Origin of the sequence: Pseudomonas sp., from assembly GCF_050739655.1 — a bacterium.
In the GTDB taxonomy this organism is placed as follows: Bacteria; Pseudomonadota; Gammaproteobacteria; order Pseudomonadales; family Pseudomonadaceae; genus Aquipseudomonas.
On the sequence record NZ_JBOIBY010000035.1, the window covers coordinates 1 to 57,671 of the forward strand.

Here is a 57,671-nt window from a genome sequence, read left to right on the forward strand (position 1 = left end):
GCCCCCGGATGGGCACCGTAGCGAGGGAACACCGAGCCTAGGCGAGGTGCCGTACGAAAGGGGAAAAGCCTTTTGCTTACTTTTCGGCGTTTGGAAAAGTGAGTCGCTGTAAGAGCGAAACCGCCAGCGGCCGTTACCGCAGCAATGGATATGTACCCAAATCCAAAAAAACCGTCGCCTGACCAAAAGCTATCGCCAGCAAGCCGGCTCTTACGGATTTGGGTTGTACCTACGATCTAAATGCACACGCAAACCCTGTAGGACCAGGCTTGTCGGGCCGCCGCATCGCAGCGATGGACGTTAACGATGACGCTGGCTGCCTGAATAAACGCGGTGTCTGGATGTTTTTCGCGGGCAAGCTCCGCTCCTACAGGAAAAGCGTGCTCTGGCTCTGGCTTTTGATCTTGCTTTTGATCTTTTGCCCCCTCGGCAGGCCGAGCGTAGGTGTTCATCCGGGGGTTAGGCGCGTAGCGCCGTGTGGCGAAGCCGCACACATCGAGAGGAGGTGCAGCGCAGCAAACCGGAGGCGATGCCCCCGGATGGGCACCGTAGCGAGGGAACACCGAGCCTAGGCGAGGTGCCGTACGAAAGGGGAAAAGCCTTTTGCTTACTTTTCGGCGTTTGGAAAAGTGAGTCGCTGTAAGAGCGAAACCATAAGCGGCCGTTACCGCAGAAACGGATATGTACCCAAATCCAAAAAACCAGTCGCCTGACAAAAACCATCGCGAGCAGGCTCGCTCCCACAAGGGTTTCGGGGGACTCCCCGATTTCAGGCCGACACCACCTGCCTCGGCCGATTCAAACGCTTGTTGAACTCCAGCCACGCCCCCAGCAAAGCCATCAACCCGGCGCCCACCAGCGCGGTGAAGATCTGCATGGCGAAAGCATCGTCGGTCATGGCATTGACCATGTCCGCCAACGGCGCGAGCAGCACGCCCAAGCAGAAAATTTCCAGCGAAAACCGCCCCATTCGACAACTTTGCTGCGCCAGCCAGTTTTGCGTCCAGCCCGTATCGGGAAGCAGTTTTGCGGTGACGTAGGCCAGCGCCAGAAAGTGCAGCAGACGAACGGGCGACAGGTTGGTCTTGCTGATCGGATAGATCAGATCGCGCAAGCCCGACGGTATCAGCGCGTCATGAATCTGCGGCCAACGCCACAAGACAGCCAGTACCCCGGCGAGCACAACGTAGATCGCCGCCGTGACGAACAGCGGCTGACGCATCAATGGCCGGATCTCGGGCACGCGTGGGCGCTGTGAGTGAATCGCCGCTGCGCCGCCGAGGATAAACAGCAGCTGCCAGGCGACGGGATTGAAGTACCACACGCCGTCCTTGATCGCGGCCAGGTTCCAGCCGGCCAACGGCACCATCAGGTACAACGCCAAAGACATCGCCACCACCACCCAGGCTTTGCGCACCAGCAAGGGCAACACCAGCGGCAGGCCCGCCAGCAACACGATGTACAGCGGCAGCGGGTCCATCAGGTTTGGTTTGAAGCGCAACAGCAGTTCATCGATCAAGGCCTGTTGCGGGTCGCTGATGAAGTGGTGCATGCCCATTTCTTCCACCAGATCACGGGTTTCCACATGGCTGTTGGCGAAGAACACGATGCCCATCAGCATGGCCAGCAAGAAGATGTGCACCACATACAGGACCCAGGCCCGGCGCAGGATTTTTACGCAGGTGATCAGAAAGCCTTCTCGCGCCAGGACTTTGCCGTAGGCGAGGACGGCGGCGTAACCGGCCAGGAACACGAAAACCTCGGCCGCGTCGCTGAAGCCGAAGTTACGCAAGGTGATTAAACCCAAAGGGTTGTGGGGCACGTGATCCCAGAAAATGAAGATCAGTGCCAGACCGCGAAAAAAGTCGATCCGGTGATCGCGCGCTAACGTCATGACGGCAGGCTCGTAAACGGTATTGAACAAAGGAGTGGTCGAAGGGGCCATAGGTTACACGCCGCTCATCGGCGGCGCGCAGGGTGGACTGATTCGTCCTCAATTGCAAAACCTGGGTATTTCGGAATGTCTCCTGGCATGGCTCCAGGGCGATTACCGCTGGTCCGAAAGGCACGCGAGCCTGCGATTTCTGACAGTAGACAAGCTCAAATACTTAGGAAGTCGCAACGTTCCAGTAAAGGATCGTCAGCATGAGACATTTATGGCGGGGGCTGTCCAGCTATACGGTGATCGGGGTCGCCAACACCCTTATTCACTGGCAGATCTTTTTCCTGCTCAGCGTGGCAGGCGGCTTCAGTCAGGCTGTCAGCAATCTGTCGGCATTTTGTGTTGCCGCCTCTTTTTCCTTCTACATGAACGCGCTCTACACCTTCGACAGCAAGGCGTCGGTGGGTGGCTACCTGTTGTTCATGGCGGCGATGGGCGCGTTGAGCTATGGCGTCGGCTATGCCGGTGATTTTTGGCGGTTGCATGGTCTGCTGACCGTCGTGCTGTTTTCAGCGCTGAGCCTGGTGCTCGGCTTCCTGTTTTCCAAGTACGTGGTGTTTCGCGAGCGTGGCGTATGAAGGTTTCGCTCATCGTCCCGGTATTTAATGAAGAACAGGCGATCAACCTGTTTTATCAAGCGGTGCGGCGTGAGTTGAAACTGGGCGACGCCGAGGTCGAGATCGTGTTCATCAACGATGGCAGTTCCGACCGCACGGCTGAGCAGGCCGCGGCCCTGGCGCAAGCGGACGATCAAGTCATGCTGATCAATTTCTCGCGCAACTTCGGCAAGGAGCCGGCACTGTTCGCCGGCCTGGAATATGCCACGGGCGACGCGGTGATCCCGATGGACGTCGACCTGCAAGACCCGATCAGCGTCATCCCGCAGTTGATCGAACAATGGCAAAAAGGCGCCGATGTGGTGCTTGCCAAGCGTCGAAGTCGATCCGCCGACAGTTACCTCAGGCGCCACAGCGCATCGATTTTCTACCATGTGCTCAACCGTATCTCGTATACCCGAATCGAAGAAAACGTCGGCGATTTCCGGCTCATGGACCGCAAGGTGGTCGATGTGATCCGTTCGCTGCCCGAACACCAGTTGTTTATGAAAGGCGTGCTGTCGTGGGCTGGATTCAACACGGTGGTGGTGGAGTACGAACGCCCCGGACGCGTCGCGGGCAACAGCAAGTTCAACGGCTGGAAATTGTGGAACCTGGCGCTGGAAGGCGTGACCTCGTTCAGCACCGTGCCGTTGCGGTTATGGACTTACGTGGGAGGCGCTGTGTCGATCTTTGCCGTGCTGTACGCGGTGTACATGGTGCTGGACAAGATTTTCTTCGGTAACAGCGTGCCGGGTTACCCGTCGCTGATGACCGCCATTCTGTTTCTTGGCGGCGTGCAACTGATCGGCATCGGCATCCTCGGTGAGTACGTCGGCCGGATTTACATCGAGGCCAAGCATCGCCCGCGTTATGTAGTCAAAGACATCGTTGGCGGCAAAGACCGGCACGAGCGCTGACATGAGCCGCTTCAGCGATTTCTTTATCAAGGAATTGGGGCGACGGCAGGTCTGGCTGTTTTTCCTGCTGGCGACGCTTCTGTACGTCTTGCCCCTGATCCTGGCCGACTATCCCTACATCGACGACAACTGGCGCTCGCTGTCGGCCGGCATGGCCTGGGCCGAACAGGGCCGGTTGTTCGCACAACTGTTCTTCAACGCGCTGACCTTCACTGATGCAGCGCCGAACATCTTTCCATTGCCATTGTTGATCGCCACGCTGGCCATGGCCTTTGCGCTGACCAGCCTGACCTTTCATTACTTCCGTCAGCCGACCCTCGCGTGCTGCATGGTCCTGCTGCCGCTCTGGTACAACCCGTTCTTCCTGCAAAATCTGTCTTATCAATATGACGGCGCGCCCATGGCGTTGAGCGTTGTCGCGGTGATTTATGCGATCACCTTTCGCCACCCACGGCGCAGTGTTCAATGGCTGGTGCCGTCCTTCCTCCTTGCGCTGGCGCTGGGGTTGTATCAGGTGAGCCTCAATGTCTTTCTGGGCCTGTGTTGCCTGGAAGTGCTGAGGGCCGTCCATGACAAATTGGCCTGGCCCGAGTGGCGCGGTTTGATTGGCTGGAAGTTTGCCCAGATCGTTTTGGGTGGGTTGATCTACTGTGTCAGCGCCCTGCCATTCATGGGCCGGGGCCGCGCCTCGATGTTGAACCTGGCGGCGCAGCCCTGGTTGCAAATCCATACCAACATCGACCGTGTACTGGAAAAAGTCGTGCTGCTATTCCACGGCGGTTTTGTCTGGGTGTTCGCCGGGCTGTTGTTGTGCGCCATTGCCGGTGCTGTGGGCCTTGGCATCAATGTGGTGGAGCGTGAAGACAGTGGGGCGAGGAAATGCCTGATCGGCCTTCTGTGTTTGCTGACGGTGCCGGCCGTGGTGGTATTGGTGTCCGGCATTGCCCTGTTGTTTCGCGATTTCAACGAAGGCGCCCGAACCTTGATGGGGTTTGCGGTGTTGCTGGTGCTGCTGTTCTATTTGAGCCATCTGGCGCTGGCGTCCGTGCATGAGCGATTGCCGCTGTTATTGATGGTGCCGCTGTTGGCCATACTGTCGATTTCGTTCGCGTATGGGCGAGTGCTGACGGTGCAGAAAACCTTCGCCACCAGCGCATTGTTCAGCCTGGGACACGACATCGCCAGCCAGCAGCCGCTGCGCGACGCCAAGCGCATTTACATGTCCGTGACCTATTCCGATCATTGGCTGGCAGGGGCGGCGGGTACCTTCAAGCGCATGCCGGTGTTGCACTATCTGCTCAATGTCGACTTTTACATGCTGGCCGAGAATCTGCCGAAAGTCGGCATCACCAACGTGGTGGCGGAAAGGGAGCGGCGCAATGCCACGCGGGTTGGATACCAGGGATATTCACCGCTGGTGGACAGTCAGTACTACCGGATCTACCTGATAGGCGATTACGGTTTTATCGTCTTCAAGGAGCCGGCCCCGATCAAGTCGCTTCGTTGGTGAAGCGCCCTGTCGGGGCCGTCAGGGTCAGGCAGCAACCTCTTCGTTGGGCTCAAAGCTGTCCGCCCGCGCCATCTGCCACATCCGCGAGTAGAACTCGCCATTGACTTCACCGGTCAGCAATTCCCCCGGTTTCAAAAACACATGCAGCTGCGAAAACAGCTTGATCTCGGTCGCCGACATGCGCCGTACCAGATGCTTGGCCGATAGCTGCGATGGATGTTCAAGACCCGCTGCAGCGAGCATTTCCGCCAGGCCCTTGAGGGTGTTGCGGTGGAAGTTGTAGACGCGCTGGGCCTTGTCCGGGACCACCAGCGCGCGCTGGCGCAAGGTGTCCTGGGTGGCGACACCGGTCGGGCATTTGTTGGTGTGGCAGCTTTGCGACTGGATGCAGCCGATGGCGAACATGAAGCCACGCGCCGCGTTGGCCCAGTCGGCACCGATGGCCAGGACGCTGGCGATGTCGAAGGCGCTGACAATCTTGCCGCTGGCGCCCAGCTTGATCTTGTCCCGCAGGTTCAGGCCGACCAGGGTGTTGTGCACGAACAACAGGCCCTCGCGCATCGGTACGCCGATGTGGTCGGTGAACTCCACGGGCGCGGCGCCGGTGCCGCCTTCCTTGCCATCGATAACGATGAAGTCCGGCAGGATTCCGGTTTCCAGCATGGCCTTGGCAATGCCCATGAATTCCCACGGGTGACCCAGACAGAATTTGAACCCCACCGGTTTGCCACCGGACAGCTCACGCAATTGCTGGATGAAGTGCATCATTTCGATCGGTGTGGAGAACGCCGTGTGGCGTGAAGGTGAAACACAGTCTTCGCCCATCAGAATGCCGCGGGTTTCAGCGATTTCGCGGGTGACTTTGTGCTTGGGCAGGATCCCGCCGTGACCGGGTTTTGCACCCTGGCTCATCTTGATTTCGATCATCCGCACTTGCGGCGTCTGCGCTTGTGCGGCAAAGCGTTCGGGATCGAAGCGGCCGTCGGCGGTGCGGCAACCGAAGTAGCCACTGCCGAGCTCCCAGGTCAGGTCACCGCCGTGTTCGCGGTGATAAGGGCTGATGCTGCCTTCGCCGGTGTCATGGGCGAAGTTGCCGAGTTTGGCGCCCTGGTTCAATGCACGAATGGCGTTGGCGCTGAGCGAGCCGAAACTCATGGCCGAGATGTTGAACACAGACGCGCTGTACGGTTGTGTGCACTGTGGCCCGCCGACGGTCACACGGAAACTGTTCGGGTCGCTCAAGGGCGCCGGGCGCATGGAGTGGCCGATGAATTCGAAGCCCGACTGATACACGTCGATCAGCGTGCCGAAGGGCTTGTCGGCGCTTTCGTTCTTGGCCCGGGAATACACCAGCGAACGCTGGGCGCGGGAGAAGGGCAGGGCATCGCTGTCGGATTCGAGCAGGTACTGGCGGATCTCCGGGCGAATGCCTTCGACCAGATAGCGAATGTTGCCCAGGATCGGGTAGTTGCGGCGTACCGCGTGGGGGCTTTGCAGCAGATCGAACACGCCGATCAGGCTCAGCACGCCGGTGACGGCGGTGATTGGCCAGAGCCAGTCATGTTCGAGGAAAGGCAGGCTGGCGAGGGTAAAGATCACACAGGCGGCAAAGAAGGCGTAGCGGCTCAGGAGTGACAGGCTCATACGGTTTCCTTGGGTTCGGATTCGGTCAGGCATTTTGTGCCTGCAGAAAAATCAAAGCAGTTCTGACTGGATCCTTGCTGGAGCAGTCGCTGAATCTCACAGGGTAGACGCTGGCGCAACAGGACAGTGTGCGATCGCTTTCGAGCTGGCCATTAAAACGTATTTCGTCGGCCACGACATTTACACGAAGGTATTGCAGGCTCCCACAGTGGTCATGGGTCGGTCACAGAATCTGCAATCAACCGAAAAACAGTGTGGGAGCTAGCCTGCTAGCGATGACGGCGGCATATTCGACATTTTCTTTGAATGTGAAGCCCCTATTGCTAGCAGGCTAGCTCCCACAGGGATTTCCTGAGGATGCAAAGGTTGTGAACGACACACATCCTGGCGTGGTCTTTGATCGGACGCGGCAGGCGTGTGATCCTTGCCGCTTTTGAGTCGAAGGCCCGGTTCATGTCCACGTCCAACCCTGCACTTATCCACATCGCCGCCGCCCTGTTGATCGGTCCTGACGGCCGAACCCTGCTGGTGCGCAAACGCGGCACCACGGCGTTCATGCAGCCCGGCGGGAAGATCGAAGCCCATGAGTTGCCCGTCCACGCGCTGGCCCGTGAGCTGGAAGAAGAATTGGGGCTGGTCATCGATACGCGCCAGGCTGCCTTCCTCGGGCAATTTTCTGCCCCAGCAGCCAACGAACCCGGGTATGTCGTCAAGGCCGAAATCTTTCTGCTGAGCATCGATGCCGAGGTCACCCCGGCCGCCGAGATCGAAGAAGTGCTGTGGATCGATCCGGCGACTGACGGCAACGTCCATTTGGCGCCATTGACACGGGACCTGATCCTGCCGTTTTATCGAGCTTCGCTGACCGCGACCGCTTGATCATTCACGCAAAGGACTTCGCCATGATCCCGCTTCAGGACCTGCTGATTTTCGCCGCCGCCGCATTGCTGATGGTGCTCACGCCGGGGCCGAACATGATTTACCTGATCTCCCGTTCGATCTGCCAGGGGCGCAAGGCGGGAGTGACCTCTTTGCTGGGCGTGGTCGGCGGGTTTTTCGTTCATCTGTTCGCCGCTGCAGCGGGTTTGACCGCGGTATTTTTGGCGGTGCCGATGGTTTATGAAGTGTTGAAGTGGGCTGGCGCGCTGTACTTGTTGTGGCTGGCCTGGCAAGCGGTCAAACCTGGTGCGCGCTCGCCCTTCGAAGCTCAGCAACTGCCGCCGGACTCGTCGCGCAAGCTGATTACCATGGGTTTTCTGACCAGCGCCCTGAACCCGAAAATCGCGGTGTTCTACCTGTCGGTGTTTCCGCAGTTCATCACGCCCGAACACGGTTCGGTGTTCACCCAAAGCATTGTGCTGGGCCTGACCCAGATCAGCGTCAGTTTCAGCGTCAACCTGCTGATCGCGATATTTGCCGCAGGCATCGCCTCGTGGTTCGTCAACAACCCGACCTGGCTGGCCTTGCAGCGCTATTTCATGGGCTTCGTGCTGTCGGCGCTGGCGCTGCGGTTGATGCTTGAGCAGAAACGGATGGCCTGAGCATGTGGATCGAGCGGTTGGATGCCAACCATGCCCTGGCGTATCGGGCGTTGATGCTCGAAGCCTACGACCTGCACCCGCAGGCCTTCACCTCGAGCGTGCGCGAACGCGCAGCGATGCCGCTGAGCTGGTGGGAGTCGCGCCTGACCGACAAGCTAGATGTGGTACTCGGCGCGTTCGAAGCGGGCCAGTTGGCGGGTATTGTCGGGCTGGCGTTCGAACCTCGGGAAAAGGCCAGGCACAAGACGACGCTGTTCGGCATGTACGTTTCGCCGACAGTCCGTGAGCGTGGGGTGGGTTATCAACTGGTCCAGGCGGCGTTGGCCGAGGCTCGGAATCATCAGGGGTTGCGCCTGATCAAACTGACCGTCACCGCCGGCAACGATGCCGCGCTGAACCTGTATCAACGCTGCGGTTTCATCCAGTTTGGCCTGGAGCCGATGGCGGTGCGGGTGGGTGAGGAATACTTCGACAAAGTTCACATGTGGCGCGAGATCTAAGGGACAACAGTTGATCGTTCCCACGCTCTGCGTGGGAACGCAGCCCGGGACGCTCTGCGTCCCAATCAAAAGCCGAACGCGGAGCGTCCGTTGAGGCATTCCCACGCAGAGCGTGGGAACGATCTGACAATCCCCTGTAGGCACAGGTTTTCAGCGAACCGCGCTAACCCCATCCAGCGTCGAAAACGATGTGTCCTTCGCCGTCAGCAGAAAGTCGCGCATGTACGGCGCATCCAGCATGTCCGCCCGAATGGCCGCGTACAGCGTCGCGAACAAACCTTTCTCGCCCAGTCGCTTGGCCTTCACGTAACCCCGTGAACTGTATTCATGCAGTGCCCAATGGGGCATGCCGCACACGCCACGACCGCTGGCCACCAGTTGCATCATCATCACCGAGAGTTCCGAAGTGCGAACTTGCGCCGGTTCGATATCGGCCGGTTCCAGAAAGCGGGTGAAGATGTCCAGCCGGTCGCGTTCTACCGGGTAGGTGATCAAGGTTTCGGTGAGCAGATCTTCCGGGACGATGTAGGGCTTGCTCGCCAAGCGGTGCTGGTTGGCCACTGCAAGCATCGCCTCGTAGGTGAACAACGGCACGTAAGTGATCCCGACCAGATCCACAGGGTCGGAAGTCACCACAAGATCCAGGTCACCGCGGGCCAAGGCCGGCAGTGGGGCGAAGGAGAAGCCAGAAGCCAGGTCCAGCTCGACTTCCGGCCAGGCGTCGCGGAACTGGTCGATGGTTGGCATCAGCCACTGGAAGCAACTGTGGCATTCGATGGCCATGTGCAAGCGCCCGGCGGTGCCACCGGCCAGGCGAGCGATGTCACGTTCGGCGGCGCGCAGCAACGGCAGGGTGGCGTCGGCCAGTTGCAGCAGGCGCAAACCGGCGCTGGTGAAGCGCACCGGTTTGGTCTTGCGCACGAACAGCGGCATGCCCATGCGCTCCTCCAGTTCCTTGAACTGGTGGGACAGCGCCGATTGGGTCAGATGCAGGCGGTCGGCCGCGTCCACCAGGCTATCGGCTTCGCGCAAGGCGTGCAGGGTCTTGAGGTGACGGATTTCAAGCACCGAAGGGGCTCCATGAGGAAAACTTGTGATCAACACGAAAAGGTTGAGTTTGTCTCATGTTGGGTTGACTGTCGACAATAGCGCCATCTTTTATGGAGAAACTTCACCATGGCACTGGCCCACACTCTCGGCTTCCCACGCATCGGCGCCGACCGCGAACTGAAAAAAGCCCTCGAGTCCTACTGGAAGGGCGACATCGACCAGAGCGCGCTGAACAACGTGGGCCGTCAATTGCGCGCCACCCACTGGCAGTTGCAGAAAGACGCTGGCATCGATTTGCTGCCGGTCGGCGACTTCGCCTGGTACGACCAGGTGCTGACTCACTCCCTGACCTTCGGCGTGATCCCCGAGCGCTTCGACAGCACCCGGGACGAGCGTGGCCTGCCGACCCTCGACACGCTGTTCGCCATGGCCCGTGGCGCCACCGCGAGCTGCTGCGGCGGTTCACACGACAAAGTGCAATACGCCCAGGAGCTGACCAAGTGGTTTGACACCAACTATCACTACCTGGTCCCGGAATTCAGTGCGGACCAACAGTTCAAGTTGAGCTGGGAACAACTGTTCGACGAAGTCGAAGAAGCCCGTGCGCTCGGTCATGACGTCAAGCCGGTGATCATCGGCCCACTGACTTACCTGTGGCTGGGCAAGGTCAAAGGCAATGACTTCGACAAGCTCGACCTGCTGGAACGCTTGCTGCCGGTGTACAACGAAATCCTCGGCCGCCTCGCTGCCCAAGGCGTGGAGTGGGTGCAGATCGACGAACCGATCCTGACCCTCGACCTGCCGCAGGAATGGAAAAACGCCTTCGAACGCGCCTACCACATCCTCCAGTATTCGCCGCTGAAAAAACTGCTGGCGACTTACTTCAGCGGCCTGCAAGACAATCTGGGCCTGGCGGTGGGCCTGCCGGTGCAAGGTCTGCACATCGACGCGGTGCGTGCGCCTGACCAACTGCTGCATGTGCTCGATCGCCTGCCGACCTACAAGATTCTCTCGGTGGGCCTGGTCAATGGTCGCAACGTGTGGCGCTGCGAGCTGGAGCCTGTTCTGGCACAACTGCAATTTGCCCAGGAGCGTTTTGGCGACAACTTGTGGGTCAGCAGTTCCTGCTCGCTGTTGCACAGCCCGGTGGATGTGGAGCGCGAAGACAAACTCGATCCGGAACTGAAAAGCTGGCTGGCATTCGCCGTGCAAAAGTGTGGCGAAATCGCTGTACTGCGCGATGCCCTGAACGATCCGCAGGCACCCGCAGTACAAGCAGCACTCACTGAGAGCCGCGCCATTGCCGCCGGCCGCGCACAGTCCTCACGTATTCATAAAGCCGATGTGCAGGCGCGTATCAACGCTATCGATGCCAAGGGCAGCCAGCGCCAGTCGCCGTTTTCCCAACGCATCGAGCAACAGCACGCGCGCTTGAAACTGCCGGTGTTCCCGACCACCACCATCGGCTCGTTCCCCCAGACCGCTTCGATCCGTCTGGCTCGGCAGTCCTTCAAGCAAGGCAAGTTGTCGGCCAATGATTACAACGACGCCATGCGTCACGAAATCCGCCATGCGGTGCAGACTCAGGAGTGCCTGGGTCTGGACGTGCTGGTACACGGTGAAGCCGAACGCAACGACATGGTCGAGTACTTCGCCGAGCAACTGGACGGCTATCTGTTCACCCGCTTTGGCTGGGTGCAGAGCTATGGTTCGCGTTGTGTAAAACCGGCAGTCATCTACGGCGACCTGAGCCGTCCGAAAGCCATGACGGTCGACTGGATCACCTATGCGCAAAGCCAGACCGACAAGGTCATGAAGGGCATGCTCACCGGGCCCGTGACGATGTTGATGTGGTCGTTCCCGCGTGAAGATGTGTCGCGCAAAGTCCAGGCGCAGCAGCTGGCGCTGGCCTTGCGTGACGAAGTGGTGGACCTGGAAGCCGCCGGTATCAAGATCGTACAGATCGACGAAGCAGCGTTCCGCGAAGGCTTGCCGTTGCGTCGTGCGCAATGGCAGGAGTACCTGGATTGGGCGGTGCAAGCGTTCCGCTTAAGCGCCAGTGGCGTACGTGACGAAACCCAGATCCATACCCACATGTGCTACAGCGAATTCAACGACGTGATCGAGGCCATCGCCGCCATGGATGCCGACGTGATCACCATTGAAACCTCGCGTTCGGACATGGAGTTGCTGGAGGCTTTCAAAGCGTTCGACTACCCGAACGACATTGGCCCGGGCGTCTATGACATCCACTCGCCACGGGTGCCGGACACCACCGAGATGGTCAGGCTGATGAGCAAAGCCGTTCAGCGCATTCCGGCCGAGCGCTTGTGGGTCAACCCCGATTGCGGCCTGAAAACCCGCGCCTGGCCTGAGACCGAAGCGGCGCTGGTCAATATGGTGGCGGCAGCCAGACAGCTACGCAGTCAATTGGCCTGAACACTTCCCCTGTAGGAGCGAGCTTGCTCGCGAAGGACGTCAACGATAACGCTGGCATCCAGACACCACGCGGCGCTCTCTGATTTTTCGCGAGCGAGCTCGCTCCTACAGGGTTTTGTGTTTTCAGAGTCCGGAGAAGTGTTTGACCCCAAACGGCTTGCCAATATCGCCGCGCCAGATCGGCACGAATGCTGCCCCGCTGTTGGCCTCAGCCTGCTGCCATTTCAAACCGAGGTTGCGTTGCTCCGGCAATTTCAGATGACCTTTGACGAAGTCGTTGAATGCGGGCTTGGCCGAGGTGTAGTGAAAGTGCGCGTACCAAAGGGTTTGCGCAGGCTTTCGGCTCAGATCGCGCACTTCATACTCCTGTAGAAAATCCCTGCGTCCATCCGGGCGTTTGCCCAAGTCCCGCAAGCCACCCTCCTTGCGAATGTCCACCCTCTTTTGCTCCAGAAGGTAGTCCAGATACCCCTCAGTCGGCGTTCTGCTGTTCAGGGTCTGCTCGATTCGCAGTGTGCGTCCGGCGCGCGTCAATTCAGCCGCGCGAGTGCGCAATTGCATAACGATCGGTTCCTCGGGCGACAACCGTTCGATGTTTTGGGCGCGGGTGGTCAGTTCTGTGGCTTCGCTGCTCATCATGTGCTCAAGGTCGCTGGGCAACATATCTCGGCGTGCGTGGCCTTCGACTTTGCTTTGGTAGGTATCGACTTCGCCAAGGCGTTTGCGTGCTTCCGCCAGCATGGGCCTGACATCGCCGGGTAGCTCCGGTTGCGTCGTAATTGCAGGTTCGCTGAGGTGGTATTTACCGCTGGAGCGGGGCAGCCAGGTTTCTGTGCGGCCATCGACACCTTCAAGCGTGAAACGCTGTTGTTTGGTCACGGTATCGGTACTGGCTTCGCCGATCAGCAGCAGGTTGTCTTCGGTCTCGAACAATTGTTTTGCTGAGCGTCCCTCGTTTGGCGCGACGGTTGTCCGGTTCTTGATGCCCTTACGGGCGAGCTCTTCCATCTGTTCCAGGCTGTCGAGAAAAGTGCCAACCTGCTCCAGGTCCAGATGTTGTGGATAACCTAGTGACCAGGCATTGAGGTTACGGCGAAACTCGGCGTAAACCGCGAGGCAGTCTTCGAGCACTTTGTTGCGCTGGGTGAAGCTTGCACGCACTTGTGGCAGTTGATATTGAGTCAGCAGGGCGCGGCCGAGCTTGGTCCGTGCCATTTTCAACTGCACGTGAAAGTAAGCCCAGGACAGATCGTCCACTGCCTCATAGCGGCTAATGACCTCCAGCGTATGCGCAGTCTTGAGGTAATGGTGATTGGCGTCGTTGACCTTTTCGTTCAAGGTCGCCATATCCAGCGCCATTTTCGATTTTTGTGTGCGGTTGGTGATCCTCCGGTTCCATCGGTTCGCGTCTTCGGAAATGGCGCGAAGCTGATCCAGATCCGTGAGGAAGGCGTTGCGTACCTCCTTGCGTTGCGCCATCAGTTGCAGGTGGGGAGCGATATCGTTGACCGGTGTGGTATCCGAGCGGGCAATCAGCTGATCGATACGGTCCAGGTATTCCAGCATGCGGTCTTGAGTCAGGCTGGTTTTTCGTAACGAGCGGTCGACGATGATCCAGGCGCAACGACTTTGAATGTCTTCGATCTGCGCGCGCTTGCGACCATGACTGAATGACATCAGCTCTTCCAGATTCAGGTAAAGGGTCTGGGCAAGCTCGATGTCATTCGCGCAGACGGTCTCGGCACCGGCCCGCAGGGGCTGACGCTGATTTCGCGGTTGCCCGAAATAGTGTTCCAGGGTGCTGTTGCCGTTGTGGGTTTGGGTGTCGAGCCTTCGACTATAGGCTTCGGCCGTATTGGTCAGTGTCAACTGGCGACGCAAGGCACGATCCGTCCACCAGCGCGGCAGCCAACGCCGAATGGCGGCGGGCCAGAGCGGGTCCAGGCCATCGGCCATGTGCCCCAGTACTGCGCCGCCACCGGCTCCACCGTCCGCTGTCACGGTGCCGTACACCGCGTAGTGAGTGTTCCAGTTGCCGGTTTCATCCATCGCGATGGGTTGTTTGTAGAGGCGCGTCGAAGTACCGCTCAAGCGCCACTGATGGGGATTGGTCCTCAGTTCTATTTGGTAGACGCGCCCGTTGCTGATCATGAAATCGCCGTCGGCGTGACGATAAACGTTGCGATAAATACCTTCGCGGCCAGGTTGCAGGTCGGTGAGGGAAATGTCGCGCTCGAATTCATAGCCCCTGAAGCGCTCGAGGGCATGTCTGGCCTGTTGTGGCGTCGATACCTGAAAGGCCCCTGGCATTTTTGTCATCGTGCGCAATTGGCGGCCGCGAGTGGCGGCTTGAGCTGCGCCGGTAGCTACGCCGACGCTGGGAAGAACGTCCATGGCGGCGTCGATCAAAGACAGCAGCACGGCTTCCACTTCGGCCAGGCCATGACCGACATCACCACGCAGGAAGGCCGCGACCGCCAGGTTGGCGCTGTTCCAGGCGTCGTACAGGGCAATGACGGTACCGACGAAGGGCACTACGCCCAGCGCCATTTTCAGATAGTTGAACATGGCGCCGGAGCGCAGTGCGACGTGCTCCAGATACAAGGCATCGTTGGAGCGCGATGTCGTGCGATGCGCTTCCAGCAGGCGGCCCATGTGAACGTTGAGCAGGTGTGCGGCCAAGGACGTGGTGGCCGGCCAGGCTGCGCCGACGCCGATCAGCGCATCGAACTTTTTCAGCCGGGCCTGGTTGATCCGGCTGACATGGTGGGCAAATTCCCCCGTCAAGGCGCGACCGGCCAGGTAGTCGACCATCGTGCTGTGCAGGCTTTGGTTGAACAGGCTCATCCTGGCCTGTTCCAGGCTTTTGAACTGCCGCACAAAGATTCCGTCCGGGCTGTCGGGCATATAAAGCAGAGTCAGGCCGCTGATTTGCTCGACGATAAAGGTAACGCCGGACAACGTACTCGGCCCTTCACCCGGCGTGTCTTTTCCCCCCGCCGACAGGTGTGCCGGCAACAAGGCGATGCGCTTGCCGTTGGCGGTATAGGCTTCACGGCTGCTGGCATTGCTTGCGATCTGCAGCACCTGCCAGCCGGCGTCATCGATGTGTTTGGCCAGCACGGCGAATTCGCCTTGCAACTCCAGCATCAAGCGCCATGGCTCGCTCAGGCATTCCTGTCGATATTCCTTGCTGAACACCGAAGCTGCCTGGGTGCCAAGGAAGGTCTCGCGGATCAGCGTTTCATATTTCCCGGCCAGATCCAGCTCGGTGACCAGTTTGCGCAAGTAATCCAGGGTGATACCGGTTTTCACCTTCAGCCGCTGCCCCGCATCAGCGCCGCTGACTTCGACCTGCATCAACGACAGGCGATTCCACATGTCTTGATCGATATTGCTTTGCGCCAGTTCGGCGAGGGTCAACTTGCTGCGTTGCTGGCTGGGTACCAGTACATTTTTTTGCGGCGTACCGGGTGCCGCACCCGCAATTACTTCTTTTCGCCAGCTGGTGGTGTCGGGGATGTCCAGCAGCACCTCAACGTTTTGCGTGAGCGCGAAGTCTTTACGCAGACGGGTGTCGATCGCCTTTTTGCTGAAGGACTCACGCAGCGGCAGATCCCGTTCAAGCAATTGCTGGGAGCGCTTCATCGCCGCGATGTAGGAGGTGAACAGTGCTTTGAGTCGGTCGCGTTGAGCAGTGGACAGTGCGTTTAGCGACGAGGGCAATCCTGTTGCCAGCTTGGCGCTGCGGACTTGCTCGAGGATTTGTGCGAAGGCCAGCTCCCGCGCGGCTGGGTTCGGGACGGTCAGGCGGGCGAGGGTCTGTTCGCGCAGATTATCCAGTTCCACCGCCCGTTGGACGGCATGGGAGGAAAGTGGCTTGGTGGTAATGATGTGCACAACTTGCTGCACACAACTGTGAAGCTGAATTTGCAAGGCGTACTCGAACGGGTTGCCAGCCAGCGGCAAGAGCTGCAGCGTTCGCGCATTGTCATAGGCCGACAACCTGAACAACTTCTGCTCCAGCGCCTGGCGTGAAGCGAACCGTTGCAGGCCACCGAAACGTCCTGGCCAGTAGAGCAACAGACTGTCGGTGGCCGATGGCAGCAACGCTGATGGACGGGCAAAAACCAATACGCCATCCAGCTCCTGGGTCTGGGTAGTCGTGGTGTCACCTTCGCTGTCAGTCGATGACAGTTCCAGTCGCGCGACCACCACATCGGCCGGTCGAGCTTGATCGGGAGCATCGAGCACCGTGGTGATCAACCGTTGTTCATCGCTGCTGATCTGATTCAGAGTCAACTGGAGGTCGGCTTCGGCACGCAGGCCGCTCAGGCGCGCCTGATGAAGTGCGGCGTAATGCGGCCCTTTCTTGTGACGCAGTTCCAGTAACTGCTGTGCATTGTCTGTGTTCAGCAGCGCGCTGGCTGCGTCGGTGCTGGCCTGCTCTGCAGCTCGCAGTGCGTCGAATCGCTCTTGCAGCCGTTGCAGGGCTGGACCGTCGGGGGCACCTTGAGAGTCCAGCCCCGGCAGGCTCTGCAGCGCCGCTTGCTGCTGCCGCACCGCGCTGTGCCGCAGGCCGAATGGAATGTCGGGGCTCAGTTGGCCAAACAGGGCAATGTCATCGTTTGCCTCCGGCATTGGAAGGTCAGCAGTTGAGGCAAAAACCGTTTGAAAGCGTTGCCGGTCGGCGGCAGGCGTGGCTAAACGCGCCAACAGGGATTCGGCGCTTTTCGTCAGCTCAGGTTTGTCGAGCGCGGTGTAATTGACCCTGACGCTGCTGGCTTGCGGAGCAAGTTGCTCAAGCAGTTGCGGCTGCTGGATCAACCAGTCCTCCATGCTGTTGCGACCTTCAAATGTCATCCAGGGCACTTGTCGAGACGGCAGATACAGCATCTGCGTAACCGGTTGGTCGGTATTGCGGGTGATGACCAATGCGCCCGGCAATTGGGCGGACTGACCGCTGGCGCCCTCGAACGAGAGCGTTTCGACGTAAAACAGCACATCGCTTGTTGTTGCTTGCGCTGGTGGATTGACCAGGTCCAGCAGGACTTTGATCTGTTCGGCATTCAATGTACCTTCGGCGAATGCCAGGTGGCAGGACGCCTCGAAATGCTGGCAATACAAGCTAATAGCCTGTGCTTTGCGTGACACATCCGTGCCCCGCGCACGGGCCTGCCACCAGTCGGTGTTCAACGGCGTTTGCGGGTGCTGCGCCATGAGCGCAAGCCACTGATCACGGCAATCGTTGCAGCGCGCCGAAGCGCTCAGGTACAGGCTGTCGTTCGTGTTTGCGGGCAATGGATGGACGAGGCCGAAGTCGGTGGGTATTGCGGTCGGTGTTGCGAGTGATTCGTCGAGCATGAAGATGGGCTCCAATGGGTGACTGGGTCAGGGCCATTAGAGGTCGGTCGAAGAGGGGGGTGGTGGTACATAGTTATCGCACGCTGCCGCGTGAGCCCGGATGACCGCTCGGCACCCTTCATCAAACTGTCATGGAAGTGTGGCAGCGCGCTTGAACAAACTTCATCAGACTCGCGCTCTACTGGGGTTCTGCGTTTCGGTGTTTTTCATGTGCGCAAGATTTTTATCGGCAGCGGCTTTTCTGGGCGCGCTGTTGTTCAACCTTCCGACTTTTGCGGCGTCTCGGTGTGACGTCAATGTGCCGACCGAACGGGTCGATCTGGATCAGGTGAGCCTGGCGTACCAGAGCATTGGTCGCGCGTCTGATCCGGCGTTGTTGCTGGTGATGGGCCTGGGCGGGCAGTTGATTCACTGGCCCGACGAGGTGGTGGTCGCGCTGTGTCAGCAGGGTTTTCGGGTGATTCGCTATGACAATCGGGATGTCGGCCTGTCGACGTGGCGCCAGGCACCGGTCGAGGCCAACCTGACGTTCGAGGTGCTGCGCTACAAACTCGGCCTACCCGTTTCGGCACCGTACTCGCTGACGGATATGGCGAGCGATGGCCTGGGCTTGATGGATGCGTTGCACATCGAGCAATTTCACGTGCTGGGCGCGAGCATGGGCGGGATGATTGCCCAGCATATGGCGGCCATGGCGCCGCAGCGGGTTGAAAGCCTGACCTTGATCATGACCACTTCTGGCGCTGAAGGCTTGCCTGCACCGAGTGCGGCGCTGGTGCAATTGCTCTCGCGTCGTGGTGCGCCCAATCGTGAAGTGGCTCTGGAGCAACAGGCCGACTTGCTGGCGGCGTTGGGCAGTCCGATGGTCATTGATGATCGACAGGCGCTGTTGCAGCAAGCGGCGCAGTCTTATGACCGGGCGTTCAATCCCGAGGGCGTGAAGCGTCAGATCATGGCGATCCTGGCAGAGCCAAGTCGTGTGGCGCTGCTCAATCAGCTGCGTGTGCCGGCGCTGGTGGTGCATGGCACGGCCGATCCGCTGTTGCCGGTGATGCATGGCGTGCATCTGGCGGCGCATTTGCGCGGCAGTCAGTTGAAGTTGATTCCGGGGTTGGCCCATCGATTCCAGGAGGCATTCAAGGCGCCGTTGCTGGCGGCAGTGTTGCCCTATTTGCGAGAGCACCGCGAAGACACTTCGCACTGGGCACAGATCGAGCCGGTGGTCGATCGCAATCTCCTGTAATCGTATCCCTCTGTAGGAGCTGTGTAGGAGCTGTCGAGTGAAACGAGGCTGCGATCTTTTGATTTTTTAAAAGCAAGATCAAGAGATCGCAGCCTTCGGCAGCTCCTACAGCGGGTCAGTGACTCAGTCCATACTTCTTCACCTTATCGAACAAGGTGGTCTTGGCCATGCCCAGTTCCTGGCTGGCCTGGGTCAGGTTGCCACCGCTGCGTTGCAAGGCATCGCTCAACAGATTGCGTTCGAAGGCTTCCACGGCCTCGGCAAACGCCAGGCCCTGAGCGCCACCATTGGTGCCCGATTTTTTGAAGGCCGGCAGGCCCAGGGCGAAGCGCTCGGCGACGTTGCGCAATTCGCGCACGTTGCCCGGCCAATCGTGGCTCATCAGGTTCGACAGGGTCTGGTTGTCCAGTTCCGGCGCGGCACGGTCGAAACGCAGGGATGACTGCTGCAGGAAGTGTTCGAACAGTTGCAGGATATCTTCGCGGCGCTCGCGCAACGGCGGCAGTTCCAGGGTCACCACGTTGAGCCGGTAATACAGGTCGCTGCGGAATTCGCCGGCCTTGCTCGATTGGTCGAGGTCGGATTTGGTGGCCGCAATCACACGACAATCCACCGCCACGCTCTGGTTCGAACCGAGGCGTTCGAGGGTGCGCTCCTGTAATACCCGCAGCAGTTTGATCTGCAAGGGCAGAGGCATGCTTTCCACTTCGTCGAGGAACAGCGTGCCGCCGTCGGCGTGTTCGATTTTGCCGATCCGTCGTTTTCCCGCGCCGGTGAAGGCATTGGCCTCGTGGCCGAAAATTTCGCTTTCGAAGAGGTTTTCCGGCAAGCCGCCGCAGTTCAGCGCCACGAACTGTTTGGTATGGCGACGGCTGAAATCATGCAGGCAACGGGCGACCAGTTCCTTGCCGGTGCCGGTTTCACCTTCGATCAACACATTGGCCGAGGTGTCGGCGACGTTGGCGATCAACTCGCGCAGGTTCTGCATGGCTGGCGACCGGCCGATGATCCGCCCTTCTAGGGAGTCACGCTCAGCCAATTGCCGGCGCAGCGAAGAGACCTCCCGCGCCAGGCTGCGTTGTTCCAGCGCACGTCGGGCCACGTCCACCAGGCGCTCGGGGGAGAAGGGTTTCTCCATGAAGTCGTAGGCGCCTTTTTGCATGGCGCCGACGGCCATGGAAATGTCGCCGTGGCCGGTAATCAGCACCACCGGCAAGCTGCGATCACGTTCCTTGAGGCGCCCCAGCAACTCCAGCCCGTCGATGCCCGGCAGGCGGATGTCGCTGATGACGATGCCGGCAAAGTTGTCGCCGACTCGCTCCAGGGCTTCTTCGGCACTGCCCACGCCAATGCAGGGAATGTCTTCCAGGGCCAGTGCCTGCTGGCAGCCGAGCAGCACATGGGGGTCGTCTTCGACGATCAATACACTAAGGTCGTTGTTCATATTGGCTCGGCGGGAAGGGGGCTTACCAACGGTAAACTGAGGACGAAGGTGGTTCCACCACTGGCCGGGTGCTCGACACCCAAGTGCCCGCCGGTGGCGGCAGCCAGGCTCGCGGAAAGGGTCAGGCCAAGGCCCAGGCCCTGTTCGCCGGGTTTGGTAGTAAAGAAGGGTTCGAACAAATGCTTGCGCGCCTCGGCATCAATGCCATGACCGTTATCGCGCACCCGCAGGCGGTACTTGCCGTCGAATGCTTCGCCTTCAAGCCACAGTTCCGGCTGCGGTTGCGCCTGCATGGCGTCCAACGCATTGCCGATCAGGTTGACCAGTATCTGTTCCAGACGGGTCTGGTCAATCTGCACCTGCACATCGTCGAAGTGGCGGTGCAGTTGCAGGTTAGTGTTTTCCACACGACCACCGAGCAGCTGCAGTGCTGCGTCCACACCTTTGCCGAGGCAAGCCTGGCCCTTGTCGTCACCGCGTCGGGCAAAGGAACGCAGGCTGGCGGTGATGCGGCCCATGCGGTCGATCAATTCATTGATGGTCTTGAGGTTGGTGCTGGCTACGTCCAGTTGTCCGCGTTCGAGGAAGCGCACGGTATTACCGGACAAGGTGCGCAGCGCCGCCAACGGCTGGTTCAGTTCGTGGGCGATGCTGGTGGACATCTGGCCGATGGCCGCGAGTTTGCCGGCCTGTACCAGTTCGTCCTGGGCGCGGCGCAAAGTCTCTTCGGCGTGGCGCCGTTCGCGGATCTGACCCTTGAGCCGTTCGTTGCTGGCGCGCAGGTCGGTGGTGCGTTCGGTAATCCGACGCTCCAGCTGGTTGTTGGCTTCCTGCAAGGCTTCCCGGGCGGCGAGGCGGGTGGCGATCACTTTACGCCGCTCGTTCCAGGCAATCAGCAGGAAGGCCACGAGGCCAAAAACCACCGCCACCAGAATCCCCTGATTGATCGATTCGCGGCGCAGATCCTGGAGCGGCGTCAGCAGGGTGAAATTCCACGGGGTATCGTTCAACTGGCGGGTTTGCGACAGATAACTGATGTTTTCATCGTCGGACACCACTTCGCTGTTGGCGGGAAAGGTGAGTTTCTCCACGCCTTCGGACAGGGTTTCCCGGGCCAGTGGTTGCAGTTCGTTGAGCGGGAACCAGTAGTACTGAAGGCTGCGGGCGAGTTTTTCCTTGGTTTCTTCGCTCAGAGGCACCACGGACTTCAGGCGCCGCGAAGGATCGCTGGAAAGAATGATGATGCCGTTTTCGTCACTGACGAAAGCTTCCAGTCGCGCCCGTTGCCAGCGTTCCTCCATGGCTTCGAGACGAACCTTGACCACCGCGACGCCAATGATCTTGCCGTGTTCTTCCAGGCCGTGGGCCAGGTAGTAACCCGGTTCGCCGTTGGTGCTGCCGATGCCGTAGAACCTTCCTGGCTGGCCGCGCACGGCGTTTTGGAAATAAGCGCGGAAGGACAGGTCTTCACCCAGGTAACTGTCGACATCGCGCCAGTTACTGGTGGCCATGACGCGACCGGTGGTGTCCATCACATAGATAGCCCGACTGCGGCTGCGCCGGTTCAGGCCCTCAAGATATTCGTTGACCGTTTGTCGGTGTTCCGGGGTCGGGTCGGCCAGCAACTGCGAAACGCTGGTTTCCAGTTCCAGCAGGCTGGGCAGGTAGGTGTACTTGCTGATTTCGCTTTCAACCGCACGGGCGTGCAGTTCCAGCTGACGCTGGCCGTTCTCGCCCAGGTTGCGGATGCCGTAGTGTTCACTGACCCAGAAGCCGATGTAACCCAGTCCGATCATCAGGGCGATGATCAGCGGCGGCAGGAACAGATGGCGAATCAGACGGGGTTTCACGGCGAGTGATGGTTCTAGAGCGCGATCGAGAGTGGGGTCGCATTTCATCACAGATGCCTTGGGTCAACCAGCACTCGCCCGCTCCCTGTAGGAGCGAGCCTGCTCGCGAAGGTCGTCAACGATAACGCGTTCATCCTGAATGTACGCGGTGTCCTTGAGTTCTTCGCGAGCAAGCTCGCTCCTACAAGGGAGGGCGGGCGCTGTTAGTGCTGCAAAATCTTGTTGAGGAAGTGCTGCGTACGCTCGGCACGGTGGCTGATGTCGCCGAAGAACTCTTCTTTCTTGCAGTCTTCGATGATCATGCCCTTGTCCATGAAGATCACCCGGTCCGCCACCTTACGGGCGAAGCCCATTTCGTGGGTCACGCACATCATGGTCATGCCTTCGTGGGCCAGTTGCACCATCACGTCCAGCACTTCGTTGACCATTTCCGGGTCCAGCGCCGAGGTCGGTTCGTCGAACAGCATGACGATCGGGTCCATCGCCAGCGCACGGGCAATCGCCACACGCTGCTGCTGACCACCGGACAGTTGGCCCGGATGCTTGTGGGCGTGAGCCGACAGGCCAACGCGCTCCAGCAGTTGCAGGCCTTTTTTGGTGGCCTCTTCCTTGCTGCGGCCCAGCACCTTGATCTGCGCAATGGTCAGGTTTTCGGTGATGGTCAGGTGCGGGAACAGTTCGAAATGCTGGAACACCATACCCACGCGGGAGCGCAGTTTCGGCAGATTGGTTTTCGGGTCGGCGATGGAAGTGCCGTCGACCACGATGTCACCTTTCTGGAACGGCTCCAGCGCGTTGACGCATTTGATCAGGGTCGACTTGCCGGAACCGGACGGCCCGCATACCACGATCACTTCGCCTTTTTTGACCTCGGTGCTGCAATCAGTCAGTACCTGGAAGTCCCCATACCACTTGTTGATGCTTTTGATAGAGATCATACGGCGAACCTTTTTTGCAGACGCTTGACCAGCTGCGAGGCGGCAAAGCTGATGATGAAGTACACGAGCCCTGCAAAGATCAGGAACTCATTGGAGCGACCAATGATGTCGCCGCTGGCACGCGAAGCATTGAGGAAGTCCACCAGGCCGACGGCGTACACCAGCGAGGTGTCCTGGAACAGGATGATGCTCTGTTGCAGCAACAGTGGTGTCATCTTGCGGAACGCTTGCGGCAGGATGATCAGGCGCATCATCTGGCCGTAGCTCATGCCCAGCGCTTGCGCTGCACCCATCTGGCCCTTGGGAATCGACTGCACACCGGCGCGGACGATTTCGCAGAAGTACGCCGCTTCGAACATCATGAAGGCCACGATGCACGAGGTGAACGCGCCGATCGGGGTGTCTTCGCCGGTGATCCAGCGCAGCACGAACGGCACCGCCAGGTAGAACCATGTGATCACCAGCAGCAACGGGATCGAACGGAAATAGTTAACGTAGGCGCCGGCCAGATTCGACAGCAGTTTGTTGTGCGACAGACGGCACAGCGCCAGGATGGTGCCGAGGATGATGCCGCCGATCACGCCCATGGCCATCAGCTTGAGGGTCATGATCATGCCGTTCCACAGGCCGGGAATGGCCGGGACGATGCCCGAGAAATCGAATTCCATCATTTACCCCCAACGGAGATCAGGCCCGGTACGGCAACTTTCTTCTCGACCAGACGCATCAGCAACATCAGGCTCATGTTCAGTGTGAAGTAGATCAGCGTGGCCAGGGTGAAGGCTTCGAACAGGTTGGCGGAGAACTCGGCGGTCTGTTTGGTCTGCGCGAGCAATTCCATCAAGCCGATCAGCGAGGCCACCGAAGTGTTCTTGAAGACGTTCAAGAATTCGGAGGTGAGCGGCGGAATGATGATCCGGTAGGCCTGGGGCAGCAGCACGTTCCAGTAGATCTGCGGCAGGTTGAAACCCATGGCGCGAGCCGCGGATTCCTGGCCTTTGGGCAGCGCCTGGATGCCGGTACGCACTTGTTCGCAAACACGGGCGGCGGTGAACAGGCCCAGGCACACGACGACGCTGAGGAAGGCCGAGGTGGTCGGGTTCAGGTCCTGCTTGTACCACTCCTGCAGGTCGGGCGGCAGCAGGTCAGGTACCAGGAAGTACCAGATGAACAGCTGAACCAGCAGCGGCACGTTACGGAAGAGTTCGACGTAGCAGGTGGCGATGCCCGATACGATGCGGTTCGGCACGGTACGCATGACGCCCAGGACCGAGCCCAGTGTCAGGGCGATGATCCAGGCCACGATGGCGATGCCAATGGTCCAGCCCAGACCGGAAATGAACCAGTCGATATACGTCTCGCTGCCCACGCCGGTGGACTTGAAGAACACACCCCAGTCCCAGTTGTAATTCATTAGGGTCTCCCCTCAGATCGATCGATGTACAAGTACCCGCTTGGGGGAAGCTCCGTTCCCGCCCGATCTTGACGATCAGGCACACGCTAACGGCTCGACAGCCACCGGTTCGAGTGTTTCCAAAAATGCCAGCAGGGAGTGACAACCTCCTGAAAGGGCAACGGCCCCTTCAGGAGATAAGGTTAGTCAGAAATCAGGATTTCTTGTCGTCAGCCGCTTTATCGGTCGGCGTGGCGATCAGGGCCTTGAGCTCGTTGCTCATCGGGAATTCCAGGTTCACGCCTTTAGGCGGTACAGGCTGCTGGAACCACTTGTCGTAGATCTTGTTGATCTCGCCCGATGCGTAGGTGGCCTTGATGGCATCATCCACGACCTTTTTGAACGGCTCGTCGCCTTTGCGCACCATGCAGCCGTAGATTTCGTACGACTGTGGAGTGCCGGTTACAGCCCAGTCAGCCGGCTTCTTGGCCTTGGCCATTTCGCCAGCCAGCAGTACGTCGTCCATCATGAATGCCACGGCGCGGCCGCTTTCCAGCATCTGGAAGGATTCGCCGTGGTCTTTGGCGGAGATGACGTTCATGCCCATCTGCTTGTCGGCGTTCATCGCCTTGAGGATGCGCTCGGACGTGGTGCCGGCGGTGGTCACGACGTTCTTGCCTTTCAGATCGTCGAAATCCTTGTACGCCGAGTCTTTCTTGGCCAGCAAGCGGGTGCCGACTTCGAAGATGCCAACGGAGAAGTCAACTTGTTGCTGACGCTCGACGTTGTTGGTGGTGGATCCGCACTCAAGGTCGACGGTACCGTTCTGCACCAGCGGGATACGAGTTTGCGAGGTCACCAGGTTGTACTTGACCTGCAGATTCGGCAGATCCAGTTCTTTTTTCAGGGCGTCGACGACTTTCATCTGAAGGTCGTGGGAGTAGCCGACCGGTTTGCCGGACGCGTCCACGATATAGGAGAAAGGAATGGAAGCGTCGCGATGTCCGAGGGTGATAGTGCCGGACTCTTTGATCTTCTTCAGGGTGCCGGTGAGTTCGGCGGCGAAAACTGGAGTGCTGATCAGAGCGGCAGCAATGGCTGCGCCCAGGATATGGGGAACGATGCGCATCAAATTTTCCTCGACATTGTTTTTTTTATGGAGCCAGTTCACCGGCCCTTTTGAGCACTGAATGCCTGACGGCTCCTGAAGTGTTGGCGCAACAGGCATTCGTCGAAGAAGTGTAGAGCATGACTCGTGCCAGACCAGTCGCGACTGGTCAACTGGTTGATTTATAAGGGGATTAAATATTTATGGCGACTTTTTAAGCGCTGGGGAGTCCGGTTATCCGAACCGACCGACAGGTCGCGTTCGGAAAACCGAATGGTGGCGGGGTGCTACCGATTATCAGGTGTATTTGCGCTTGTCCGGCGCTGGCGGGAAATACTGGTACAACCAGGTTTCACTCAGTGTGCGGTCGTTGGTGCGGATGAACAGGCGCAGTTCGACCGGGTCGACGCTGTCATTGGTCGGGTACCAGTCGAACAGGATGCGAAAGCCCTTGATGTCATCGAGCACCAGCACGCTGAAATCCTTGACCTCGCCATTCGAGCAGGTGACCACGGGCTCGATGCCGGCGCCTGCGGGCAAGCGGTCCAGGCCGCCGCCGGTGAAGTCCACGGCAAAACGGCGGGCCCAGACTGGCGGGTAATGCTCGCCGGGCGCCCAACCTTCGGTGAAGCCGCCCATCCCCGAACGGGTCGCATGGACTCGCGCCAGCGGCGTACCGACCGGCGGCAATGCGCTCCAGTAGAGTTTGTAGCCGTAGTTCAGCGAGTCGCCGGCAGCCACGGGTTTCTTCGGCGTCCAGAAGGCGACGATGTTGTCCATGGTCTCGCCGGTGGTCGGGATTTCCAGCAGGTCCACCGAGCCTTCGCCCCAGGCAGTCGTTGGTTCAACCCACAGGCTTGGGCGTCGGCTGTACCAGTCGACGGTGTCCTGATAGCTGGTGAACTCGTGATCGGTCTGCACAAGACCAAACCCTTTCGGGTCGGTGTCGGCGAAGGCGTTGAATTGCAGGGTCGCTGGATTGTTCAGTGGGCGGCAGATCCATTCGCCGTTGCCGCGCCACATCGCCAGACGATCGGAGTCGTGGATCTGCGGGTGAATGGTGTCGCACATCCGGCGTTCGTGGGTGCCGCAGCTGAACATGCTGGTCATCGGCGCGATGCCCAGTTGATCGATGGCAGTACGGGCGTTGACGTGGGCGTCGACTTCCATCACCACGCGTTCGGCCTGGCAATCGATGTCGAAACGATACGCACCAGTCGCGCTCGGTGAATCGAGCAGGGCGTAGACCACGAAGCGGGTGCTGTCCTTGTCCGGGGTTTCGAACCAGAACTTGGTGAAGTCGGGGAATTCTTCGCGTTTCTTGGCGTATGTGTCGATGGCCAGGCCGCGCGCCGACAGGCCATATTGGCCAGTGGCATCCACCGCGCGGAAGTAGCTGGCGCCGAGGAACGACACCACGTCGTGCTTATCCAGCTCCGGCGCCTTGAACAGCTTGAAGCCGGAAAACCCCAGGTCGCCGGTCAGCTGCTTGGTCTCGACCGTGGTTTTTTCGTAGTTGAACAGTTCCGGATGGAAGTGCACTTCGCGGGCCATGCGGGTCTTGGGATCGACGCTGTACATGCGTACCGGCTGCTTGAACCCCATGCCGACGTGGAAGAATTGCACGTCCAGCTGGCCCTTGTTGTCTTTCCACAGCGAATGGTCGGCGTCGTAGCGGATCGCATTGAAATTCTGCGGAGTCATGGTCGCAAGCGTCGGCGGCAACACTTGCTTGGTGTCCTGATAACGGTTGCTGGCGAGCTGCTTGGCCTGAATTCTCAGGGCATCGAAATCGAAGGCCTTGGCCTCGCCATCAGCGGTCCCAGTGGCTGCCCAAGCGCGGGAGGCGAGCAGGCCGGTGGCGGACAAACCGGTGTAGGCAGCGATGGCCATGGAGGCTTTGAGCAAATTCCTGCGGTGCATAAGAACAACCTGTCTTGAACAATCCCGCGCCGTTCCTGGCGCGTGCTGGATCAGAAAAATCGGTTCGGACGAGCCTTCGGCCAAACGCCATGGACTTTAAGCAGATGCCAAATAGCTTAAACCGTTCGATTGCAGAGCAAAATTGGTTGATGGCACGGCGCTAGTGCGGGAATGAAACAAGACGTGTCGCGGAAATATTTCCGACAGCCTTTTCTGATTTATAGGGCATTTCTGCTTTTTTCGACTAATTACTCTAAAAACCACTTTTCAGCGCCGAGAATATTTCTATTCTGTGCCCATGACCGGTTAATGCCCTTCGGGCCGGTGCGGTTCAGCTGGCACAAAGCACTGCTGAAAAGGTTTAGGGCGATGCGGTTTCTGAAGTTTTCTTTGACGTAGAGAAGGACATCGTCCATGTCGAAAGTACAAGGCATCACCGAAATGTTGGGAATCTTTCCGTGCCTGGGCCTCGGACGGCGAAGGCGCCGGCTGAACAGCGAGGAATTGAAGCTGGTGGAGCGCTATCGGGAGTTGTCGGAAAGCGACCGGATTGCCATGCGGTATCTGGTGGATGCGATGAGGAGTGTTTCGCGGTTTTGAGTCGACCTGATTACCGTGAGAGCCATTTGGCTTTCACGGTTTCCAGGCAGGTCAACTTGCCTGCATCGGCGTCGACAATGCCGGCGTTGATTGCGGATAGGTAGGCCAGTTGCTCAAGGGTTTGTTGGAGGTGGTTTTCTGCATAGGCGCAGTTACTTGGGATCGTTTCCATGACGATGAGGTTGCTTGAGCTGTGATTGTTCATGGTTGGGAAATAATCGTTCGGAAGGAGGTAAAAAGGGAGCACTCAAACTGAAAGGGCGGGCTTCGCAGTCCGCCCTTTTACTTCAGAAAATTTTTCTTAACGACACGTGCCACTGATGGGGAGCGGATGTTGTGTTTGCATCAACTCGGGCATGTCTCGCCATTTGATCCACGCGTGATGCTGGTAATGCAGCAAAGGCACAGATACTCCGGCCCAATGCAACGCGCTAAGGCTCGGCAGGCTTCCCGGTGTCGTTGTCTGCATATTGCGCAGCATCGGAACAACCTCATGGCTCAGCCATTGCCGCAGGTTGCGGTTCTCAGGGATGAAGTGATGAACCAGCAAGGCATACATCCCTGATTCGCTGACCATCAATGATTCCTGGATTTTGCCGTCCTTGAGCAAACAGACGCTGCGACGCTGGTCAGAATCAAGTTTTTGTACAAGGCGTTCGTTGAGTGATTTGCCCATCAAACGACCCAGATCCTGAACGCAGAACCAGGCTTGATGGTCTTGCATGAAGGTGTGGAGGAAGCGGTTGTGGCGGGTAAAAACGGTAGGGGTAAAAGAGGAATGGCCTTCTTGTGGATCTGACGTGCGCTTATGCATTTTCCGACTCCATGTTGAAAAGAGAGTCGCCACGAATCCTTCGACAAATTGGGGTGGCGAACCGTGTGGCGTTCGAAGTCGGAACATTCTCGATCAACATGGAAGCCGAGAGGCCCGCGCCACACGGCCCGCCATAACGTGAAACTGGAAGGCAAAAAAATGCCCCAGTTCGTATGGGGGCGCGGCTGCGCCATGTTGATATTTTCCGACTTCGACACCGGATCGCTAATTGGGTAGCGACGGGGCAAAGCCTATCGGTCAGGCGCTCGCGGCGCCAAGTCTACTCTTTGGACGCGTGATGTAGGAACCGGGTGTTTTTCAGGAAGGGCATGTCTGTAGGAAATTACTGTTTTTGCATTGCTCGCAGAGGAACTGCGCCTGAGGCGTATTTTTTCCGTTATTTATTCGACCTCAGTGAACGAACTGCAGGTTTTCTCCATGTTGATCGAATTCTCCGTTTCTAATTACCGCTCCTTCCGGGGCAGGCAAACCTTGTCCATGGCGGCAACGCCTCGCCTGAGCAAAGGGCGTAACACGTTCAAACCCTCCTGCTCGGAAAAACTCCCTGACCTGCTGAAGGTCGCCGCCATTTACGGGCCAAACGCATCCGGAAAATCTTCGTTGGTCCGGGCGATGGGTATCGTCGGACGTTTGCTTCTGACGTCATCCAACCCGAGTGATGAGCTGCTATCGGTTTCGCCTTTCCGCTTTGATCACCAATTAAAAGATGCTCCCAGCTTTTTTGAATACAACTTTATTCAAGGAGGGCTGCGCTATCGGTTTGTGCTTGCTTTGACTGGCCAGCGAATCGTCAAGGAACAGCTGACCTCATATCCCAGAGGGCGGGAAACCCTTCTGTATGACCGGCAATTCGATGCCGATGGTGAGCGCTATATTTTTGGCAAAACCCTTGAGGGTGGTAAGGACGTGCATAGCGCGTGGCGGCGTTTGACGAGTCCGAAAATGCTCTTTCTCTCGCAAGCCGTGACAAACAGCAGTGAAGAGCTGACTCAGTTGCGGGTGCCGTACAGCTGGTTCCAAACCGGTCTACTCATGGTCGAACAAAACAGCATGGTGGAGCTGTCGGCGGCCTCGATCCGGTTTCTCCAGATGGTATCGAGTCATACGAACAACCTTCGCGATTTTCTGCAGGCATTGGACATTCCCGTCTCTGCCATTGAGCTCAATTCAGACGATCTCGATTCAGAATCGAACAATAGAAAACCACCCTCAAGGATCTCTTTGCAGCAGCTCAAAAGAACAAAGTGACCCTGACGCATTCCAGCCATCTGGGCGAAGCGCAATTCGATCTTTCAGAAGAGTCGAGCGGCACAAAGAACCTGATCGGCTTTTGGCTGCCCTGGTTCATGATGAATCAATCCGGGGGTAGCGGAGTGCTCTGTGTCGATGAACTCGACAGCAGTCTTCATCCAGACATCGTCGCTGACTTGATCAGCAAGCATCTGGACAGTGGCCTCGACACCCAGCTGATTTTCACAACTCACGACACTCACCTGATGAGCGAGAAAATTCTGCGAAGGGATCAGTTCTGGATTACTGAACGTGACGTCAACTGTGCAACTTGCCTGTTTTCTGTTCATGATTTTGAGGGACGCGAGAGCGAGGAGGTCGAGAAACGCTACTTTGAAGGCCGATATCGCGGATTACCGCTGATAAGGCAGGGATGAGTATGGCGCACCCGAGAAAGTCATTTGATCGCAAGGCTTCGCGGTTCAAGCCCCAACCCAGAGTGCTGGTGCTTTGCGAAGACAGCAAATCCGGGAAGCGATATCTGGAGGATGCTGCGTTTCATTTTCGGGCCAAGGCTCAGGTCGAAATTGTTCACTGTGGCGTCACACACCCTATTGGCATTGTTGAGCGAGCAATCATTCGGCAGAAACGCTACGACAAAGTGTTTTGTGTTCTGGATCGCGATACACATCTTTGCTTTCAGCGCGCACTGAATGTTGCGCAACCCCATTCAAAGATCAAAGTCATTGCCTCGTACCCCTGCTTTGAGTTTTGGCTTCTGCTGCACTTCGGCTTTAACCGAAAACCATTCCGAGCTGTCGGAAAGCATTCGCCGGGCGATCTGGTGAGTAAAAGTTTGCGAGAAAAGCCCAACATGGAACAGTACGAGAAGGGCAGCGGCATCAGCTATTTTGCCCAACTCCTGGGAGCACCTTTTCAATCAGCAAGATCCCTGGCCCCCAAAATCCTTGAAGACGTTGCCATCAGCGGCGAACCCAACCCCAGCACCGAAATCCATTTGCTGATTGATGAATTCGAAGCTCTCTCCAAGCCACAGCCCAACTAACGTCATAACACGCTGCCCGCATCGCTGCGGGCAGCGTGTTCGGTATCGTTACCGACTAACCTTCCAAGCATCCCCCGCAGGCGCCTTGCCGTGGTCATACGGCTTGGCGATCCACATGTAGAGCAGCCCCAAACCAATCACGATGGCGGTGCTCAGGACCATGGCGTAGTTGATGTACCACGCCGCATCCGGAGTACGGGGCCAGGCCATGTTGATGATGGCGCTGATGCCGTAGGCCAGGGCGCCGATGTTGACCAGCCAGCCCCAGGCGCCGAGGGTGAATTTGCCGCTGGGTTTCCAGCCTTTCATGCGCGCGTAGAGAGCGCCCAGGACGATCATCTGGAAGGCCAGGTAGATGCCGATCGCGGCGAAGCTGACGATGGTGGCCACGGCATCCTGCAGGAAGAAGCCGAGGATGATGATCAAGGCTGGCAGGACACCGGAGACGAACAGCGCGGCAACCGGTACCTGGGTTGTAGGAGAGATCTTTTTCAGCAGTCGGCTGCCGATGACCATTTCGTCCCGAGCGTAGGAATACAGCAGACGACTTGCCGCTGCTTGCAGGCTGATGACGCAGGAGATGAAGGAGATCATCACTACGCCCATCACCATTTTCGAGCCCACCGGGCCGAAGGCGTTGTTGAGGATGGTGCCGACCGGGTCCTTGTCGGTGCCGTTGATGACCGCTTGCATGTCCGGCACGGCGAGGATCAAGGCCAGGCACGCGAACATCGCCGCGATGCCACCGATGTAGATGGTCATGCGCATGGCCACAGGGATCTTCTTGCTCGGGTTCGGGGTTTCTTCGGCCACGTCGCCGCAGGCCTCGAAGCCGTAGTACAGGAACATCCCGGCCAACGAGGCCGTCAGGAAGGCCGGCAGGTACGAGCCATCGACGCTGATGTCGAAGGTGTTGAACAACACGCTGATCGACTGATGGCGCTCGAAGACCAGCAGGTAAACGCCGACGATCACCGCGCCGATCAGTTCGCAGAGAAAACCAAACATGGCGATGCGCGCCAGCACCTTGGTGCCGCTGAGGTTGACCAGGGTGGCGAACAGCGTCAGCACCAGGGCGATGATGATGTTGGTGTTGTTACTGGGTTCAAAACCCATCATCGCTGCAAGGTAAGGACCGGCACCGACCGCAACGGCGGCGATGGTGACGCACAGGGCGATGGAGTAGATCCAGCCGACCATCCACGCCCAGCGTTTGCCCACCAAGCGGCGAGCCCACGGGTACACGCCGCCGGAGATCGGGAATTGCGAAACCACTTCACCGAAGATCAGGCACACCAGCAACTGACCGCAACCGACCAGCAAATAGGCCCAGAACATCGGCGGCCCACCGGCGGCGAGACACAGGCCGAAGAGGGTATAAACCCCTACGACTGGCGACAGATACGTGAAGCCCAGGGCGAAGTTTTCCCACAGGCTCATGCTGCGATTGAAGTTGGAGGTGTAACCCAGTTGACGCAGCTGCTCGGCATCGCTGTCGGCAATGGCTGCAGAGAGATCGGGTGATGCACTCATGTGTGTTTCTCCGGAAAATCGGCAGATTTCGGATGTCCGAAGCCGTGGCGGGGCTTTGAGGGCGCCGCCAGGAACGGTGGTTATTGTTTTTGTTGGTTTTGAAACCTGGTGGTGCTTGCTGCCGGTTTCGGCCTTGAAACCGTGGTGACGCCATCGCTGGCAAGCCAGCTCCCACAGGTTCGGTGTGATCCCTGTGGGAGCTGGCTTGCCAGCGATGCTTTTAGTGCTTGAACATCACATGCCGCACAACGGTGTAATCCTCCAACCCATACATCGACATGTCCTTCCCGTACCCGGACAGTTTCTGACCGCCATGGGGCATTTCACTGACCAGCATGAAGTGGGTGTTCACCCAGGTGCAGCCGTACTGCAAACGGGCCGACATGCGATGGGCGCGGCCGACATCGGCAGTCCATACAGACGACGCCAGGCCGTAGTCCGAGTCGTTGGCCCAGCCCAGCACCTGCCCTTCATCGCTGAATTTGGTCACCGACACCACCGGCCCAAACACTTCGCGGCGCACGATCTCGTCGTCCTGCTGCGCGTCAGCCAACACCGTGGGTTCGAAGAAGAAACCGTTACCGTCCACAGCCTTGCCACCCGTGATCAGGCGGATGTGCGGCTGGGCCACGGCGCGTTCGACAAACCCGGCCACACGGTCACGGTGTTGTGCGGTGATCAGCGGGCCGAGTTCGGTGGACGGATCATCCTGCACGCCGTATTTGATGCTGCTGACGGCGGCGCCGAGTTTCTCGACGAACTTTTCGTAGATACCTTCCTGCGCATAGATGCGGCAGGCGGCGGTGCAATCCTGGCCAGCGTTGTAGAAACCGAAGGTGCGAATGCCTTCGACGGCGGCATCGATGTCGGCGTCATCGAAGATGATCACCGGCGCCTTGCCACCCAGCTCCATGTGCATCCGTTTAACGGTGTCGGCGGTGCTGGAAATGATGTTCGAACCGGTCGCGATAGAACCTGTCAGCGAGACCATGCGTACTTTCGGGTGCGTGACCAATGGGCTGCCGACCGTAGGCCCACGGCCGAATACCAGATTGAGCACACCAGCCGGGAAGATTTCCGACGCCAGTTGTGCCAGGCGAAGTGCCGTCAGCGGGGTTTGCTCCGATGGCTTGAGTACCACGGTATTACCGGCGGCGAGGGCCGGGGCGATTTTCCAGGCGACCATCATCAGCGGGTAGTTCCACGGCGCGATGGAAGCGATCACGCCCACCGGATCACGGCGAATCATCGAGGTGTGGCCGGGCAGGTACTCGCCACCGGCCGAGCCGCTCATGCAACGGCTGGCACCGGCGAAGAAACGGAACACGTCGGCAATCGCCGGGATCTCGTCGTTCAGCGCGGCGCTGTAGGGCTTGCCGCAGTTGTCCGACTCCAGCTTGGCCAGCTCTTCGCCGTGGGCTTCGATGGCGTCGGCGAGTTTGAGCAGCAGCAGTGAACGCTCTTTGGGCGGGGTCTGCGACCAGCTGTCGAACGCGGCATCGGCAGCGCGCACGGCAGCATCAACCTGGTCTTCGCTGGCTTCGTTGATTTCCACCAGCACGCGGCCCAGCGCCGGGTTGAACACCGGTTGGGCAGGGCCTTCGCCGTCGAGCAGTTGGCCGTTGATCAGGAGTTGGGTTTGCATGGATTGGTCCTCATTAACGCTTTTATTGTTCTGTAGAAACCGGCCCCTGTGGGAGCTGGCTTGCCAGCGATTAGGCCATCACATCCAACATGGATGGTGACTGACCCACCGCTATCGCGGGCAAGCCCGCTCCCACAGGGATAGTGGTGTGTTATGGATTCATTTCCCGCCACTGCCCGCCACGCTTTCGCCGCCACGGGTCAGGTAATAGGCGCCGAGGATCGGCAGCATGGTCACCATCATCACCAGCATCGCCACGACGTTGGTCACCGGTACGTCCCGAGGACGGCTGAGCTGGTTGAGCAGCCACAGCGGCAAGGTGCGTTCATGGCCGGCGGTGAAGGTGGTGACGATGATTTCGTCGAACGACAACGCAAACGCGAGCATGCCGCCGGCCAGTAATGCCGAGCCAAGATTCGGCAGGATGATGTAGCGGAAGGTCTGCCAGCCGTCGGCGCCCAGATCCATCGACGCCTCGATCAAGCTGTGCGAGGTGCGGCGCAGGCGGGCGATGACGTTGTTGTAGACGATCACCACGCAAAAGGTCGCGTGGCCGACGATGATGGTGAACATCCCGGGTTCTATGCCCAGTGATTTGAAGGTCGCCAACAGCGCGATCCCGGTGATGATCCCCGGTAGGGCGATCGGCAGGATCAGCATCAGCGAGATGCCTTGCTTGCCGAAGAAGTCCCGACGGTACAAGGCCGCCGAGGCAAGTGTGCCGAGGACCATGGCGATCAGCGTGGCAATCGAGGCGATCTGCAGCGACAGCTTGATAGCTTCCAGCACGTCCGGCCGCGAGAACGCCACGCTGAACCACTTCAGGGTGAAACCCTTGGGCGGGAAGCTGAAGGCCGCGTCTTCGGTGTTGAAGGCGTACAGGAAGATGATCAGGATCGGGAAGTGCAGGAACACCAACCCGCCCCAGGCGGCTATGCGCAGACCGAGAGAGGGTTTATCCCCGTGCTTTTCTGAATTAGAGCGCATCGAAGGCCCCCAGTCGTTTGACGATGGACAGGTAAACAGCGATCAGCACAATCGGTACCAGCGTGAAGGCCGCAGCCATCGGCATGTTGCCAATCGCACCTTGCTGCGCGTAGACCATGCTGCCGACGAAGTAGCCCGGCGGGCCTACCAGTTGCGGCACGATGAAGTCGCCCAGGGTCAGCGAGAAGGTGAAGATGGAACCGGCGGCAATGCCCGGAATCGACAACGGCAGAATGACTTGCATGAAGGTCTGGCGCGGCTTGGCGCCAAGGTCGGCAGAAGCTTGCAGCAGCGACGGTGGCAGGCGTTCCAGCGAGGCCTGGATCGGCAGAATCATGAACGGCAGCCAGATGTAGACGAACACCATGAAACGACCCAGGTGCGAGGTCGACAAGGTGCTGCCGCCGACGCCGGGAATGCCCAGCACGAATTGCAGGAGCGGTTCCAGACCCAGGTGTTGAACGAACCATTGCGCCACTCCGCCCTTGGCCAACAGCAGCGTCCAGGCATAGGCCTTGACGATGTAGCTGGCCCACATCGGCATCATCACCGCAATGTAGAAAAATGCCTTGGTCTTGCCGGTGGTGTAGCGCGCCATGTAGTAGGCAATCGGGAACGCGACGACGGCGCTGGCGATCGACACGACGATGGCCATGCTCAGGGTGCGCAGGATGATGTCGAAGTTCGAGGGCTGGAACAGCGCGGCGAAGTTCGCCAGGGTCAGGTCGGGGGTGACCGCCATGGTGAAGTCGTCGAAGGTGTAAAAACCTTGCCACAACAACGTCAGCAACGAGCCCAGGTAAATCGCGCCGAACCACAACAGTGGCGGCACCAGCAGCATCGATAGATACAGGTTCGGCCGGCGATACAGCAGGTTGGAAAACCTGCGTAACGGCGAGCCGCCAGTCGCCTTTTGTGAGAGCGCCATGGTGTTCATCTCACACCCCGCTCGCCAGGGTGTCGTGCAACTGGACCATCGCTTCTCGCGCCCAGCGCGCGGTTATACGTTGCCCGGTCTGGTGCTGGGCGCTGGTGTCGAGCCACTGATTGTTGGCCTGGCTGATGTTCAGGGTCTGGCCGTTTTCCAGCTTCAGCTCAAAGCGGGTAGCACTGCCCTGGTACTGGATGTCGTGCAGCAGACCCGTGACTTCGATCTCGTGGCTGGCCAGCGGGCCATTGGCGAATCGCACATGTTCCGGGCGAATCGAAAATGGCTGCGGATTGCCGCTCAACTGCTTCGCCAGATCGCCACGAATTACGTTGGAGGTGCCGACGAATTCCGCCACGAAGGTGGTCGCCGGTTTCATGTACAGGTTGCGCGGCGAGTCGACCTGTTCGATGCGGCCCTTGTTGAACACGGCCACGCGGTCGGACATCGACAGCGCTTCGGTCTGGTCGTGGGTGACGAAAATGAAGGTAATGCCGAGCTGGCGCTGTAGCTTCTTCAACTCCCCTTGCATCTGTTCGCGCAGTTTCAGGTCCAGCGCGCCCAGAGGTTCGTCCAGCAGCAGCACGCGCGGACGATTGACCAGGGCGCGGGCCAGGGCCACTCGCTGGCGCTGGCCGCCGGAGAGTTGCACCGGTTTGCGTTCGCCATAGCCGCCCAGGGCCACCATGTCGAGAGCTTCTTCGGCGCGTTTGATGCGTTCGCCCTTGGCGACGCCTTTGACTTTCAAACCGTAGGCGACGTTGTCGCGAACGTTCATGTGCGGGAACAGTGCGTAATCCTGGAACACAGTGTTCACGTCACGCTGATAGGGCGGCAGGCCGACGGCCTCTTCGCCATGAATGCGGATGGAGCCTGCGCTCGGTTGTTCGAAACCGGCGATCAGGCGCAGACAGGTGGTTTTGCCTGAACCCGAAGGGCCCAGCATGGAGAAAAACTCGCCGTCCTGGATGTCGATGGAAACCCGGTCAACGGCTTTCACTTCGCCGAACTGACGGGAAACGTTGGTGAACTGGACTGCAAGCGTCATGGTGCGGTGCTCCAAAAAGGCGAAAGCCGTCGCAGCGGCCCTGCCTGGACTTCTGAATCTTCGTTGATGATCGTTCCCACGCTCCGCGTGGGAATGCAGCCCGTGACGCTCTGCGTCACCTCTGCACGAAGGGACGCGGAGCGTCCCTGGATGCGTTCCCACGCAGAGCGTGGGAACGATCGGTGGCTGTATTACCTGCCGCCCATGATCGCGATGTAGTCCTGGGTCCAGCGGCTGTACGGCACGAATTTGCCGCCTTCAGCCTGCGGGGTTTTCCAGAAGGCGATCTTGTCGAACTGGTCGAAACCGTTGGTTTTGCAGCCCTCGGCGCCGAGCAGTTCGCTCTCCTTGCACGCCGCCGGTACCGCTGGCAGAGAGCCAAACCAAGCCGCTACGTCACCCTGGACTTTCGGTTGCAGCGACCAGTCCATCCACTTGTAGGCGCAGTTCGGATGCTTGGCATCGGTGTGCAGCATGGTGGTGTCGGCCCAACCGGTGGCGCCTTCTTTGGGAATGGTCGAGGCGATCGGCTGTTTCTCGTTCATCAGACCGTTGACCTGATACGGCCAGGCGCCGGACGCGACCACGCCCTCGTTCTTGAAGTCGCTCATTTGCACGGTGGTGTCGTGCCAGTAGCGGTGGATCAACGGCTGTTGGGCGCGCAGCAGATCAAGCACAGCCTTGTACTGGGCTTCGGTCAGTTCGTAGGGGTTCTGGATACCCAATTCCGGCTTGGCGGACTTCAGGTAAAGCGCGGCGTCAGCGATGTAGATCGGGCCGTCATAGGCCTGGACGCGGCCCTTGTTCGGCTTGCCGTCCGGCAAGTTTTCGGCATTGAACAACACGCCCCAGCTGTCTGGCGCAGTCTTGAACACATTGGTGTTGTACATCAGCACGTTCGGGCCCCACTGATACGGGGTGCCGTAGGTCTGCTTGTTCACCACGTACCAAGGGCCATCCTTGAGGCGCGGGTCGAGGTTTTTCCAGTTCGGGATCAGTGCGGTGTTGATCGGCTGCACACGCTTGCCGACGATCAGGCGCAGGGAGGCATCGCCGGACGCTGTCACCAGGTCATAGCCACCCTTGGCCATCAGGCTGACCATCTCATCGGAGGTCGCGGCGGTTTTCACATTGACCTTGCAGCCGGTTTCCTTCTCGAAACCGGTCACCCAGTCGTAGGCCTTGTCGCTTTCGCCACGTTCGATGTAGCCGGGCCACGCCACGATATCCAGCTGACCTTCGCCAGCGCCGACAGCTTTGAGCGGCTCGGCGGCCTGGACACTGGCACTGGCCAGCAGCGCGGTGGTGATTGCACTCAACAGTGCGGTCTTGTACACGAACATGGAATTTCCCTCTTCTTCAAATTATGGTCGGGGCAGTTTTTGAACGTGGTTTGAACGTTGTAAACACGGTCCTGTAGGAGCCGGCTTGCTGGCGATGAGGCCTTCAAGCCTTGTGATGCCTTGACTGACGCCTTCGCTGGCAAGCCAGCTCCCACAAGGTGCGCGGTGTTTTGACGCTTCTACATCAATGCCTTTACGGCTAATTGTTAGCGTAGTGCTCTTTTATAAATGTTGTCCGTGACGCGCCATGATGTGCCGCACCACGCTGTAGTCCTGCAGTGAATCGCTGGACAGGTCTTTGCCGTAGCCCGAACGCTTCAGGCCGCCGTGGGGCATTTCGCTGACCAGCATGAAATGGCTGTTGATCCAGGTGCAGCCGTACTGCAACCGGGCAGCGACCTGCATCGCCTTGTCGAGGTTCTGGGTCCAGACCGAGGAAGCCAGTCCATATTCCGAGTCATTGGCCCAGTCCACCGCTTGTTCCAGTTCATCGAAGCGAGTCACGGTCACCACCGGCCCGAACACCTCGCGCTGGACGATTTCATCGCTCTGTTTGCAGCCGGCCAGCAGGGTGGGCTGGTAGAAAAAACCGGCGCCGGAATGCACCGCTGCGCCGGTCACCCGTTCGATGTGCGGCTGGCCCAGGGCGCGTTCGACGAAGCTGGCCACGCGGTCGCGCTGGCGGGTGCTGATCAGCGGGCCGATCTCGTTGTCGGCATCGCGTTTACCGGCGAAACGCAGGCTGCTGACGGCCGCTCCGAGTTCGCTCACTAAACGGTCGTGAATCCCGGCCTGCGCATAAACCCGGCACGCGGCCGTGCAATCCTGGCCAGCGTTGTAATAACCGTAGGTGCGCACGCCTTCGACCACCGCTTGGATGTCCGCATCGTTACAGACGATCACCGGGGCTTTGCCGCCCAGTTCGAGGTGGGTGCGCTTGAGGGTTTTGGCGGCGGCCTGGAGGATTTTCTGCCCGGTGACGATATCGCCGGTCAGCGACACCATGCGGATTTTGGGATGGCTGACCAAATGACTGCCGACGCCTTCGCCGCCGCCGCAGACAATGTTGATCACCCCGCGCGGCAGGATTTGCGCCAGCACGGGAGCGAGAGCCAGGATCGACAGCGGTGTGTGTTCGGAAGGCTTGAACACCAGCGTATTGCCAGCGGCCAGGGCCGGGGCGATTTTCCACGCGGCCATCATGATCGGGTAGTTCCACGGCGCAATCGAGGCGACCACGCCAATCGGATCACGACGCACCATGCTGGTGTAGCCCGGCAGGTATTCGCCACTGAGCTGGCCGGTCTGACAACGCACGGCACCGGCGAAAAAACGGAACACGTCGACCGTGGCGCTCAGGTCATCCTGACGGGCCAGGTGCAACGGCTTGCCGCAGTTCAAGGCTTCGAGGCGGGCGAGGTGGTCGGCGTTTTTTTCGATGGCGTTGGCGATGTCGAGCAGCAGGTTTGAGCGTTGCTGCGGTGTAGTGCGAGACCATCCTGCGAAAGCGCGGTGCGCGGCGTGGATGGCCGCTTCGACCTGGTCGGTGCTGGCTTCGGCGATTTTCGTCAGGACTTCGCCAGTGGCGGGATTGAGGATCGGCTCGACACAGCCTTGCCCTGGGACTAATTCACCATCGATCAACAAGGCGGTGAACAACGGGGTCTGCGCGCCAGCCATTTTCCGGGCTCTCTTTTCTTGTGTGGCCATGTTGCTCCCTGTGACTGGGGCCGGCCGTCTTATATAGATGCCACAAGACTAGTGCGCAGGCCCGAGGTCGACAAATTCTAAATACTGAAGGCTGCGTTCGATTAAATAGATGGCTTGCGCCCGCCGTGGGGTTGCTCCCGGGCGACCGTCAGGAATGGATCAACCAAGGCCGGGCGCGCGGTGCCGCGACGCCATGCCAGGCCGACATCGAGGGTCTGGCTCAGGTCGGCGATTGGCCGCGCTTCGATGATGTCGCCCTCCAGTGACCACGGGCGATAGGTCATGTCGGGTTGAATCGAGACGCCCAGCCCGGCGGCGACCAGGCTTCGCACCGCTTCGGTCGACGCGGTGCGCAGGGTGATGCGCGGTTGCAGCGAGGCCGCCGTCCACATCCGCTGGGCATTGCGGTCCATTTCGTCGACGTTCAACTGGATCAACGGTTCGCGGGCCACGTCGGCGAGGTTGATGCTGTCGTGTTCCAGCAGTGGATGTTGCGCTGGCAGCCACAGCCGATGGGGTGAGTGGGTCAGCACTTCGGTCTGCAACGCATGACGGTCTTCGAGGTTGGAAAGAATCAGTACGCCGACATCGATCTCGCCGCTGACCAGCAAATGTTCGATGTAGGGGCGCTCATCTTCCATCACACGGATTTCGACGTTGGGGTAGGCGCGCTGGAAGCGGGTGAGCAAGTCCGCCAGGTAATAACCGGCCACCAGGCTGGTCACGCCGACGATCAACTGCCCGGCCACCTGGTCGGTGCTCTGTTGCAGGCTGCGTTTGGCGTTATCCACCGTGGCCAGGATCAGGTGCGCCTGCCGCAAGAACTGATGCCCTTGATGGGTCAGGGTCATGCCCTTGGCGTGGCGGTTGAACAGGCCAACGCCGATTTCCTGTTCCAGTTGCTGGATCGCCAGGGTCAGGGTGGACTGGGAGATGAACGCGGTTTGCGCGGCGGCGGAGATCGAACCGGTCTCGGCCACGGCGATGAAGTGACGGATCTGACGCAAGGTCATCATGGGAAAGATACCCGGTGGGCAGTTTTTTAGATTTAACCGAGTGTATATCGGTTTTTTGGAAAGGGAGCTGCAAGCTTCAAGCTGCACGTCAAAAGTGGGGGCAACATTTGGATGCAACTCGGGCGGCAGGTGCTCGGCACTTTCGATCTAGGCTGATGGCCTTATTGATCCGGAAAACCCCTGTTTTGGAGGCGGAAATGAACACCCGTGGATTGCTCGATCAACTATTGAAATCGAGCCAGGAGCTGTTGCAAAACAAGACTGGCAACACGCAGAGCAAAGGCACAAACGCCGGCGCTCTGGGCAGCCTGCTCTCCGGTGCGGGCGGCGGTGCATTGGCGGCTGGCGCAATGGGATTGCTGTTGGGCAGCAAGAAAGCACGCAAGGTGGGCGGCAAAGTCGCGGTCTACGGCGGTCTTGCCGCGTTGGGCGTGATTGCCTACAAGGCCTACGGTAACTGGCAGGCTCAGCAGGGCACTGCACCCAAACACCCGCCGCAAACCCTTGATCGCCTGCCAATGGCGCAAGTCGAGCAGCACAGCCAGGCAATTCTCAAGGCGCTGGTGGCCGCGGCCAAGGCTGATGGCCATATCGATGAGCGTGAGCGCGAGCTGATCGAAGGCGAGTTCATCAAGCTCGACAACGATCAGGAGCTACGGCACTGGTTGCATGCCGAACTCAACAAACCGTTGGACCCCATCGATGTCGCCCGCGCCGCGAGCACCCCGGAAATGGCGGCCGAGATGTACATCGCCAGCGTCATGCTGGTGGACGAGGAGAGCTTCATGGAGAAGTCCTACCTCGATGAACTGGCCCGTCAGCTCAAGTTGGAACCGGGGTTGAAGGCCGAGCTGGAGAGGCAGGTTCGCCAGGCTTGACCGCAAAAGATCGCAGCCTTCGGCAGCTCCTACAGGATGTACGCGATCCCATGTAGGAGCTGCCGAAGGCTGCGATCTTTTTGCATTTTCCTATTCACTACATATCTCTGCGGCTAATTCACCGCCCCTTTGTGCAAAATCACCCCGTTCACCTCCTAAACCGTCTTATTAATGAGACACCGCCCTCGGCTATACTCCCCGCATTTCGAAATACGCCCCGAGGAATGACTGTGAAGAACTGGACGTTGCGCCAACGCATTTTGGCGAGCTTTGCGGTAATCATCGCCATCATGCTGCTGATGGTGGTCGTCTCTTATTCCCGGCTGTTGAAGATCGAAAGCAGCGAAGACAGTGTTCGTGACGACGCGCTCCCGGGGGTGTATTACAGCTCAATGATTCGCGGTGCCTGGACCGACAGTTATCTGCGGATGCAGGGGATGCTGGGGATGGAAGTGGGCCAGGGCTACAACGCCAAGGATGCCGACGACTTCAAGGGCTACTCCGCGCGGCTGCAAGAGCAGATTGAACTGTACCGTGGGACGGTTACGGACGATGAAGACAGGGCTGAGTTCGCCGCGTTTGGCAAACTTCATGAGGACTACAACCGCATTCTCGCCGCCGTGATCGAGTTGCATAAACTCAATCAGAACGCCGATGCCATCAAGCTGTTCAACGAAGAGCTGACGCCGGCCTGGACGGCGGGGCGAGTGAAGATCAATGACATTCTGCGCCACAACAAAGCGGTGGCAGATAAAGACATCGCGGCAATCGATGATGCGGTTGTCACCGCCAAAGTCATCATGGGTATTTCCTTGCTGGTCGCGGTGCTGGCTGCCGCCTTGTGCGGATTGTTGCTGATGCGCGCCATCATGGCGCCGATGAACCGCATCGTCAGCATTCTCGAAATCATGCGCACTGGCGATCTGAGCAATCGCCTGAACCTTGAGCGCAAGGACGAGTTCGGCGCGGTGGAAACCGGCTTCAACGACATGATGGCCGAGCTCACTTCGCTGGTGTCCCAGGCCCAGCGCTCGTCGGTGCAGGTCACCACATCGGTCACCGAGATCGCTGCCACCTCCAAGCAGCAGCAAGCCACCGCCACCGAAACCGCCGCCACCACCACTGAAATCGGTGCGACTTCCCGTGAAATCGCCGCCACATCCCGTGATCTGGTGCGCACCATGACCGAAGTCTCCACCGCTGCCGATCAGGCTTCGGTAGCCGCAGGTTCCGGGCAGCAAGGCCTGGCACGCATGGAAGAGACCATGCACTCGGTCATGGGTGCAGCCGATCTGGTCAACGCCAAACTGGCGATCCTTAACGAGAAGGCGGGCAACATCAATCAGGTGGTCGTGACCATCGTCAAGGTCGCCGACCAGACCAACCTGTTGTCCCTCAACGCCGCCATCGAAGCCGAGAAGGCTGGCGAATACGGACGTGGTTTTGCCGTGGTCGCCACCGAAGTACGGCGCCTGGCGGATCAGACCGCTGTGGCCACCTACGACATCGAACAGATGGTTCGCGAGATTCAATCGGCGGTGTCGGCCGGTGTGATGGGCATGGACAAGTTCTCCGAGGAGGTGCGTCGTGGCATGTCCGAAGTGCAGCAGGTCGGCGAGCAACTGTCGCAGATCATCCATCAGGTACAGGCGCTGGCGCCGCGGGTGTTGATGGTCAACGAAGGCATGCAGGCCCAGGCCACCGGTGCCGAGCAGATCAATCATGCGCTGGTGCAATTGGGCGATGCCAGCAGCCAGACCGTCGAATCCCTGCGCCAGGCCAGCTTCGCCATCGACGAGCTGAGCCAGGTGGCCGTAGGGCTGCGCAGCGGCGTTTCGCGATTCAAAGTCTGATGAACGAACTGACGGCCAAGCGCACTGCCGTGAAGCAGGCGTTGCACGCGTTGTTCCTGGTGTTTCGCATCGGCAGCGAGCGCTATGCCTTGCAGGCCGTCGAAGTGGCGGAGGTCTTGCCGCGCCTGCCATTGAAGCCGATTGCCCACGCGCCGCACTGGGTGGCCGGGGTATTTGCTTATCGCGGCGTGGTAGTGCCAGTGATCGACCTCTGCGCACTGACCTTTGGTGAGCCTGCACAGGCGCGCACCAGCACGCGCCTGGTGCTGGTGCATTACCGGCCAAATGAAGGCGCGCCGACACAGCTGCTCGGGCTGATTCTGGAACAGGCCACCGACACCTTGCGCTGCAACCCGGCGGACTTTCAGCCTTATGGCCTCGACAACCAACAGGCGCCTTACTTGGGCCCTGTGCGCGAAGATGCTCAAGGTCTGTTGCAATGGGTGCGCGTTGCCGACCTGTTGAATGATCAGGTCCGTGCGCTGCTGTTTCCGGTTCCGCCCCTGGATTTGGCATTGCTTGAGGAGCAGCCATGAGCAGCGATCAACGGTTTTTCGACTTCCTCAAGGAGCGCATCGGGCTCGACGTAACCTCGGTCGGCCCGGCGATCATCGAGCGTGCGGTACGGCAACGCAGCACCGCGACGCAGACCCAAACCGCGGACGAATACTGGCGCGTTTTGCAGGGCTCATTGGATGAGCAACAGGCGCTGATCGAAGGGGTGATCGTCCCGGAAACCTGGTTTTTCCGTTACCCGGAATCCTTCGCTACGCTGGCGAAGCTGGCGACCAAACGGCTCGCCGAGCTCAACAATATGCGCGCCCTGCGGATTCTCAGCCTGCCGTGTTCCACTGGTGAAGAGCCGTACTCGATTGCGATGGCGCTGCTGGACGCTGGATTAAAACCGCACCAGTTCAAGGTCGAAGGCATGGACGTCAGCCCGCTGTCGGTGGAAAAAGCCCGGCGTGCGCTGTACGGCAAAAACTCCTTTCGCGGACAGGACATCGCCTTTCGCGACCGGCATTTCACCGGTGAAAACGACGGCTATCGCCTCAGCACGCGGGTGCTCGATCAAGTACGCCTGCAGGTGGGTAATCTGCTCGATCCAGCCTTGCTGGCCAACGAGCCGCCGTACGACTTCGTGTTCTGTCGCAATCTGCTGATCTACTTCGATCAGGCGACGCAAAAACAGGTCTTCGAGGTGCTCAAGCGTTTGACCCATGTCGACGGCGTGCTGTTTATCGGCCCGGCCGAAGGCAGCCTGCTGGGGCGATTGGGGATGCGTTCAATTGGCATCCCGCAGTCTTTTGCCTTCAGCCGCCAGAGCATGGCGGTGCCTGAACCGGTGCCGCTTTTTGTTCCCACGCCATTGCCGGTGCCGCAACCTGTGCGTAATGTCGTGCCGCCGCAGGTCGCCCGACGGCCATTCACCCGTACCACGCCGCCCGTGAAGATCGCCAAAGTGGCCAATACCGATGCGAGCACGCTGCTGGCGAGCATCGCGACACTGGCCAATGAAGGCAAAAATACCCAAGCCCGTGAGGCGTGCGAAAGCTACCTGCGCAGTCACGAACCCGTGGCCCAGGTGTTTTATTGGCTGGGGCTGCTCAGTGATGTGGCCGGCAATGTCCTGCAAGCCCAGGGTTTTTATCGCAAGGCGCTGTATCTCGAACCGCAACATCCCGAGGCGTTGATGCACCTGGCAGCCTTGCTGCAATCCCAGGGCGACACCGCAGGTGCCAGACGATTGCAGGACCGCGCCGCCCGCAGCGAGCGCGCCGCTGATAGTGAGCGTAAACGATGAGTGCCTCCGACACCTTTAGCGTCACCCATGAAGATGCCCAGGCCATCGATGATTGCTGGAACCGCATGGGTATCCATGGCGACAAATCCTGCCCGTTATTGATCGAACACATTCATTGCCGCAATTGCGCGGTGTATTCGGCTGCCGCGACGCGCTTGCTGGATCGTTATGCGTTGCAGCAGGACGATCGCGGGCATGTGTCGGGTGTGCTCGAAAGCGAAGTGAAAACCCGCTCACTCTTGATGTTTCGCCTCGGCGAAGAATGGCTGGGCCTGGCGACCCGCAGCCTGGTGGAAGTCGCGCCGATGCAAGCCATCCACTCTTTGCCGCATCAGCGCTCGCGGGCCTTGCTTGGCGTCGCGAATGTGCGTGGCGCGTTGGTGGCATGCCTGTCTTTGGTCGAGTTGCTGGGGCTCGACGGCGTCAGCAGCGTTGCCACCGGTGCGCGAATCATGCCCCGCATGCTGATCATCGCCGCCCATGGCGGGCCTGTGGTGGTGCCGGTGGATGAAGTGGACGGGATTCATGCCATCGACGAACGCATCCTTGATGCCGCGTCGCAATCCGGCGCCCAGGCCAACGCCAAATACACCCGTGGCGTATTGCAATTCAAAGGTCGCAGCCTGCGTTGGCTGGATGAAGAACAGCTGTTGTCCGCCGTGACCCGGAGCCTCACATGACCCCCGAGCAAATGCGCGACGCCTCTTTGCTGGAATTGTTCAGCCTGGAGGCCGAGGCCCAGACCCAAGTATTGAGCGCAGGTCTGCTGGCGCTGGAGCGCAACCCGACCCAGGCCGATCAGCTCGAATCCTGCATGCGTGCAGCGCACTCGCTCAAGGGCGCGGCGCGGATTGTCGGGATTGATGCCGGGGTCAGCGTGGCGCATGTCATGGAGGATTGCCTGGTCAGCGCCCAGGAAGGGCGGCTGTACCTGAGGCCCGAACATATTGATGCGTTGTTGCAAGGCACTGATCTGCTGATGCGCATCGCGACACCGAGCAATGCCCCTGCACCTGCCGACATAGAAGCCTATGTCGCTTTGATGGCGCGCCTGCTCGACCCTTCGGCCGCTGCCGTGCCGGTGATGGCAGAACTTCAACTTCAAGCCCCTGTTCCCGAGGTTGAGGCGCCGGTGATCAAGGTTGAAGTCACTGAACCTGTGATCGAATCGCCGCCTGCCGCCCCTAAAAAGAACAGGCGCACAACCGACACCGGCGAGCGCGTACTGCGCGTTACCGCCGAACGCTTGAATAGCCTGCTCGATCTGTCGAGCAAATCCCTGGTGGAAACTCTGCGGCTCAAACCGCACCTGGCCACCATGCAGCGTCTCAAGCGCATGCAGAACAACGGTTTGCGGGCGCTGGAAAACCTCAACGTTCATCTCAAGGATCACGCCCTGAGCCTGGAGGCCCAGGAAGCCCTCGAAGATGCCCGTCGACTACTGGCCGAATCCCAGCAGTTGCTGGCGGAAAAAAATGCCGAACTGGATGAGTTCGCCTGGCAGGCCAGCCAGCGTGCGCAGGTGTTGTACGACACAGCACTGGCTTGTCGCATGCGGCCGCTCGCCGATGTGCTGGCCGGTCAGGTGCGGATGGTCCGCGACCTTGGCCGCAGCCTCGGTAAGCAGGTGCGGCTGGAGATCGAAGGCGAGAAAACCCAGGTCGACCGTGATGTCCTGGAAAAGCTTGAAGCGCCTCTGACGCACCTGCTGCGCAATGCCGTGGATCACGGTATCGAAACTCCGCAGCAACGGCTGTTGGCTGGCAAGTCCGAAGAAGGCCTGATCCGTTTACGCGCTTCCCATCAAGCCGGGTTGTTGGTGCTGGAGTTGAGTGATGACGGCCATGGCGTCGATCTGGAAAAGGTTCGCCGCAGTGTCATCGAACGCCAATTGTCTCCCCCTGAAACCGCCGCGCAGTTGAGCGAAGAGGAGCTGCTGACGTTCCTGTTCCTGCCGGGTTTCAGCCTGCGCGATACCGTCACCGAAGTCTCCGGCCGCGGTGTCGGCCTGGACGCGGTGCAGCACATGGTCCGCCAATTGCGCGGCGCGGTGGTGCTGGAACAGACGGCGGGCGAGGGCAGTCGCTTCCATCTGCAAGTACCGCTGACCCTGTCGGTGGTGCGCAGCCTGGTGGTGGAGGTCGGCGACGAGGCGTATGCCTTCCCGCTGGCACATATCGAACGCATGTGCGATCTGGAGGCGACGGATATTGTCCAGGTCGAGGGCCGGCAACATTTCTGGTATGAAGGCCGGCATGTGGGCCTGGTCGCCGCCAGTCAACTGCTGCAACGCCCAGCGAGCCAGGCCAGCCAGCAAACCCTGAAAGTGGTGGTGATCCGCGAGCGTGATGCGATCTATGGTGTGGCGGTCGAACGTTTCATCGGCGAGCGCACGCTGGTCGTGTTGCCGCTGGATGAGCGTTTGGGCAAGGTTCAGGACATTTCGGCCGGGGCCTTGCTCGACGACGGTTCGGTGGTGTTGATCGTCGACGTCGAAGACATGCTGCGCTCGGTGGACAAGCTGCTCAATACCGGGCGTCTGGAGCGAATCGCACGTCACAGCAATCAGGCGGCCGAAGCGGCCCGCAAGCGGATCCTGGTGGTCGACGACTCACTCACCGTGCGCGAGTTGCAACGCAAACTGCTGCTCAATCGTGGCTATGACGTGGCCGTGGCGGTCGACGGTATGGATGGCTGGAACGCTTTGCGTTCGGAAAATTTTGACCTGCTGATCACCGACATCGATATGCCGCGCATGGACGGTATTGAGCTGGTGTCGTTGTTGCGCCAGGACAACCGCCTGCAATCGCTGCCGGTGATGGTTGTGTCCTATAAGGATCGTGAAGAAGATCGTCGTCGTGGACTGGATGCTGGAGCCGACTATTATCTAGCCAAAGCCAGTTTTCACGACGATGCCCTGCTCGACGCGGTGGTAGAGCTCATTGGAGGAGCAAGGGCATGAAGATAGCAATCGTCAACGATATGCCGATGGCCGTGGAGGCCCTGCGCCGGGCGCTGGCTTTCGAGCCGGCGCATCAGGTGATCTGGGTCGCGGGAAACGGTAAAGAAGCAGTGCGGCTGTGTGCCGAACAGACCCCGGATCTGATCCTGATGGACCTGATCATGCCCGAAATGGATGGGGTAGAAGCCACTCGCCGGATCATGGCTGAAACGCCCTGCGCCATTGTCATCGTCACCGTGGATCGCCAGCAGAACGTGCACCGGGTATTCGAAGCCATGGGGCATGGCGCCCTGGACGTAGTCGACACGCCTGCCATCGGCGCCGGCAACGCCCAGGAAGCAGCGGCGCCACTGTTGCGCAAAATCATGAACATCGGCTGGCTGATTGGTGAGAAGGGCGTCAGGGAGCGTTCAGTACCCAGTCCGCTACGCAGCCCCGGTTCGCGCCAAAGCCTGATCGCCATCGGTTCATCCGCTGGCGGGCCGGCGGCGCTGGAAGTCCTGCTCAAGGGGCTTCCACGCAATTTTTCACCGGCTATTGTGCTGGTTCAGCACGTCGATCAGGTATTTGCTGCCGGTATGGCCCAATGGCTCGCCAGCGCCAGTGGCCTGGACGTGCGCCTGGCCAGGGAAGGCGAGCCACCGCAAAGTGGAACGGTATTGCTGGCCGGCACCAATCACCATATTCGATTATTGAAAAACGGCACGCTGTCGTACACCGCCGAACCGGTGAACGAGATTTATCGGCCCTCGATCGATGTGTTTTTCGAAAGTGTGGCCAGTTACTGGAACGGTGATGCGGTTGGTGTTTTGCTCACCGGCATGGGACGTGATGGCGCGCAGGGGCTTAAACTCATGCGCCAACAGGGCTACCTGACCATTGCGCAAGACCAAAACAGCAGTGCGGTGTACGGCATGCCGAAGGCGGCCGCGGCTATCGATGCCGCCGTGGAAATACGCCCGCTGGAGAAGATCGCTCCACGATTACTGGAGGTCTTTCCAAAATGACCACTATTAGCAGCAATCCTGGCTTATGCAGTTTTCAGGTGAACGCACATGAATGAATTCCAGCTCGACGACTTCAAGACTGACGAAAATGCCGCCATGGTGTTGTTGGTGGATGATCAGGCGATGATCGGCGAGGCGGTTCGGCGTGGGTTGTCGAGCGAAGAAAACATCGACTTCCACTTCTGCGCCGACCCACACCAGGCCATTGCCCATGCGGTGCGGATCAAGCCGACGGTGATCCTGCAGGATCTGGTCATGCCCGGCCTTGACGGCCTGAGCCTGGTGCGTGAATACCGCAATCACCCGGCGACCAAGGACATTCCGATCATCGTCCTGTCGACCAAGGAAGACCCGCTGATCAAGAGCGCGGCGTTCGCGGCCGGGGCCAACGATTATCTGGTCAAACTGCCGGACAACATCGAGCTGGTGGCGCGCATTCGCTATCACTCACGCTCCTACATGACCCTGTTGCAGCGGGACGCGGCGTACCGCGCGTTGCGGGTCAGTCAGCAGCAGTTGCTCGATACCAACCTGGTGTTGCAACGGCTGATGAACTCCGACGGCCTGACCGGGCTGTCGAACCGCCGGCATTTCGACGAGTACATGGAGCTTGAGTGGCGACGTGCGCTGCGTGAGCAGAGCCAAATGTCATTGCTGATGATCGATGTGGATTACTTCAAGACCTACAACGACACCTTTGGCCACCTGGAAGGCGACGAAGCCTTGCGCCAGGTCGCCGCGACGATCCGTGAGGTCAGCGCACGACCCTCCGACCTGCCGGCCCGCTACGGCGGTGAAGAGTTCGCCCTTGTGCTGCCCAACACCTCCCAGGGCGGTGCGCGACTGATGGCGGAAAAACTGCGAATGACCGTGGAAGCACTGAAAATCCCGCACATTTCCCCGACTGAAGGTTCAAACCTGACCATCAGCATCGGCCTGTCGACCATCACTCCGAAAACCGGCAGCAACTGCCGAGAACTGATCTCGGCGGCGGACAAGGGGTTGTACCTGGCCAAGCACAATGGGCGTAATCAGGTGGGGATCGGCTAGGCGACGCACAACTCTGTAGGAGCCGGGCTTGCCCTAATGCCAGCAGTTAAGCGATGAAGGTCAACTGTAGGAGCGAGCTTGCTCGCGAAAAACGTTAACGATAACGCGAAAATTCTGAATGAACGCGGCGTCCTGAAGTTTTTCGCGAGCAAGCTCGCTCCTACAAATGCCTTAACTGACCGGCATTAAGGCTTGCCCGCGAAGGCAATCTCAAATTCACCACTAAACCAATGCCTTCACCCAAGGTTTTGCTCGGTCAGCCTCTGCACCACCAACCGCCGATAGTTGCTCGGTGTCATGCCCGGATGCTCGGCAACTTCCTCCAGGGTCTTGAGTTCGGCGAACAGACTCTGGCGGTGCGGGACATATCGGGGCACTTTTGTTGTTATCGCGCCCTGATCATGCTTTTGGGAATGGGTAAACGCCAGTGGGTATCGAGGTCAAGCGCCCAGGCATCCGTTCAGTCGTACAGCGAGTCGCCATATACCGCTTTCATGCTGGATGCACTCCAGCAGTAACGGACAATTTCCGACTCGTCGAAAAAATCGGTGCTGATGATGCTGCAGCGGGTGATCCAGTCTTGCGCGGTGTCGAACCAGGCATTGATGTGGTCCTTGAGATGAGCAGGGCCCAGCAGCGAGTAGCCGGTCGCCGACAGTGACCACAAAAATGCATCGAACGGTGCGCCTTCCAGTGTCTGGGAGATGTAGCGGCGCAGTTCGTCGGGAGCCGTGAAGGTGTTGTCGCGCCACTTGTGCGCAATACGCCGCCAGAAGTATTCCCTATCGAGTTCTCGAACAGGCGGCACGGCCATGATCACCCGGCGTTGGGAGCTGGATTTTTTCAGTTCTCCTACCGTTCGAAACCCATCGAGCGCATGGACGGCACGAGGCCCCAGACGTCGTATCAGCAGTTCTACGAGTTGCTTGTGATCGAAAAACTGTTTGCCATCGCCCAATTCATGAAAGTCCAGAATGATGAACTCATCCGGATTTCGATCAAGAAACGACAACACCGCGTCGATCAGATCGTCCAGCACGCGGGTGGATCGAAAGCCATTGTGGTGGAAATAGAACAGCGGGCGATCTGCCTCGGTTGTGTAGCCAAGACGGATGTCGAAGGCGCGGGCGCCCTGATCCAGTTGCCAGGCGAACGTGTCGTTCTGACAACTTGTCCAGTGACCGGCGACCTCTTCATGGCTGAGGTCTTTCTTGTCCATGCCGGCGTTGTGAGCGCCAGGCCAGACAATGTCGGTGAGTTTGAGTGTGTCGATATCCAGGACCTTGCTCATCCAGGTCCGTTTATCGAGCTCCCCCAGGGTGCTTTTATTCATGGCCAGTCCTTTTGCGAATCACCCCCAACCGTGGAGGTGTGAAGCTTTCACGCTAAACGTTCGGACGTGGGGAGTGCGGTACATATGTATCGCGCAAAAGATGGGCTACGCCTGATTGGATCGGTTCTTCGCCTCAATCCACTGCGCCATGTATTGAGTGCTTTTGTGATGGTGATGACGCAGCATGCTGCCGGTGAAGTTATCCCGCCGGATGTTGGCCAGATTCTTTTGGCAATCGATCAGTTTCTGGACCAAGGCCGGGCCATGAACAGATTTTTGGTAACGGCCGGCCAGCAGTGCCTGTGCTTTTGCCTGGGCGTCCAGCCATAGCGTTTTGTCGCTGTAGAGTTGCACGCAATCGTCGGCAAATTCACGGGCCGAACGGGCCACGGTGCCCGGCCATGGCTCTTCGTCGTGCATGGCTTCTGCACCCACAGGGGTCGTGACATTGGGGGTGCCACAGAGCATCGCGTCGACGATCTTGCCTTTGATGCCCGCGCCGAAGCGCAGAGGCGCCATACAGATCCGTGTCGCCGACATCACCTGCAAGGCATCCTCGGCCCAGTTCATCACATGAAAGCCCTGGGCCGGATTATGCAGCGCAGTGGCTTTGGGCGGAGTGTAGGAACCATAAATGTGCAGTTGAGCCGCGGGTAACTGCTCGCGAATCAGCGGCCAGATAGCAGTCTTCAACCACAGCACCGCATCCCAGTTGGGGGCATGGCGAAAATTGCCGATATGAAGAAAGTGTGCGCGTTCTTCGAACGGTACTGGCGCGCTGATGGGTAGATCGACCATTAGCGGACACCAGTGCAACAGGTTGCGCGAAAACTTGAATTGCTCAACCAGCAGTTCGATTTCCACTTCGGAAACCATCAGCGTCAAATCACAACGATAAAAAGATGCGATCTCCCGTTTGGCCAGATCGGTATTGGCCATATGTTCGAACTCTTCACGTAACGCCGGGGCGAACAAGTCGCTGAAATCATTGTTGTCATCACTGGCCTTTAAACGCTCCTTGAGGCGTTGATGCCGGCTATGCCTGAGGCTTTGCAGGTCGGAACTTTCCAGCACGCGCAGGGCATCGGGGCAGTGTTTTTCCACCCGCCAACCGAACTGTTCTTCCATCATGAACTGATCGAACAGCACGATATCCGGTGCCAGTTCGCTGATGAAAGTGTCGAAACTGCTGTTGTTCAACTCGATGGGCACTTCGCGAATACCCAACGCCGCCAGGTCAGCGCGTTGCTCGCCAAAGCCCGCCGGGCTGCTGAAGGTGATATCCCAGCCCTGTTGCAGGAAAACCTCGAGAATCTGCATCACATGCCCGCTGGCCGCAGAAGAGCGGGGCTCGGGCCAGACGTAACCAATGACCAGGACTTTGGTTGCGTGGGGGGCGATCATGCGGGGTAGATTCCTTGAAACGGTAGGAGCGCGGGGGCGCAATTAAAGCACAGGCTACGTAAAATCGGCAGGAAAGGGGACTGGCTATGATCAGGACCAGATGAAAGTGGGCGCCCCAAGGCTGGGGCGCCGCGTTACAGCATTTACACAGATCGTCCTTAAGATTTGATCTTATGAGGGGAATTTCTCCCCATGAATGATCTGGGCAATCCAAAGCGGGTCAACTGGGCTATTCCAGGCCTGGGTCGGGTTTGGAGAAAGCCAATCAGTCATCATCAGCATTTTCCCGTCCACTCCCCAGCTGTTCATTTGTGCTTCCAGCTTTGTCATGTACTCGCTTGCCGGGCAACTTATTCCGGCCCATGGGTCAACGACCCAGATGGGGTCAAAGGCAGGTTCGCTGAAATCGACAGTCTTGGGAATGGTTCCTCGGGGTAGCCCAACCAAAGTAAATGTATGGGCACCCGGCATGTTCCAGATTTCAGCAGTGCCTCCGCTTTCCTCAATGATTTTCTTGGCAGCCCAAGCCATCTGGTCGCAATTGCCGGCACCGGTCTTGAGGATCAGGTCAGCGTAATTCACTGCATGAATTCTTGAGTATTCCCAAATTACTACAGGACGGGTGAGGATTTGACGTTGCAGATCATCCATGTTCCCCGAAATGACCTGATTGCCTGACCGGAGACCGGTTGCCTCGAATTGCTGATCTACCTGGGCTTTTGCACCGTCAGCGTAAACCTTGTTTTGATCGGCTGGCGAGAGTTGATTAAAACCGGGTGCCTTGGAAATCGGTTCGACTTTAATAGTTTGGGCGGCAATCTCGACATTTCGATTGTTCCCTCTGTTCCAGACCGCCAGAACGAATTCGCGTTTTTTCTCATCCGAAAGAAGTAACGTCCTAGCCTTTAATTCGTTGATTTTGTCTTGCGTGAATCCTTTTTTTAGTACCAAGTCCATGTATAACGAGTCAAGTGGAGGCAGGGCGACAAAATCATTGTTTATCGATACGCCTGCTGCCGTCAGATACTGATCCTTTAGTTTGTCATGCTCCTTGATCAGGCCATTACCAAGGCTGTCAGAGTACAGGGTGTCGATCCTATTGAATGCAATATTATCGACTTTTGCCGCATCGTAATCGCAGTAGTAAAAAAGGCCAGCATCTGACTCCACGACCAAATAGGGTTTTATACCTGTATTCTGATAGTCGTAATTAACCAGGAATGCTCTGGCGTCACGTTGGTCATCTATGCCGTGGACGATGCCATCGAGCTTGATCACACAAGTATTCTTATCAAGATCGACGTCGGTTTGTTTGTTTGGTAATCCAAAGTGCTTGTCTTTGATTATCTTTCCCGTGGTGTGGAGTTTGAATTGAAGTGGTTCAGTCAATTTGGATGGAATAAGAATTTGCGTATTTCCATTGTTCGCAACGGTGTACAAGCGTCGATCTTGAATGACTTTGCGTGCGCTGCCGTTCACGGAAATTGATGGGTAAAGGCGCTTGTGCTGTATGGATTGCAATCGGTTCTTGTTTCGGTCTCGTTTGTTATCAACAATTTTCGAGAAACAGAGGTGAGGTGAGCGCTTTGTACGTCCAGTGCCACACACGTCCTTAAATCCATCTACTTGTTTGAAGTAGGCCGGAGATGACAGGTCATTGAGCACATTCGGATTCGTTGGATCCAGTCGATAGACGTTATTGCCCACCACAATGTCAGTATGCGTGGAATGCTGGATCGTATGCGGCTCTGCATCAAACAACCGAGTGTTGGTATAGGCGGTTGTGCCATCACTGAACGTTGTCCGTTCCAGTGTAATGGCGCTGTCAGGGCGGAAGTTTTCAAGTGCCGGGCCGTAGGCCTGATTCTTGTCGACATCGTAGGCGTACCACTTACCGTCCTTGTAAACGGCTTTGATGTTGTCCGCCTGCTGCGCAGCCTGCGCTGCATTGGGGATTCCTGTGGCGATATCGGCTCGTTTTGCCAGCATGGCCGGGTCAATGGCGCTGGTTCGGCCATAAATTTTCCTGATCTGGCCGATGCCTGCGTCCACGGCGCCATAGGCGTGCTTGCCGAGTTTAACCACGGCGTTTGTTCCGGCCCGGAGCATGTCGCCAACGCCGTCAATCGGGTTTGCAGCTGTAACAAAAGTGCTGCCGGCAATCCAGGTCATTTTTCCGATTTTGGGAATGATTCTGGCGCCCGACTTTGCGACACCGGCGATTTTGCCAGCGGCGCCGAGTCCGGGTATGGCAAAGCCGCAAGCATCCAGCAGGAAGTCTTGTGCTGCGCCGGCGGTGTCCCCGCTGATGGCTTTTTCAATGGTTGATTTGAATGGGACCAGTGCGCCGAGGAAATTCGATACTTTATCGGAGTAGGCTTTTCGTTGTTCTTTGACGGTCACTCCTCTTGCCAACGTTTGTAGCTCTTCCTTTCCGGTAATAAAGTGCTTTTCTACAATACTTTTTGCGATGTCGTTAATTTTTGAATCGGGCGAAAATGCGCTCGGCACTTCCTGGAAGTCAACTCGTGGCGGCCCGAACACGACCCGGTTTCTCATTAGGTCCAGTTTTTCGATGATGACATTTGACCTAACGCCATCCCGTGGCGGCGTGCCATTTTTATAGGCTTCCCAGTCAAAGGGTTGTGATGTTGCGCTTTGCACCTCTATGTAGCCGCTGGGGTCTTTCATGCTGCGAACAGTTTTAAGTTCACCGTCCAACGTCAAAGGCTCTGTCAGGATTCGCTTACGGATCTGCGACGACGACGGAAACACTTCATAGTAAGTGACTTTCTGCTGGAATTCAGACTTGATCAAAATGCCATGCCGGCCTTTGTTGGCCTCTTTCATTTCTGTCGTTTGCTGATGCCGATCAACAATGACCTCGCTGCGCAACGAGTAAAAGGTTTGCGATCCGTATTCAAGGCCTCTGCGATCTTCTAAGGGAAGCTGGGAAACAAGGTTCTTGAATACGGATTCAGAACCGGTGCGTAAATGATCAAAGTGTTCATTGAATTCCTTTACGAACAACTCACCCACATTTTTCAATTCATCGAGTTTAGGTTTGAAGCTATCGATGGGTAGTTTGGCGTTCGATGATGCCAAATCGCCCTGCAGGTCTTCATCGATGTAACGCTCCACCATCGACCTGGCTTCATGTGGCATGACTTGCGAACTTGTCGTAAGGCATTGATCTTCGTAGGGGAGGCCCTCACCGAAAACCCGGGTCAGCTCAGCCAGTGCAAGGGATTGCCGGGTAGGGGTTGGTGTCTTCAGGTAGTCACGGGCCTTGACGAGTTCCTCGGTGATTGCCTGGAACTTCTCCTGCGCGATGACCAATTGCTGCTTCGTATAAGTGCCGCCGGCAGTGGCTGTAATCACGCCATTGGCGATGGCCCAATCGATGAGTGGGTCCACCGAGAGCATTTGTACTGCGATTTCCTGTCCGACGTTGATGGGGGCCGTGCGGGCATATTTCATCACCTGCTCGAACGTCATCCGGGATGATGCGCCTGGTGACAGTTGTTCAATACGGGCCACGCCAATCCTGAAGGATGCCCATGTGTGAGTACCGCACACTAGGTTATCCGGTAGTTTCTTTACCAAAAACTCCGGTGCACTGCCGGCAAGTAAATAATGCGCGGCGTAGGGAGCTGTCGTGGCGCTGAGCTTTGCGTTTGCCACCAGGTGGCGCTGAAGGTTCTCGACAACTATCGACGGTTTTACGCCAAAGTTAGCCTCCTGCGTCAGGTTGTATCCGCCCACGTGGTTGCGTTGCTGACCGAGTGCGGGATCCAGGTTGAGCAAGACCGCCGCCATGATCCACTCATCGGTGCTGGTGGGTGTTGAAGCAACGTTGAACGTGGATTCCAGTGATGCGCCTAGCGCCTTGGCTTTATCACTCGCCAGGATGAAGTTTCTTGCCTGGTCGTGACTGTTAACGGGTTGGTTCAGCAGCTCTTCGAATAGTGGGACGTCAGATCGCGATACAACACGATTCGTTTCGATCCGCAGGGTTTGGCGTTGTTCCTGGT

The 57,671-nt window shown here is 58.7% G+C and carries 43 protein-coding genes and 1 pseudogene (1 of these 44 running past the window's edge); 19 read left to right on the forward strand and 25 right to left on the reverse strand.

The window, feature by feature from the left end; all coding sequences use genetic code 11:
- Positions 1–769 precede the first annotated feature (769 nt).
- Positions 770–1,894, reverse strand: coding sequence for an OpgC family protein (locus tag ACRESJ_RS01620; protein WP_431756324.1), 1,125 nt, complete (start codon positions 1,892–1,894; stop codon positions 770–772).
- Between the two features lie 251 nt (positions 1,895–2,145).
- Here ACRESJ_RS01620 and ACRESJ_RS01625 point away from each other — a divergent pair, with 251 nt between their 5' ends.
- Genes ACRESJ_RS01625 through ACRESJ_RS01635 form a run of 3 tightly spaced genes read left to right on the forward strand, consistent with a single transcriptional unit; the run spans position 2,146 to position 4,968 of the window.
- Positions 2,146–2,520 (forward strand): GtrA family protein, encoded by a 375-nt coding sequence (locus ACRESJ_RS01625; RefSeq protein WP_431756325.1) that lies wholly within the window; start codon positions 2,146–2,148, stop codon positions 2,518–2,520.
- The gene (locus ACRESJ_RS01630) at positions 2,517–3,458 is read left to right on the forward strand and encodes a glycosyltransferase family 2 protein (protein ID WP_431756326.1); all 942 of its coding nucleotides are present in this window, start codon (positions 2,517–2,519) and stop codon (positions 3,456–3,458) included. The genes ACRESJ_RS01625 and ACRESJ_RS01630 overlap by 4 nt, the downstream gene beginning before the upstream one ends.
- A 1-nt stretch (position 3,459) precedes the next feature.
- Positions 3,460–4,968 carry a glucosyltransferase domain-containing protein gene (locus tag ACRESJ_RS01635; RefSeq protein ID WP_431756327.1) on the forward strand — a complete coding sequence of 503 codons (1,509 nt, stop codon included), beginning with the start codon at positions 3,460–3,462 and terminating at the stop codon, positions 4,966–4,968.
- A gap of 24 nt (positions 4,969–4,992) precedes the next feature.
- Here the strand turns inward: ACRESJ_RS01635 and ACRESJ_RS01640 are convergent, their stop codons facing one another.
- Positions 4,993–6,612, reverse strand: coding sequence for an FMN-binding glutamate synthase family protein (locus ACRESJ_RS01640; RefSeq protein WP_431756328.1), 1,620 nt, complete (start codon positions 6,610–6,612; stop codon positions 4,993–4,995).
- Between the two features lie 453 nt (positions 6,613–7,065).
- Between ACRESJ_RS01640 and ACRESJ_RS01645 the strand changes: the two genes are divergently transcribed.
- The 3 genes from ACRESJ_RS01645 to ACRESJ_RS01655 are packed head-to-tail and all read left to right on the forward strand — an operon-like array spanning position 7,066 to position 8,653.
- Entirely contained in the window at positions 7,066–7,491 is a 426-nt protein-coding gene (locus ACRESJ_RS01645; protein WP_431756329.1) for an NUDIX hydrolase, read from the forward strand.
- A 23-nt stretch (positions 7,492–7,514) separates the two neighbouring features.
- Positions 7,515–8,153 carry a LysE family translocator gene (locus ACRESJ_RS01650; RefSeq protein ID WP_431756330.1) on the forward strand — a complete coding sequence of 213 codons (639 nt, stop codon included), beginning with the start codon at positions 7,515–7,517 and terminating at the stop codon, positions 8,151–8,153.
- A 2-nt stretch (positions 8,154–8,155) separates the two neighbouring features.
- Positions 8,156–8,653, forward strand: a complete 498-nt coding sequence (locus tag ACRESJ_RS01655; protein ID WP_431756331.1) for an N-acetyltransferase family protein — start codon at positions 8,156–8,158, stop codon at positions 8,651–8,653.
- Positions 8,654–8,803: 150 nt separating this feature from the next.
- Here the strand turns inward: ACRESJ_RS01655 and metR are convergent, their stop codons facing one another.
- Positions 8,804–9,721, reverse strand: a complete 918-nt coding sequence (metR, locus tag ACRESJ_RS01660) for a transcriptional regulator MetR (protein ID WP_431756332.1) — start codon at positions 9,719–9,721, stop codon at positions 8,804–8,806.
- 108 nt (positions 9,722–9,829) lie between these two features.
- On the opposite strand from metR, the gene metE reads away from it, so the two are divergent.
- Positions 9,830–12,142 carry a 5-methyltetrahydropteroyltriglutamate--homocysteine S-methyltransferase gene (gene metE / locus ACRESJ_RS01665; RefSeq protein WP_431756333.1) on the forward strand — a complete coding sequence of 771 codons (2,313 nt, stop codon included), beginning with the start codon at positions 9,830–9,832 and terminating at the stop codon, positions 12,140–12,142.
- A 123-nt stretch (positions 12,143–12,265) separates the two neighbouring features.
- On the opposite strand, the gene ACRESJ_RS01670 is transcribed toward metE, so the two are convergent.
- Positions 12,266–17,506, reverse strand: coding sequence for a dermonecrotic toxin domain-containing protein (locus ACRESJ_RS01670; RefSeq protein WP_431756334.1), 5,241 nt, complete (start codon positions 17,504–17,506; stop codon positions 12,266–12,268).
- Between the two features lie 208 nt (positions 17,507–17,714).
- Here ACRESJ_RS01670 and ACRESJ_RS01675 point away from each other — a divergent pair, with 208 nt between their 5' ends.
- Entirely contained in the window at positions 17,715–18,749 is a 1,035-nt protein-coding gene (locus ACRESJ_RS01675) for an alpha/beta fold hydrolase (protein WP_431756373.1), read from the forward strand.
- Between the two features lie 115 nt (positions 18,750–18,864).
- Here the strand turns inward: ACRESJ_RS01675 and ACRESJ_RS01680 are convergent, their stop codons facing one another.
- The 7 genes from ACRESJ_RS01680 to ACRESJ_RS01710 all read right to left on the reverse strand — a co-directional run bounded on the left by ACRESJ_RS01680 (position 18,865) and on the right by ACRESJ_RS01710 (position 27,405).
- Positions 18,865–20,193: a sigma-54-dependent transcriptional regulator gene (locus ACRESJ_RS01680; protein WP_431756335.1), complete on the reverse strand. Its 1,329-nt coding sequence runs from the start codon at positions 20,191–20,193 to the stop codon at positions 18,865–18,867.
- Positions 20,190–22,091 carry a sensor histidine kinase gene (locus ACRESJ_RS01685; RefSeq protein WP_431756336.1) on the reverse strand — a complete coding sequence of 634 codons (1,902 nt, stop codon included), beginning with the start codon at positions 22,089–22,091 and terminating at the stop codon, positions 20,190–20,192. The genes ACRESJ_RS01680 and ACRESJ_RS01685 overlap by 4 nt, the downstream gene beginning before the upstream one ends.
- A 155-nt stretch (positions 22,092–22,246) precedes the next feature.
- Positions 22,247–22,981, reverse strand: a complete 735-nt coding sequence (locus ACRESJ_RS01690; RefSeq protein WP_431756337.1) for an amino acid ABC transporter ATP-binding protein — start codon at positions 22,979–22,981, stop codon at positions 22,247–22,249.
- Entirely contained in the window at positions 22,978–23,649 is a 672-nt protein-coding gene (locus ACRESJ_RS01695; RefSeq protein WP_431756338.1) for an amino acid ABC transporter permease, read from the reverse strand. The genes ACRESJ_RS01690 and ACRESJ_RS01695 overlap by 4 nt, the downstream gene beginning before the upstream one ends.
- Positions 23,649–24,395, reverse strand: coding sequence for an amino acid ABC transporter permease (locus ACRESJ_RS01700; protein WP_431756339.1), 747 nt, complete (start codon positions 24,393–24,395; stop codon positions 23,649–23,651). Before ACRESJ_RS01700 ends, ACRESJ_RS01695 begins: the two co-directional genes overlap by 1 nt.
- Before the next feature lie 193 nt (positions 24,396–24,588).
- Positions 24,589–25,503 (reverse strand): glutamate/aspartate ABC transporter substrate-binding protein, encoded by a 915-nt coding sequence (locus ACRESJ_RS01705; protein ID WP_431756340.1) that lies wholly within the window; start codon positions 25,501–25,503, stop codon positions 24,589–24,591.
- A 276-nt stretch (positions 25,504–25,779) separates the two neighbouring features.
- The gene (locus ACRESJ_RS01710) at positions 25,780–27,405 is read right to left on the reverse strand and encodes a glucan biosynthesis protein D (protein WP_431756341.1); all 1,626 of its coding nucleotides are present in this window, start codon (positions 27,403–27,405) and stop codon (positions 25,780–25,782) included.
- A 414-nt stretch (positions 27,406–27,819) separates the two neighbouring features.
- Here ACRESJ_RS01710 and ACRESJ_RS01715 point away from each other — a divergent pair, with 414 nt between their 5' ends.
- Positions 27,820–28,005 (forward strand): hypothetical protein, encoded by a 186-nt coding sequence (locus tag ACRESJ_RS01715; protein ID WP_150710014.1) that lies wholly within the window; start codon positions 27,820–27,822, stop codon positions 28,003–28,005.
- Positions 28,006–28,015: 10 nt separating this feature from the next.
- On the opposite strand, the gene ACRESJ_RS01720 is transcribed toward ACRESJ_RS01715, so the two are convergent.
- Both ACRESJ_RS01720 and ACRESJ_RS01725 read right to left on the reverse strand, forming a co-directional pair.
- Positions 28,016–28,210: a hypothetical protein gene (locus ACRESJ_RS01720; protein ID WP_431756342.1), complete on the reverse strand. Its 195-nt coding sequence runs from the start codon at positions 28,208–28,210 to the stop codon at positions 28,016–28,018.
- A 96-nt stretch (positions 28,211–28,306) separates the two neighbouring features.
- Positions 28,307–28,819, reverse strand: coding sequence for a BRO-N domain-containing protein (locus ACRESJ_RS01725; RefSeq protein WP_431756374.1), 513 nt, complete (start codon positions 28,817–28,819; stop codon positions 28,307–28,309).
- 438 nt (positions 28,820–29,257) lie between these two features.
- On the opposite strand from ACRESJ_RS01725, the pseudogene ACRESJ_RS01730 reads away from it, so the two are divergent.
- Together ACRESJ_RS01730 and ACRESJ_RS01735 are read left to right on the forward strand one after the other, a co-directional pair.
- Positions 29,258–30,507: pseudogene (locus tag ACRESJ_RS01730) on the forward strand (AAA family ATPase).
- 2 nt (positions 30,508–30,509) lie between these two features.
- Positions 30,510–31,136 (forward strand): RloB family protein, encoded by a 627-nt coding sequence (locus ACRESJ_RS01735; protein WP_431756375.1) that lies wholly within the window; start codon positions 30,510–30,512, stop codon positions 31,134–31,136.
- Between the two features lie 48 nt (positions 31,137–31,184).
- On the opposite strand, the gene ACRESJ_RS01740 is transcribed toward ACRESJ_RS01735, so the two are convergent.
- From ACRESJ_RS01740 to ACRESJ_RS01775, 8 genes are all read right to left on the reverse strand, one after another.
- The gene (locus tag ACRESJ_RS01740; RefSeq protein ID WP_431756343.1) at positions 31,185–32,669 is read right to left on the reverse strand and encodes an APC family permease; all 1,485 of its coding nucleotides are present in this window, start codon (positions 32,667–32,669) and stop codon (positions 31,185–31,187) included.
- 220 nt (positions 32,670–32,889) lie between these two features.
- Positions 32,890–34,314 (reverse strand): gamma-aminobutyraldehyde dehydrogenase, encoded by a 1,425-nt coding sequence (locus ACRESJ_RS01745; protein WP_431756344.1) that lies wholly within the window; start codon positions 34,312–34,314, stop codon positions 32,890–32,892.
- Between the two features lie 159 nt (positions 34,315–34,473).
- Positions 34,474–35,301 carry an ABC transporter permease gene (locus tag ACRESJ_RS01750; RefSeq protein WP_431756345.1) on the reverse strand — a complete coding sequence of 276 codons (828 nt, stop codon included), beginning with the start codon at positions 35,299–35,301 and terminating at the stop codon, positions 34,474–34,476.
- On the reverse strand, positions 35,291–36,238 hold the full coding sequence (locus tag ACRESJ_RS01755; RefSeq protein WP_431756346.1) for an ABC transporter permease: 948 nt from the start codon (positions 36,236–36,238) through the stop codon (positions 35,291–35,293). Before ACRESJ_RS01755 ends, ACRESJ_RS01750 begins: the two co-directional genes overlap by 11 nt.
- Before the next feature lies 1 nt (position 36,239).
- A complete protein-coding gene (locus ACRESJ_RS01760) occupies positions 36,240–37,277 on the reverse strand; it encodes an ABC transporter ATP-binding protein (protein ID WP_431756347.1) in 1,038 nt (345 codons plus the stop codon).
- A 191-nt stretch (positions 37,278–37,468) separates the two neighbouring features.
- Complete coding sequence (gene ydcS / locus ACRESJ_RS01765; protein WP_431756348.1) at positions 37,469–38,620, reverse strand: putative ABC transporter substrate-binding protein YdcS; 1,152 nt, start codon at positions 38,618–38,620, stop codon at positions 37,469–37,471.
- Positions 38,621–38,842: 222 nt separating this feature from the next.
- The gene (locus ACRESJ_RS01770; protein ID WP_431756376.1) at positions 38,843–40,300 is read right to left on the reverse strand and encodes a gamma-aminobutyraldehyde dehydrogenase; all 1,458 of its coding nucleotides are present in this window, start codon (positions 40,298–40,300) and stop codon (positions 38,843–38,845) included.
- Positions 40,301–40,431: 131 nt separating this feature from the next.
- Positions 40,432–41,346: a LysR family transcriptional regulator gene (locus tag ACRESJ_RS01775; RefSeq protein WP_020799666.1), complete on the reverse strand. Its 915-nt coding sequence runs from the start codon at positions 41,344–41,346 to the stop codon at positions 40,432–40,434.
- Positions 41,347–41,543: 197 nt separating this feature from the next.
- Here ACRESJ_RS01775 and ACRESJ_RS01780 point away from each other — a divergent pair, with 197 nt between their 5' ends.
- The 8 genes from ACRESJ_RS01780 (at position 41,544) to ACRESJ_RS01815 (ending at position 50,900) form a co-directional block, all read left to right on the forward strand.
- Positions 41,544–42,224, forward strand: coding sequence for a tellurite resistance TerB family protein (locus ACRESJ_RS01780; RefSeq protein WP_431756349.1), 681 nt, complete (start codon positions 41,544–41,546; stop codon positions 42,222–42,224).
- Positions 42,225–42,454: 230 nt separating this feature from the next.
- Positions 42,455–44,077, forward strand: a complete 1,623-nt coding sequence (locus ACRESJ_RS01785; protein WP_431756350.1) for a methyl-accepting chemotaxis protein — start codon at positions 42,455–42,457, stop codon at positions 44,075–44,077.
- A complete protein-coding gene (locus tag ACRESJ_RS01790) occupies positions 44,077–44,613 on the forward strand; it encodes a chemotaxis protein CheW (RefSeq protein ID WP_431756351.1) in 537 nt (178 codons plus the stop codon). The genes ACRESJ_RS01785 and ACRESJ_RS01790 overlap by 1 nt, the downstream gene beginning before the upstream one ends.
- Positions 44,610–45,881, forward strand: a complete 1,272-nt coding sequence (locus ACRESJ_RS01795) for a CheR family methyltransferase (protein ID WP_431756352.1) — start codon at positions 44,610–44,612, stop codon at positions 45,879–45,881. Before ACRESJ_RS01790 ends, ACRESJ_RS01795 begins: the two co-directional genes overlap by 4 nt.
- Positions 45,878–46,561 (forward strand): chemotaxis protein CheW, encoded by a 684-nt coding sequence (locus tag ACRESJ_RS01800; RefSeq protein ID WP_431756353.1) that lies wholly within the window; start codon positions 45,878–45,880, stop codon positions 46,559–46,561. Before ACRESJ_RS01795 ends, ACRESJ_RS01800 begins: the two co-directional genes overlap by 4 nt.
- Positions 46,558–48,843: a hybrid sensor histidine kinase/response regulator gene (locus ACRESJ_RS01805; RefSeq protein ID WP_431756354.1), complete on the forward strand. Its 2,286-nt coding sequence runs from the start codon at positions 46,558–46,560 to the stop codon at positions 48,841–48,843. Before ACRESJ_RS01800 ends, ACRESJ_RS01805 begins: the two co-directional genes overlap by 4 nt.
- Entirely contained in the window at positions 48,840–49,850 is a 1,011-nt protein-coding gene (locus ACRESJ_RS01810) for a chemotaxis response regulator protein-glutamate methylesterase (protein ID WP_431756355.1), read from the forward strand. The genes ACRESJ_RS01805 and ACRESJ_RS01810 overlap by 4 nt, the downstream gene beginning before the upstream one ends.
- A 48-nt stretch (positions 49,851–49,898) precedes the next feature.
- A complete protein-coding gene (locus ACRESJ_RS01815) occupies positions 49,899–50,900 on the forward strand; it encodes a diguanylate cyclase domain-containing protein (RefSeq protein ID WP_431756356.1) in 1,002 nt (333 codons plus the stop codon).
- 236 nt (positions 50,901–51,136) lie between these two features.
- Here ACRESJ_RS01815 and ACRESJ_RS01820 read toward each other — a convergent pair whose 3' ends face one another.
- The 4 genes from ACRESJ_RS01820 to ACRESJ_RS01835 form a co-directional block, all read right to left on the reverse strand.
- Positions 51,137–51,277 carry a hypothetical protein gene (locus ACRESJ_RS01820; RefSeq protein ID WP_431756357.1) on the reverse strand — a complete coding sequence of 47 codons (141 nt, stop codon included), beginning with the start codon at positions 51,275–51,277 and terminating at the stop codon, positions 51,137–51,139.
- Between the two features lie 83 nt (positions 51,278–51,360).
- Positions 51,361–52,233, reverse strand: a complete 873-nt coding sequence (locus tag ACRESJ_RS01825) for a phospholipase (RefSeq protein ID WP_431756358.1) — start codon at positions 52,231–52,233, stop codon at positions 51,361–51,363.
- A gap of 105 nt (positions 52,234–52,338) precedes the next feature.
- Entirely contained in the window at positions 52,339–53,637 is a 1,299-nt protein-coding gene (locus ACRESJ_RS01830) for a glycosyltransferase (protein ID WP_431756359.1), read from the reverse strand.
- Positions 53,638–53,808: 171 nt separating this feature from the next.
- Positions 53,809–57,671, reverse strand: the 3' portion of a protein-coding gene (locus ACRESJ_RS01835) for a hypothetical protein (RefSeq protein WP_431756360.1). 3,292 nt of this gene lie beyond the right edge of the window; only the last 3,863 of its 7,155 coding nucleotides appear in the window; its start codon lies beyond the right edge, outside the window — the gene reads right to left on this strand; it ends in the stop codon at positions 53,809–53,811.

Coding starts and splice junctions, on each gene's coding strand:
- ACRESJ_RS01740 (WP_431756343.1), bottom strand. CDS start 32,669: ATGAGTGCATCACCCGATCTCTCTGCAGCCATTGCCGACAGCGATGCC.
- ACRESJ_RS01705 (WP_431756340.1), bottom strand. CDS start 25,503: ATGCGCATCGTTCCCCATATCCTGGGCGCAGCCATTGCTGCCGCTCTG.
- ACRESJ_RS01720 (WP_431756342.1), bottom strand. CDS start 28,210: ATGAACAATCACAGCTCAAGCAACCTCATCGTCATGGAAACGATCCCA.
- ACRESJ_RS01685 (WP_431756336.1), bottom strand. CDS start 22,091: ATGAAATGCGACCCCACTCTCGATCGCGCTCTAGAACCATCACTCGCC.
- ACRESJ_RS01695 (WP_431756338.1), bottom strand. CDS start 23,649: ATGGAATTCGATTTCTCGGGCATCGTCCCGGCCATTCCCGGCCTGTGG.
- ACRESJ_RS01830 (WP_431756359.1), bottom strand. CDS start 53,637: ATGATCGCCCCCCACGCAACCAAAGTCCTGGTCATTGGTTACGTCTGG.
- ACRESJ_RS01795 (WP_431756352.1), top strand. CDS start 44,610: ATGAGCAGCGATCAACGGTTTTTCGACTTCCTCAAGGAGCGCATCGGG.
- ACRESJ_RS01800 (WP_431756353.1), top strand. CDS start 45,878: ATGAGTGCCTCCGACACCTTTAGCGTCACCCATGAAGATGCCCAGGCC.
- ACRESJ_RS01735 (WP_431756375.1), top strand. CDS start 30,510: ATGGCGCACCCGAGAAAGTCATTTGATCGCAAGGCTTCGCGGTTCAAG.
- ACRESJ_RS01770 (WP_431756376.1), bottom strand. CDS start 40,300: ATGGCTGGCGCGCAGACCCCGTTGTTCACCGCCTTGTTGATCGATGGT.
- ACRESJ_RS01700 (WP_431756339.1), bottom strand. CDS start 24,395: ATGAATTACAACTGGGACTGGGGTGTGTTCTTCAAGTCCACCGGCGTG.
- ACRESJ_RS01790 (WP_431756351.1), top strand. CDS start 44,077: ATGAACGAACTGACGGCCAAGCGCACTGCCGTGAAGCAGGCGTTGCAC.
- metE (WP_431756333.1), top strand. CDS start 9,830: ATGGCACTGGCCCACACTCTCGGCTTCCCACGCATCGGCGCCGACCGC.
- ACRESJ_RS01625 (WP_431756325.1), top strand. CDS start 2,146: ATGAGACATTTATGGCGGGGGCTGTCCAGCTATACGGTGATCGGGGTC.
- ACRESJ_RS01630 (WP_431756326.1), top strand. CDS start 2,517: ATGAAGGTTTCGCTCATCGTCCCGGTATTTAATGAAGAACAGGCGATC.
- ACRESJ_RS01645 (WP_431756329.1), top strand. CDS start 7,066: ATGTCCACGTCCAACCCTGCACTTATCCACATCGCCGCCGCCCTGTTG.
- ACRESJ_RS01670 (WP_431756334.1), bottom strand. CDS start 17,506: ATGCTCGACGAATCACTCGCAACACCGACCGCAATACCCACCGACTTC.
- ACRESJ_RS01710 (WP_431756341.1), bottom strand. CDS start 27,405: ATGCACCGCAGGAATTTGCTCAAAGCCTCCATGGCCATCGCTGCCTAC.
- ACRESJ_RS01755 (WP_431756346.1), bottom strand. CDS start 36,238: ATGAACACCATGGCGCTCTCACAAAAGGCGACTGGCGGCTCGCCGTTA.
- ACRESJ_RS01745 (WP_431756344.1), bottom strand. CDS start 34,314: ATGCAAACCCAACTCCTGATCAACGGCCAACTGCTCGACGGCGAAGGC.
- ACRESJ_RS01810 (WP_431756355.1), top strand. CDS start 48,840: ATGAAGATAGCAATCGTCAACGATATGCCGATGGCCGTGGAGGCCCTG.
- ACRESJ_RS01680 (WP_431756335.1), bottom strand. CDS start 20,193: ATGAACAACGACCTTAGTGTATTGATCGTCGAAGACGACCCCCATGTG.
- ACRESJ_RS01620 (WP_431756324.1), bottom strand. CDS start 1,894: ATGACGTTAGCGCGCGATCACCGGATCGACTTTTTTCGCGGTCTGGCA.
- ACRESJ_RS01825 (WP_431756358.1), bottom strand. CDS start 52,233: ATGAATAAAAGCACCCTGGGGGAGCTCGATAAACGGACCTGGATGAGC.
- ACRESJ_RS01760 (WP_431756347.1), bottom strand. CDS start 37,277: ATGACGCTTGCAGTCCAGTTCACCAACGTTTCCCGTCAGTTCGGCGAA.
- ACRESJ_RS01780 (WP_431756349.1), top strand. CDS start 41,544: ATGAACACCCGTGGATTGCTCGATCAACTATTGAAATCGAGCCAGGAG.
- ACRESJ_RS01805 (WP_431756354.1), top strand. CDS start 46,558: ATGACCCCCGAGCAAATGCGCGACGCCTCTTTGCTGGAATTGTTCAGC.
- ACRESJ_RS01640 (WP_431756328.1), bottom strand. CDS start 6,612: ATGAGCCTGTCACTCCTGAGCCGCTACGCCTTCTTTGCCGCCTGTGTG.
- ACRESJ_RS01650 (WP_431756330.1), top strand. CDS start 7,515: ATGATCCCGCTTCAGGACCTGCTGATTTTCGCCGCCGCCGCATTGCTG.
- ACRESJ_RS01675 (WP_431756373.1), top strand. CDS start 17,715: ATGTGCGCAAGATTTTTATCGGCAGCGGCTTTTCTGGGCGCGCTGTTG.
- ACRESJ_RS01715 (WP_150710014.1), top strand. CDS start 27,820: ATGTCGAAAGTACAAGGCATCACCGAAATGTTGGGAATCTTTCCGTGC.
- ACRESJ_RS01775 (WP_020799666.1), bottom strand. CDS start 41,346: ATGATGACCTTGCGTCAGATCCGTCACTTCATCGCCGTGGCCGAGACC.
- ACRESJ_RS01750 (WP_431756345.1), bottom strand. CDS start 35,301: ATGCGCTCTAATTCAGAAAAGCACGGGGATAAACCCTCTCTCGGTCTG.
- ACRESJ_RS01635 (WP_431756327.1), top strand. CDS start 3,460: ATGAGCCGCTTCAGCGATTTCTTTATCAAGGAATTGGGGCGACGGCAG.
- ACRESJ_RS01815 (WP_431756356.1), top strand. CDS start 49,899: ATGAATGAATTCCAGCTCGACGACTTCAAGACTGACGAAAATGCCGCC.
- ACRESJ_RS01725 (WP_431756374.1), bottom strand. CDS start 28,819: ATGCATAAGCGCACGTCAGATCCACAAGAAGGCCATTCCTCTTTTACC.
- ACRESJ_RS01655 (WP_431756331.1), top strand. CDS start 8,156: ATGTGGATCGAGCGGTTGGATGCCAACCATGCCCTGGCGTATCGGGCG.
- ACRESJ_RS01690 (WP_431756337.1), bottom strand. CDS start 22,981: ATGATCTCTATCAAAAGCATCAACAAGTGGTATGGGGACTTCCAGGTA.
- ydcS (WP_431756348.1), bottom strand. CDS start 38,620: ATGTTCGTGTACAAGACCGCACTGTTGAGTGCAATCACCACCGCGCTG.